The 53,929-nt window shown below is 46.6% G+C and carries 46 protein-coding genes and 3 pseudogenes; 26 read left to right on the forward strand and 23 right to left on the reverse strand.

Annotation, left to right across the window (positions count from 1 at the left end; all coding sequences use genetic code 11):
- The first annotated feature begins 531 nt into the window (after positions 1-531).
- The gene (locus RIG27_RS22840; RefSeq protein ID WP_446348993.1) at positions 532-951 is read left to right on the forward strand and encodes a hypothetical protein; all 420 of its coding nucleotides are present in this window, start codon (positions 532-534) and stop codon (positions 949-951) included.
- Positions 948-2,309 (forward strand): hypothetical protein, encoded by a 1,362-nt coding sequence (locus RIG27_RS22845; protein WP_446348995.1) that lies wholly within the window; start codon positions 948-950, stop codon positions 2,307-2,309. The genes RIG27_RS22840 and RIG27_RS22845 overlap by 4 nt, the downstream gene beginning before the upstream one ends.
- A gap of 99 nt (positions 2,310-2,408) precedes the next feature.
- Here the strand turns inward: RIG27_RS22845 and dtd are convergent, their stop codons facing one another.
- Both dtd and RIG27_RS22855 read right to left on the reverse strand, forming a co-directional pair.
- A complete protein-coding gene (dtd, locus tag RIG27_RS22850) occupies positions 2,409-2,855 on the reverse strand; it encodes a D-aminoacyl-tRNA deacylase (protein WP_446348997.1) in 447 nt (148 codons plus the stop codon).
- Positions 2,856-3,112: 257 nt separating this feature from the next.
- The gene (locus tag RIG27_RS22855) at positions 3,113-4,300 is read right to left on the reverse strand and encodes a class I SAM-dependent methyltransferase (RefSeq protein WP_446348999.1); all 1,188 of its coding nucleotides are present in this window, start codon (positions 4,298-4,300) and stop codon (positions 3,113-3,115) included.
- Here RIG27_RS22855 and RIG27_RS22860 point away from each other — a divergent pair.
- The 5 genes from RIG27_RS22860 to RIG27_RS22880 all read left to right on the forward strand — a co-directional run bounded on the left by RIG27_RS22860 (position 4,278) and on the right by RIG27_RS22880 (position 10,168).
- The gene (locus RIG27_RS22860) at positions 4,278-4,412 is read left to right on the forward strand and encodes a hypothetical protein (RefSeq protein WP_446349001.1); all 135 of its coding nucleotides are present in this window, start codon (positions 4,278-4,280) and stop codon (positions 4,410-4,412) included. The two genes, RIG27_RS22855 and RIG27_RS22860, sit on opposite strands and share 23 nt — an antisense overlap.
- A 602-nt stretch (positions 4,413-5,014) precedes the next feature.
- Positions 5,015-8,320 carry a phycobilisome rod-core linker polypeptide gene (locus RIG27_RS22865; protein WP_446349003.1) on the forward strand — a complete coding sequence of 1,102 codons (3,306 nt, stop codon included), beginning with the start codon at positions 5,015-5,017 and terminating at the stop codon, positions 8,318-8,320.
- A 365-nt stretch (positions 8,321-8,685) separates the two neighbouring features.
- Positions 8,686-9,171 carry an allophycocyanin subunit alpha gene (apcA, locus tag RIG27_RS22870; RefSeq protein ID WP_446349005.1) on the forward strand — a complete coding sequence of 162 codons (486 nt, stop codon included), beginning with the start codon at positions 8,686-8,688 and terminating at the stop codon, positions 9,169-9,171.
- A gap of 105 nt (positions 9,172-9,276) precedes the next feature.
- Complete coding sequence (gene apcB / locus RIG27_RS22875) at positions 9,277-9,762, forward strand: allophycocyanin subunit beta (RefSeq protein ID WP_446347312.1); 486 nt, start codon at positions 9,277-9,279, stop codon at positions 9,760-9,762.
- A gap of 202 nt (positions 9,763-9,964) precedes the next feature.
- A complete protein-coding gene (locus RIG27_RS22880) occupies positions 9,965-10,168 on the forward strand; it encodes a phycobilisome linker polypeptide (protein ID WP_006101555.1) in 204 nt (67 codons plus the stop codon).
- A 127-nt stretch (positions 10,169-10,295) separates the two neighbouring features.
- On the opposite strand, the gene RIG27_RS22885 is transcribed toward RIG27_RS22880, so the two are convergent.
- Positions 10,296-11,078, reverse strand: a complete 783-nt coding sequence (locus RIG27_RS22885; protein WP_446349008.1) for a Uma2 family endonuclease — start codon at positions 11,076-11,078, stop codon at positions 10,296-10,298.
- A 262-nt stretch (positions 11,079-11,340) separates the two neighbouring features.
- Between RIG27_RS22885 and RIG27_RS22890 the strand changes: the two genes are divergently transcribed.
- Positions 11,341-12,555 carry an FtsW/RodA/SpoVE family cell cycle protein gene (locus tag RIG27_RS22890; RefSeq protein WP_446349009.1) on the forward strand — a complete coding sequence of 405 codons (1,215 nt, stop codon included), beginning with the start codon at positions 11,341-11,343 and terminating at the stop codon, positions 12,553-12,555.
- A 127-nt stretch (positions 12,556-12,682) separates the two neighbouring features.
- On the opposite strand, the gene RIG27_RS22895 is transcribed toward RIG27_RS22890, so the two are convergent.
- Both RIG27_RS22895 and RIG27_RS22900 read right to left on the reverse strand, forming a co-directional pair.
- Positions 12,683-13,459: a DUF3747 domain-containing protein gene (locus tag RIG27_RS22895; protein WP_446347306.1), complete on the reverse strand. Its 777-nt coding sequence runs from the start codon at positions 13,457-13,459 to the stop codon at positions 12,683-12,685.
- A 154-nt stretch (positions 13,460-13,613) separates the two neighbouring features.
- Positions 13,614-17,303 carry a response regulator gene (locus RIG27_RS22900; RefSeq protein WP_446349012.1) on the reverse strand — a complete coding sequence of 1,230 codons (3,690 nt, stop codon included), beginning with the start codon at positions 17,301-17,303 and terminating at the stop codon, positions 13,614-13,616.
- 590 nt (positions 17,304-17,893) lie between these two features.
- Between RIG27_RS22900 and RIG27_RS22905 the strand changes: the two genes are divergently transcribed.
- From RIG27_RS22905 to RIG27_RS22950, 10 genes are all read left to right on the forward strand, one after another.
- The gene (locus RIG27_RS22905) at positions 17,894-18,502 is read left to right on the forward strand and encodes an N-acetyltransferase family protein (RefSeq protein WP_446349014.1); all 609 of its coding nucleotides are present in this window, start codon (positions 17,894-17,896) and stop codon (positions 18,500-18,502) included.
- 430 nt (positions 18,503-18,932) lie between these two features.
- Positions 18,933-19,487, forward strand: coding sequence for a hypothetical protein (locus RIG27_RS22910; RefSeq protein ID WP_446349016.1), 555 nt, complete (start codon positions 18,933-18,935; stop codon positions 19,485-19,487).
- Positions 19,488-19,648: 161 nt separating this feature from the next.
- The gene (locus tag RIG27_RS22915) at positions 19,649-19,909 is read left to right on the forward strand and encodes a MoaD/ThiS family protein (RefSeq protein ID WP_446347326.1); all 261 of its coding nucleotides are present in this window, start codon (positions 19,649-19,651) and stop codon (positions 19,907-19,909) included.
- Between the two features lie 105 nt (positions 19,910-20,014).
- Positions 20,015-20,470: a DUF2996 domain-containing protein gene (locus RIG27_RS22920; protein ID WP_446349018.1), complete on the forward strand. Its 456-nt coding sequence runs from the start codon at positions 20,015-20,017 to the stop codon at positions 20,468-20,470.
- Positions 20,471-20,948: 478 nt separating this feature from the next.
- A complete protein-coding gene (locus RIG27_RS22925; RefSeq protein WP_446349020.1) occupies positions 20,949-21,728 on the forward strand; it encodes an RNA polymerase sigma factor SigF in 780 nt (259 codons plus the stop codon).
- 608 nt (positions 21,729-22,336) lie between these two features.
- Positions 22,337-23,263: a hypothetical protein gene (locus RIG27_RS22930; protein WP_446349022.1), complete on the forward strand. Its 927-nt coding sequence runs from the start codon at positions 22,337-22,339 to the stop codon at positions 23,261-23,263.
- Between the two features lie 108 nt (positions 23,264-23,371).
- Positions 23,372-23,623 (forward strand): hypothetical protein, encoded by a 252-nt coding sequence (locus RIG27_RS22935; protein ID WP_044207489.1) that lies wholly within the window; start codon positions 23,372-23,374, stop codon positions 23,621-23,623.
- 19 nt (positions 23,624-23,642) lie between these two features.
- The gene (locus RIG27_RS22940; RefSeq protein ID WP_446349024.1) at positions 23,643-26,600 is read left to right on the forward strand and encodes a hypothetical protein; all 2,958 of its coding nucleotides are present in this window, start codon (positions 23,643-23,645) and stop codon (positions 26,598-26,600) included.
- 256 nt (positions 26,601-26,856) lie between these two features.
- Positions 26,857-27,381, forward strand: coding sequence for a 2'-5' RNA ligase family protein (locus RIG27_RS22945; RefSeq protein WP_446349026.1), 525 nt, complete (start codon positions 26,857-26,859; stop codon positions 27,379-27,381).
- Positions 27,382-27,450: 69 nt separating this feature from the next.
- Positions 27,451-27,603 carry a hypothetical protein gene (locus tag RIG27_RS22950; RefSeq protein WP_446349028.1) on the forward strand — a complete coding sequence of 51 codons (153 nt, stop codon included), beginning with the start codon at positions 27,451-27,453 and terminating at the stop codon, positions 27,601-27,603.
- On the opposite strand, the gene RIG27_RS22955 is transcribed toward RIG27_RS22950, so the two are convergent.
- Entirely contained in the window at positions 27,600-27,743 is a 144-nt protein-coding gene (locus RIG27_RS22955; RefSeq protein WP_446349030.1) for a hypothetical protein, read from the reverse strand. The two genes, RIG27_RS22950 and RIG27_RS22955, sit on opposite strands and share 4 nt — an antisense overlap.
- A 15-nt stretch (positions 27,744-27,758) precedes the next feature.
- On the opposite strand from RIG27_RS22955, the gene RIG27_RS22960 reads away from it, so the two are divergent.
- Entirely contained in the window at positions 27,759-29,129 is a 1,371-nt protein-coding gene (locus RIG27_RS22960) for a tetratricopeptide repeat protein (protein ID WP_446349032.1), read from the forward strand.
- 462 nt (positions 29,130-29,591) lie between these two features.
- On the opposite strand, the gene RIG27_RS22965 is transcribed toward RIG27_RS22960, so the two are convergent.
- Positions 29,592-30,275: a Uma2 family endonuclease gene (locus tag RIG27_RS22965; RefSeq protein WP_446349034.1), complete on the reverse strand. Its 684-nt coding sequence runs from the start codon at positions 30,273-30,275 to the stop codon at positions 29,592-29,594.
- A 453-nt stretch (positions 30,276-30,728) separates the two neighbouring features.
- Here RIG27_RS22965 and RIG27_RS22970 point away from each other — a divergent pair, with 453 nt between their 5' ends.
- The gene (locus tag RIG27_RS22970; protein WP_446349036.1) at positions 30,729-31,316 is read left to right on the forward strand and encodes a hypothetical protein; all 588 of its coding nucleotides are present in this window, start codon (positions 30,729-30,731) and stop codon (positions 31,314-31,316) included.
- A gap of 205 nt (positions 31,317-31,521) precedes the next feature.
- Here the strand turns inward: RIG27_RS22970 and RIG27_RS22975 are convergent, their stop codons facing one another.
- Entirely contained in the window at positions 31,522-31,851 is a 330-nt protein-coding gene (locus tag RIG27_RS22975) for an element excision factor XisI family protein (protein ID WP_446349038.1), read from the reverse strand.
- Positions 31,839-32,255 (reverse strand): annotated as a pseudogene (locus RIG27_RS22980) (element excision factor XisH family protein). The gene RIG27_RS22975 and the pseudogene RIG27_RS22980 overlap by 13 nt, the downstream one beginning before the upstream one ends.
- Positions 32,256-32,499: 244 nt before the next feature.
- Between RIG27_RS22980 and clpB the strand changes: the two are divergent.
- A complete protein-coding gene (gene clpB, locus RIG27_RS22985; protein WP_446349040.1) occupies positions 32,500-35,127 on the forward strand; it encodes an ATP-dependent chaperone ClpB in 2,628 nt (875 codons plus the stop codon).
- A gap of 202 nt (positions 35,128-35,329) precedes the next feature.
- Here the strand turns inward: clpB and aat are convergent, their stop codons facing one another.
- Positions 35,330-35,917 (reverse strand): leucyl/phenylalanyl-tRNA--protein transferase, encoded by a 588-nt coding sequence (gene aat, locus RIG27_RS22990; protein WP_446349042.1) that lies wholly within the window; start codon positions 35,915-35,917, stop codon positions 35,330-35,332.
- Positions 35,918-36,308: 391 nt separating this feature from the next.
- Here aat and RIG27_RS22995 point away from each other — a divergent pair, with 391 nt between their 5' ends.
- Entirely contained in the window at positions 36,309-36,638 is a 330-nt protein-coding gene (locus RIG27_RS22995) for a hypothetical protein (protein WP_006101347.1), read from the forward strand.
- Between the two features lie 63 nt (positions 36,639-36,701).
- Here RIG27_RS22995 and rpsN read toward each other — a convergent pair whose 3' ends face one another.
- Positions 36,702-37,004: a 30S ribosomal protein S14 gene (rpsN, locus tag RIG27_RS23000; protein ID WP_446349045.1), complete on the reverse strand. Its 303-nt coding sequence runs from the start codon at positions 37,002-37,004 to the stop codon at positions 36,702-36,704.
- A gap of 48 nt (positions 37,005-37,052) precedes the next feature.
- Between rpsN and RIG27_RS23005 the strand changes: the two genes are divergently transcribed.
- The gene (locus tag RIG27_RS23005) at positions 37,053-37,220 is read left to right on the forward strand and encodes a hypothetical protein (RefSeq protein WP_446349047.1); all 168 of its coding nucleotides are present in this window, start codon (positions 37,053-37,055) and stop codon (positions 37,218-37,220) included.
- Here the strand turns inward: RIG27_RS23005 and nth are convergent.
- The 4 genes from nth to RIG27_RS23025 all read right to left on the reverse strand — a co-directional run bounded on the left by nth (position 37,204) and on the right by RIG27_RS23025 (position 41,242).
- Positions 37,204-37,863: an endonuclease III gene (gene nth, locus RIG27_RS23010; protein ID WP_446349048.1), complete on the reverse strand. Its 660-nt coding sequence runs from the start codon at positions 37,861-37,863 to the stop codon at positions 37,204-37,206. The two genes, RIG27_RS23005 and nth, sit on opposite strands and share 17 nt — an antisense overlap.
- 127 nt (positions 37,864-37,990) lie before the next feature.
- Positions 37,991-39,091, reverse strand: coding sequence for an RIP metalloprotease RseP (rseP, locus tag RIG27_RS23015; protein ID WP_446349050.1), 1,101 nt, complete (start codon positions 39,089-39,091; stop codon positions 37,991-37,993).
- A gap of 236 nt (positions 39,092-39,327) precedes the next feature.
- Positions 39,328-40,611 carry a serine--tRNA ligase gene (gene serS, locus RIG27_RS23020; protein WP_446349052.1) on the reverse strand — a complete coding sequence of 428 codons (1,284 nt, stop codon included), beginning with the start codon at positions 40,609-40,611 and terminating at the stop codon, positions 39,328-39,330.
- Between the two features lie 61 nt (positions 40,612-40,672).
- Entirely contained in the window at positions 40,673-41,242 is a 570-nt protein-coding gene (locus RIG27_RS23025) for a DUF3611 family protein (protein ID WP_446349054.1), read from the reverse strand.
- Between the two features lie 272 nt (positions 41,243-41,514).
- On the opposite strand from RIG27_RS23025, the gene RIG27_RS23030 reads away from it, so the two are divergent.
- The 3 genes and pseudogenes from RIG27_RS23030 to RIG27_RS23040 all read left to right on the forward strand — a co-directional run.
- Positions 41,515-41,976 carry a hypothetical protein gene (locus RIG27_RS23030; protein ID WP_446349056.1) on the forward strand — a complete coding sequence of 154 codons (462 nt, stop codon included), beginning with the start codon at positions 41,515-41,517 and terminating at the stop codon, positions 41,974-41,976.
- A 491-nt stretch (positions 41,977-42,467) separates the two neighbouring features.
- Positions 42,468-42,821 carry a PadR family transcriptional regulator gene (locus RIG27_RS23035; RefSeq protein ID WP_446349072.1) on the forward strand — a complete coding sequence of 118 codons (354 nt, stop codon included), beginning with the start codon at positions 42,468-42,470 and terminating at the stop codon, positions 42,819-42,821.
- A gap of 245 nt (positions 42,822-43,066) precedes the next feature.
- Positions 43,067-43,591: pseudogene (locus RIG27_RS23040) on the forward strand (cofactor assembly of complex C subunit B); the annotation flags it as partial.
- Between the two features lie 203 nt (positions 43,592-43,794).
- Here the strand turns inward: RIG27_RS23040 and RIG27_RS23045 are convergent.
- From RIG27_RS23045 to RIG27_RS23080, 8 genes and pseudogenes are all read right to left on the reverse strand, one after another.
- The gene (locus tag RIG27_RS23045) at positions 43,795-45,453 is read right to left on the reverse strand and encodes an ABC1 kinase family protein (protein WP_446349058.1); all 1,659 of its coding nucleotides are present in this window, start codon (positions 45,451-45,453) and stop codon (positions 43,795-43,797) included.
- A 402-nt stretch (positions 45,454-45,855) separates the two neighbouring features.
- A pseudogene (locus tag RIG27_RS23050) lies at positions 45,856-46,699 on the reverse strand (AvaI/BsoBI family type II restriction endonuclease).
- Positions 46,672-48,072 carry a DNA methyltransferase gene (locus RIG27_RS23055; RefSeq protein WP_446349060.1) on the reverse strand — a complete coding sequence of 467 codons (1,401 nt, stop codon included), beginning with the start codon at positions 48,070-48,072 and terminating at the stop codon, positions 46,672-46,674. The pseudogene RIG27_RS23050 and the gene RIG27_RS23055 overlap by 28 nt, the downstream one beginning before the upstream one ends.
- A gap of 98 nt (positions 48,073-48,170) precedes the next feature.
- Positions 48,171-49,754, reverse strand: a complete 1,584-nt coding sequence (locus tag RIG27_RS23060) for a B12-binding domain-containing radical SAM protein (protein ID WP_446349062.1) — start codon at positions 49,752-49,754, stop codon at positions 48,171-48,173.
- Positions 49,755-49,760: 6 nt separating this feature from the next.
- Positions 49,761-49,904, reverse strand: a complete 144-nt coding sequence (locus RIG27_RS23065) for a hypothetical protein (protein ID WP_446349064.1) — start codon at positions 49,902-49,904, stop codon at positions 49,761-49,763.
- Entirely contained in the window at positions 49,901-51,469 is a 1,569-nt protein-coding gene (locus RIG27_RS23070) for a DUF4335 domain-containing protein (RefSeq protein ID WP_446349066.1), read from the reverse strand. The genes RIG27_RS23065 and RIG27_RS23070 overlap by 4 nt, the downstream gene beginning before the upstream one ends.
- A gap of 125 nt (positions 51,470-51,594) precedes the next feature.
- A complete protein-coding gene (locus RIG27_RS23075; RefSeq protein WP_446349068.1) occupies positions 51,595-52,185 on the reverse strand; it encodes a DUF3038 domain-containing protein in 591 nt (196 codons plus the stop codon).
- Between the two features lie 311 nt (positions 52,186-52,496).
- On the reverse strand, positions 52,497-52,775 hold the full coding sequence (locus tag RIG27_RS23080) for an Ig-like domain-containing protein (protein ID WP_446349070.1): 279 nt from the start codon (positions 52,773-52,775) through the stop codon (positions 52,497-52,499).
- Positions 52,776-53,929: the final 1,154 nt, after the last annotated feature.

A 53,929-nucleotide genomic window follows, 5' to 3' on the forward strand; every position in this document is an offset into this window, starting at 1 on the left:
CAAAATTGGGTTATCCATTTGTCTGTCTTCTCTCAGGGTTGGGAGGTTGTGAAGGCAATCTGAGTTTTAGCGATCGCGCTTCTCTGTCTCTGATTTTACCTGATTCATACTCCTCACTTCGACTTGTGTGTACACGGTAGCCTACAAAGAGGGGGGATGACAGAGGATGCTTCGCTTTTGTTTCATTGGAGAAGGGGAATTAGAACAATTAATAATAAAAAAGGTAGGTAGCTACGCCTGCAATATAACACCTTTCTTGCTCCCCTCTCCCACTCTGGGGAGAGGGGCTGGGGGTGAGGGGTTTCTGGCTTAAGCTGTAAGGGCACGATAATATCGTGCCCCTACCATACATGGCGTTTGTGCGTAAGTCCTAACCCAATTCGGTGTAAGCCTTTATTATATAATTAGAGATAATAGTCTCGTATGGGCGCAAGGTTTGCGCCCAGGCAAGGTTTTCGCCCTAGCAAAGCTTGCGCCCAGAAACAAGCCTCAGACAACTAAACCCAAATCTCACTACCCCTAATAATCGTTGTGATCAAGTCATCTATCGACAATTTAGAAGCTATCACGATTTACGCCTTCCTGGAAGCATTAGCCCAGCAAGACGAACCCCTTCCCCCAGACTTAAAACGCCAAATCAACGAAGTCGGACACCTATTTACCGAAAACCCCAAAGCCGCAGCCAATCGCTTGCTGGATTTAGCTAAATATGAGACAATTAAACCTATTTACGCCCAAGTCCGCCTTGAATATCAACGTCAATATCAACCGAAAACCCAGATTAAAATTAAACCCTTAAATGAACCAACTTCATCAGAACCTGTCTCACCACCCATCCCCGGTAATATTGCATCGATTTTAATCGCGTCAGAGCCGACGGCGGAAGCAAAAAAACAATCGTTTCAATTCAAGAAATTTTTTCCAGGGTTGTTCCGGAGTGAAACGAAATGATTCATTTAAACTACCCGAGTCTAGTTAGTTTTAACTATACCTTATTTAAAGCCTTGGGTATTGACTCCGAAGCGTCAAGCAACACCTTAACTTTATATAAGCAAGCTTGGCGTGATTTAGACGCTCATATCAAAAACAAACTGCAACCTATTGAGGTTTTAGATTATCTTTCCGAAAAAAATATCCAGTTTCAAGGTAAACTCGCTGATAAAACTATTGATGGCTCCTATAATTATACCTTTTTATCTGACACAATCGCTTGTTTATTTAACCAATCCGCCAATCATCAAGACTCCACTCAATTAATTGATGTCATAACCGAACTCAAAAATCTAGTTCCCTCTGTCGTCACCGAATTACCATACCCACATCAGAATTTAGGACAAACCTGGATGATTTCCGGATGGGTTGATACAGCCGACATCACTAAACTAGAAGAATTGGCGACCAAATTTTACCAAGAATTACTGAATCAAGAGTGGCAACGTAAAAAAATAGGCAAATTTATAGATGCCACCGTATTTGAACTGTGGCGTAATTCCCCAATCTGGGATAAACCAGAAGACAACAGTCATGTATTAATCCTTTTCTATCCAAATCAACAAACAATGGATGCTGCCGCCGATTTTTATGAAGATTGGCTAAAATGTCTATGGTATAGACACAAAATTTGGTTTGCCTATAGCTTGAGTCGGCAACTCAAAGAGCAACTCGAAAAAGACTTTAACCGTGTCGTTCCTGATTTAGAAAACAGACATCAGTACAATCTCGATCAACTTAAACTCACCTTAGCCAAAACTTTAGAACCCCTTTCACGCTATGGAACTAATCTAAATCTATTAGGAATTCAACAGCAGACACTTCTTACCAATTCACATTACTATAAAAACGATTTAAACGATATTGAAGCCAAAGCAAATACCCTTAAAAACGGCAAAACCGACCTTACCTTTCTCAAGGAATTTAGTCGCAGGGTTGAGGATTATTATCAACCGCAACTCGAACATGAGCTAGCCAGCTTTTCTCCAGGTTTAGGTGCCCTGCAAGGATTAACTGATACCGTGCGGGGAATTGTTGAGATAGAACAAGCGCAGCGCGATCGCAACTTCCAAAATAATATTGCTATTGTCGGTGTTGGCTTAGGCACTGCATCAATTTTAGCCTCTGTTCCTGATTTAGAAATGATTACAGAACTACCGCCAGTCAACGCTTATATTACTCACTGGCAACTGAACAAATCTCAAGCTAATTTTGTCGTCAGTCTCAATATTAGTATCTTTGCCGGAGTATGGGTGGCAATATTCACCGCGATCGTGATTAAAATCGGTGAACGATTACGTTCAAAGAAAGCCTCATAACGGTGCTAAACTGTGATATATTTAAATTGGGTATTAGTAGCGCGTAAATTGGGTATTAGTAGCGAGCAAGATGCTCACACTACCAAGATTTCATTAATTCTACCGCTCCAGCAGCAGTGTCACGGGTCCATCATTTTCAATCGAGACTTGCATCATCGCCCCAAATACGCCCGTTTCCACTCGTAACCCACTTTGACGCAGCTTTTCTACAAACTGCTGATAAAGCTGTTCCGCCTGTTCAGGATTCGCCGATCGCGAAAAAGAAGGGCGACGTCCTTTACGACAATCGCCATACAAGGTAAACTGACTTACCACCAACAATTCGCCGCCAATTTCCTGAACCGATTTTTCCCAGCGATCGCTATCACTATTGGTTCCCGGAAATAACCGCAAATCCAAGCATTTTCGCGCCATCCAATCTAATTCAGCTTCCGTATCACTATCGGCAATTCCCACTAGCAAATTTAGCCCTTGACCAATTTTACCAACGACTTCACCATTAATTGTGACTTGAGAGGATTTAACTCGCTGAATAATAACGCGCATTTACAATTTACGATAAGAAATTTTTAGTTTTGAATGTGTAGGGGCGGGTTTCACCAATAACGCATCGGCTCAAACCACTAACTTAACTAAACCCGCCCTGACTATAACTTTCGCTTACAGAAGCCTAAACCTAGTTTATTAGGGTTGGGTTTAGGGGCGGGTTTAGTCGCATATCCCCCACACCCCCAGCCCCACACCCACCAGGGGAGAGGGGAGCAATAAATGACATAAGACAAATGACATAAGACAAATGACAATCACTGACTCAAAATAATAAGCTGCTGCTTTTGGAGCGATCGCACGCCATCTAATCCTAACTTTACATCCTTTAAAATCTCTGCCACAGTGCGCTGTTGACTACTGTTCTCGTCACAGGCTTGCAGAAAAGCAAACTCGGCATCTGATAAATTAATAATCTGATAATCGTAGTTAAATAGACATTGACTGGGCCACCCTTCCATACAGGGATTCCTTTCTGGAATCGCCGCTAATAACTCCTGATCCTGTGACCAATCCACCTTCGGTAACGGTGGACGCCCCAAGAAAAACTCATAATGGGACAGGTCTGGATCTAACAATTCAATTAAACGATACCGTTCGCGATCGCACAATCCACTCGCCCGTTCCATTAATCCTGGATTTTTCCCCAATAGCCGATCCAATTGCCAATACCCAGGATTAGAAAAGCCGATAAATTCTAACCCCGACGCCTCAATTAACTCAAATAGACTATCAATCCTGTAGTCAATCTCTTGGGGATGCAAATACATATCCGCGAAATTCGCATCCCGTTGATTTTCCAATGACCAACGTTCTTTTTCTCGCTTGACAATTCGGTTGTTTTCTGGTAAAGTTTCAAAAACTTGGCGTCCGATTTGCACGCCATCATGGTAATCCCCACACTGATTCCCTTGCAAGAGTGCGATCGCCTGTTGCATCAGTCGAATTTCCCAGCGCCCCAATTCAGCATAAACAAAAATATGCATCAAGCCCCCTGGTGCTAACTTCGGTGCTAATGCCTGAATGCCGCGAATCGGATCAGGCAAATGATGCAACACGCCCACACAGTTAATTAAATCAAACTCTCCCTCCAGTTGTTGGGCATCATAAAGACTCAAATGATGAAACTCAACCCGATTCGCCCCAGAACGATGACACCTCTCCTGCGCCACCTGCAACGCCCCAGCACTCAAATCGATACCCACTACCGAGGCTTGGGGATTCAGGTGAACCAAATATTCAGTACCTACCCCGGTACCACAACCTGCATCTAAAATCCGAATATCCTGCCTTGACGGTTTTTGACCTGTGCAGAAATTATAGGCGGCTAACCAATTCCAGCGCCAGTTATACCCAGGCGGAGGTTCGTCCAGCAAGGGTTCTGGAGGGAAGGGGTAAGCGTCATATAACCGGGCAACAGCAATGCTGGTATTGTCATTAGTCATTCGTCATTTGTCCTTTGTCATTCGTCATTTGTCCTTTGTCATTCGTCATTTGTCCTTTGTCATTCGTCATTTGTTGATTGTTCATGGTTCATTGTTGATTGTTGATTGGTAATCCTCTTCCCCAGCTCCCCCAGCTTCCCCAGCTTCCCCAGCTCCCCCAGCTCCTTCACCCCTCAGAACCCGAACTAATGTAACAAAACTTATGCTTTTTATCAGTGAGTGAGGTAAATCCACTATGATGACTCTGTTATGACACTGTAAAATTTTGGTATGTATTCTATACACTTCTTAATAATGCCGTTAAGCAGATCAGAAACGTTTTAAACTTTTGTGTAAACAAATCAGCAAGCTTTTCTGCCTTGGAAGGGCGGCTGCGCGGGTTCTCCAACTCTCGGAGATAAAGGTTGGATTCCAACCAGAGACGCGGAGTAAGACCAATACATCTTTCATGGTGTGGCGGCATCGGCGAATGAGACGCGAAGCCAACATCATAATCGATTTGATGTTGGTAGTTCACTCTAGATGCTGACCAGGTTTAGCGAGATCACTGGTTGATTGAGGGCAAGGTGACGGAGAATATCCCAGCTCATGAGCAATCGGGTCTGGGAATAAATCTTAATGTGCTGAACCTATTCTGCCTTCTCAACTGGATGAATCCCCTGGTCAGGCTTAACACAGTCAGTAGCAATTGTCGATGGGAGCGTTTAAAAATCAATGAGTGTTAAGGCAAGTGGTGGAAGCTCAGTTGCACGTCCGCAACTGTATCAAACCGTACCGATTAGCAACATTATCCAAGCCGAACAGCAAGATCGGTTTTTGGGGAAAGGAGAGCTAGGTGAGCTGTCCGAATATTTCCAATCGGGTACCAGACGAATAGATATTGCCAATCTGATTACTCAAAACTCAGACTTGATCGTATCTCGTGCCGCTAACCGGATTTTTGTCGGCGGTTCTCCGATGGCGTATTTGGAGAAGCCAATAGAAGAACCTGCACCGGAAATGGCAATGGCAACCAGTGCGGCGGGTACAGGTGATGTCAGACGCACGATGGAACTGGGAACCGCAACGTATGTGGAAAGTGGCGGAGGTTTCTTTGAAGGATTCCGGAACATCTTTAGTGCATCGAGTGGGGGTCCAACCCCATCGGGATTCCGACCGATAAACGTCGCCCGTTACGGTCCAAGCAATATGCAGAAATCTCTGCGGGACTTGTCTTGGATGCTGCGCTACCTCACCTATGCAATTGTCGCTGGTGATCCGAATATTATTACCGTCAACGTCCGCGGATTACGGGAAATTATCGAAAATGCCTGCTCTGGAGATGCCACATTATTGGCACTGCAAGAAATGCGGGTAGCGTCTTTGGGATACTTTAAGCGCGATGCTGAAGCGGCTGAAATCGTGAGTCAGTACTTTGAGATTCTGATTAACGAATTCAAAGCCCCAAATCCAGCCGATAAAGTCCGCCAACGTCCTTCGCCAGATCAGCAAGGGTTACAACTGCCTCAAAGCTACTTTAATGCCGCAGAACGGCGTCCGAAGTTCGTGATGAAGCAGGGACTATCAGCATTAGAAAAGAACCAAGTGATCAAGGCGGCGTATCGGCAGATCTTTGAGCGTGACATTAGCCGCGCCTACAGCCAATCCATCTCCTACCTAGAATCTCAGGTGAAAAACACCGACATCTCCATGAAGGAGTTTGTGCGTCGCCTAGGGAAATCACCCCTATACCGTAAGCAATTTTACGAACCCTTTATAAACAGTCGTGCTTTAGAACTGGCATTCCGTCATTTCCTGGGTCGGGGTCCGTCCTCTCGCGAAGAAGTTCAGACCTACTTCTCGATTGTGTCTGATGGCGGTTTACCCGCGCTGGTGGATGCTTTGGTGGATTCGCAGGAATACTCCGATTACTTTGGCGAAGAAACCGTTCCCTACCTGCGGGGATTGGGACAGGAGGCTCAAGAATGCCGCAACTGGGGAATGCAGCAGGATTTACTCAAATACAGCGCCCCTTTCCGCAAGGTACCGCAATTTATCACCACCTTTGCTAAGTATGAGCAGCCATTACCGGATCAACACCCTTACGGTGCTGGTAATGACCCGTTAGAGATTCAGTTTGGGGCAATTTTCCCTAAAGAAACGCGCAATCCCAACACGCAACCGGCTGGTTTTGGTAAGGATACTAAGCGCATCCTGATCCATCGCGGACCAGGGATTAATAACCAAAACAGCAATCCTCAGGCAAGGGGTGAGTTTCCAGGTTCTCTGGGGGCGAAAGTCTTCCGTTTAGACCAGATTCCTAGCACTAAAGCGGCTAGTGTCACATTTGCCGAAAGCTCGACCCAAAAGGTGATTAGTGCCTGCTATCGCCAAGTCTTTGGACGGGAGGTTTATGACGGTCAACGCCAGAAAGTGGCGGAGATTAAGCTGGAAAATGGTGAAATTACCATCCGGGAATTTATCCGCATCTTGGCGAAGTCCGATGTCTTCCGCAAGATGTACTGGACATCCCTGTACGTGATGAAGGCTGTGGAATATATCCACCGTCGTCTGCTGGGACGCCCCACTTACGGACGCGGGGAGACGAACAAATACTTTGATATTTGTGCCAAAAAAGGCTTCTACGCCCTGGTTGATATGCTGATTGACAGCAAAGAATACGAGGAAGCCTTTGGGGAAGATACGGTTCCCTACGAGCGCTATCTGACACCGGGCGGTTTACAATTGCGATCTACTCGACCGGGTGCGATTCGTGAGGATGTGGGGACTAAGCCAGAAGTCCCAACAACCCCAACCTATGTGACTATGGGAGAGGTGTCAGAAACCCGAACTGAGCCGGATGTTCAGTTCCGGATCAATCAGGGCGTTAGCACCCAGCGCCAGCAGACTAAGATCTTTAAGCTGACGGATCTCAACGATAAGCCAGCGGTGAAGGTTCTGATTCGTGCGGCGTATCGCCAGATCTTTGAACGTGATGTTGAACCTTATGTGGTCAAAGGTCAGTTCTCTAGCCTGGAAAGCAAACTCGGAAATGGTGAGATTAACCTCAAGGAGTTTATTGAAGGGTTAGGATGCTCTGAACTCTACATCAAAGAGTTCTACACACCTTATCCCAACACCCAGGTGATTGAGTTGGGAACCAAGCATTTCTTGGGTCGGGCACCGGAAAATCAAAAGGAAATCCAGAAGTACAACCAGATTCTGGCATCCCAGGGTATCCGAGGCTTTATCGGTGCCATGGTGAACAGCATGGAGTATGTTCAAGTCTTTGGTGAAGATACGGTTCCCTATCGTCGCTTCCCCACTTTACCGGCGGCGAACTTCCCGAATACGGAGAAACTCTATAACAAGCTGACCAAGCAGAATAATCAACTGGTGGTTCCTAGCTTTGAGCCAGTCAGTTCGCGAGTGGATGGAGCCAAACTGCCCTTAACGGGTAAAGCGATCGCGGATATGGCGGCGACTAAGCCTGATTTTGTCGAACTCAGTCGTTCTGTACCCAAGGACAATAATCCAGGGGTTCAAGCGGCTGGGGGAATTGCTAATCGTAAACCGGCACGGATTTTTCGCCTAAACCCCGGAAATCTGGATGAAACGGCTCAGGTGATTGAGGCAATTTATGCTCAGGTGATGGATATCTGGACGGGTGAAATTCCCCCATCCTATCGACAGCCTGATTTAGAGCGTCAACTGAGCCAGGGTGAAGTCTCGGTGCGCGGCTTTGTTAAGGGGTTGGCTTGTAGTGAAAGCTATCGTCAGCGCTTCTACTCACCCTATCCCAGTGCCAAAGTCATCGAGTTCTTGTTCCGTCATCTGTTGGGACGCACTCCTGCGACTCAAACCGAGATTCAGGACTATACCAAACTCATGGCTGAACAGGGAATGAATGCGGCTGTGGTTGCGATCGTGGATAGTTCAGAGTATGCTCGTTTCTTCGGGGACTATGTGGTTCCTTATCCTCGCGTTCCCTCATTGCCAGCAGGCAATTACTTGGGCAGTATCAAAGCTATCTCTGATTAGGGTAATGGTAATGTTCTAGGCGTGCCATGGCACGTCTTTGGTGTAGAGACGTAGCATGCTACGTCTCTACAATCAGCGTTACCCCAACCCCTAAATCTGAGGACAAATGTTACAAAATGTTGCGAACATAGGAAAAATGTGAACAATCTATCGCAAAATATTTGCGGAAGAGAGCTGTCTCACTGACCTAATGTATCGCTAGCTACTCTCACCAATCTTGAGTCGATTAAGTCGTTTCAAGATCAGGCAGAGTCAGCCCTTAAGCTGGAGAGCCTAGCCCATTGGGAAGCGTTTCAGCGTTTCAACAGTTACAATAAGCCAGTTTAAGCACACCTGGTTACATTCTTGGAGGAGGAATCCTGTAAATGAGTATAGTCACGAAATCAATCGTGAATGCAGATGCCGAGGCTCGTTACCTAAGCCCTGGTGAATTAGACCGGATCAAGTCGTTTGTGACCTCTGGTGATCGTCGCCTACGGGTTGCTCAAACGTTGACAGACTCTCGTGAGCGCATCGTTAAGCAAGCTGGAGACCAGTTATTCCAGAAGCGTCCTGATGTTGTTTCTCCCGGTGGTAATGCCTACGGTGAAGAAATGACAGCAACTTGTCTGCGTGACTTGGACTACTATCTGCGCCTGATCACCTATGGTATTGTCGCTGGCGATGTTACCCCAATTGAAGAAATTGGCTTAGTCGGCGTGCGGGAAATGTACAAGTCTTTAGGAACTCCCGTTGACGCTGTTGTCGAAGGCGTTCGTGCCATGAAAACCGCGGCTACCGGTATGATGACTGGGGAAGATGCGGCTGAAGCTGGCTCCTACTTCGACTATGTAATCGGAGCAATGCAGTAGACCCTATCCTACGGGGAAAGACGTAGCATGACGCATCCACACCTGGACGTTGCACGTCTGTCTTAAGGATTCGAGAGACTAGGTGAAATAAGGAAAATAGAATCGATGCAAGACGCAATTACCTCTGTTATTAACTCTTCCGACGTTCAAGGAAAGTACCTGGACGCCTCTGCGATGGACAAGCTCAAGGGCTATTTCGCCACGGGTGAATTGCGGGTGCGTGCGGCAACCACAATTAGTGCTAACGCAGCAACTATCGTTAAAGAAGCTGTGGCTAAGTCTTTGCTTTACTCGGATGTTACTCGTCCGGGTGGCAATATGTACACCACTCGCCGCTACGCTGCTTGTATCCGGGACTTGGACTACTATCTGCGCTACTCCACCTATGCCATGTTGGCGGGTGACACCTCCATCCTGGATGAGCGGGTACTGAATGGACTCAAGGAAACCTATAACTCTTTAGGTGTTCCCATTAGTTCAACCGTACAAGCCATCCAAGCCATGAAAGAAGTTACCGCCAGTCTGGTTGGTGCTGATGCTGGTAAGGAAATGGGTGTTTACTTCGACTACATTTGCTCTGGCTTGAGCTAAAGACTTCTGGAACGTTCCGTTGTGAACCTGTAGTCGGTCATTTTTTCAAGGTTTGGGAAGTCAATTGTGAGTGCTAGCTTGTTGAAGGCAAGTCTGACTTTTTGGTTAAGCAGATGAGTTTTGACAATCTGGTATTGACAGTTGAGTCCCAAACCTGATTTGAATTTAAAGTTTTTGAGTTTTAATTAGGAGAACTTCAATCATGCGAATGTTTCAGGTGACGGCTTGCGTCCCTAGCCAAACTAGAACCAGAACTCAACGGGAGTTGCAAAACACCTATTTCACTAAGTTAGTTCCCTACGACAACTGGTTTCGGGAACAACAGCGGATCATGAAAATGGGCGGCAAAATTATCAAGGTGAAGCTAGCCACTGGCAAACAAGGTACAAATACAGGGTTACTTTAAGATAATAGCTTCTATGGCAAAGGGGGAGGGGTCGCGATGACCCCTTTTTGAGTCAGAAGGTATCAACAAAGACGGTCAAGGCTTTGGTTGTTTTCAAGTACAGGATACAGAATTGATGTCCAGGTAATTAATTTTCTGTATCAGACTCAATCCCTAATTCCTTGAGTTTAGCGAGTAGTTCCTCAACCCGTTGCTGTGCCAGTTCTCGTTGTTGTCGTTCTACCTCAACCTGTTGCTGTGCCATTTCAGCTTGCTGTTGTGCTAATTCAGCTTGGTGTTGTGCTAATTCAGCCCTCTCTTCTGGCGTTAATACTAACTGTCCCTCTGGACTGAAAAATCGCAGGGTTGACTGATGCACTCCTAAAAATAACTGTAACTGTTGACTCCATAACCAGCCTTGCTGATTCGACTCTAGTGGCTGATATTCACCCCGAACTAAGCAGAATCCTTGAAATTCTAAGGTATCAGGGTGAAACCAAAAATATTCGGGTGTGCGAAAGGTATCCTGATACAGCGTTTTCTTATCCCCTCGATCCACCTTAGCCGTGCTATCCGAAAGCAGTTCAATAATCACATTAGGATATTTGCCTTGTTCTGCCCACAAAACCCAACTTTTTCGAGGTCGGTTTTCCACACCCAACACGACAAAAAAGTCAGGTCCGCGAAAGTCTCTGGTGGTAATGTGGTCAGGACTAAAATAAATGGTGAGATTCCCAGTGGCATAAAAGTCAGTACGTTCTCGCCACCACCATTTCAGACAAGCCAAAAGTAGTTCAATTTGATCTCGATGCCGATCGCTTTCCAAGGGCGGTTCATCACTCCACAAATCCCATGGTGGAATAATAATCTCTTCAGGTTCAATTTGGGCATTTTTTTCAGTTGTGGTGTCTGAACTCTGGGTAGGCGTCATGGGAATACCTAGGGGAGGTTGTTCCTTTTTAGTTTAGTCGGTGGTAGTCAGATTTTAGCGCTCGTACTATTGTGTACAGTTTAAGGGAGCTACTTGTTTGATGATCAACAGCTAATGCGATCGCGATCAAAAGATGGGTTTGAGCAGTTTGGTGATCTGAGGCAAATCGGCGAAGACAGCGCAACTACGAGCGAACACGAAGGATAACTGGATGGTCGGCTCCGGTTGCGCTACTCTAATTGAGAGTAATAAATAAATTTTAGTGACTCTACGCAATCTGATTTCATGGATTCATCCTTCGGCTAAGGACTGGGCAATCGATGCCCGCTTGTTGCGCTGGTTAACCTTTCTGTGGCTATTGGTGGGTTTGGCAGTGCTGTTTTCGGCATCCTATCCCAGTGCTGATGCTGAGTTTGGCGATGGTTTATATTACTTCAAACGACAGCTTATCTGGATTGTCCTCGGTATGATCGCCTTTAACTTTTTTGTGCGATCGCCTTTACGGTATATCCTGAGAATTGCCCATTGGGTAATGCTGGTGTTATTGGGGTTGATCTTGATCATCTTGATTCCCGGTGTGGGGACGACCGTTAATGGCGCAACCCGTTGGCTATCCATGGGTCCTGTTCCCCTACAACCCTCGGAATTAATTAAACCGTTTCTGATCCTTCAGAGTGCTTGCATCTTTGGGCAATGGCAACAGATTTCCATGCGAGTACGCCTGTTCTGGCTAGGGATGTTTGCCCTAGTGCTGTTGGGAATTTTGCTCCAACCCAATCTGAGTACAACGGCGCTATGTGGGATGACGCTGTGGCTAATTGCACTGGCGGCTGGTTTGCCCTTTTCCTACTTAGGAGGAACCGCCTTGGGGGGCGTGTTACTGGCAACGATTAGTATCAGCATCAAAGACTATCAGCGACGTCGGGTGATGTCATTTCTTAATCCCTGGGCTGATCCGATGAATGACGGCTATCAATTGATTCAAAGCCTGCTGGCGGTGGGTTCGGGAGGGACATGGGGTTCAGGGTTTGGTCTATCCCAACAAAAGTTGTTTTATTTACCGATTCAGTACACCGACTTTATTTTTGCCGTATTTGCTGAAGAATTTGGCTTTGTCGGCAGTATGTTGTTGCTGCTGCTGATCGTAGCTTATGCTACCTTGGCAACAATTGTGGCATTGAAAACCCGTCATCCTGTGCATCGGTTAGTCGCGATCGGAGCGATGATTGTAATTGTCGGTCAGTCGCTGTTAAATATTGGTGTGGCAACGGGGGTTCTTCCGACTACAGGTTTACCTTTCCCGTTTTTTAGTTATGGGGGAAGTTCCATGATTGCTAATTTGTGTTCGGCTGGATTGTTGATTCGGGTAGCCAGAGAAAGTAGTGAAGCTCAAGTCGTTTCTTTACAAAACCGTCGCCAATCACCACCTCAGCGGCGTAGGCGACAGAGAACGCAGTTACAAAGGATGAGGGATTAGCGGTTAGCAGGGGGAGCAGGGGGAGAATAAATGAAATTGGAGCTTATCTGAGCAGTATTGGGGCGGGTTTAGTCGCATCTGGATGAGGCAAAAAGCGATAGTAGTGAAACCCGCCCCTACACAACACTTACCTTAACTCTTCCAAAATTGGTACAGTCTGATTGGAAGAAGGAGGGGGTAGGGTTTGAGGATTGGTGGCTGGATTATCTAGGGTGGGTACAGTAACTGATGGTGGAGTATTTTCCTCCCTTGGCTTCGTAAAAATAAACTCCCGCTCGGTTTCTGCGGGTGCAGGTTCCCGTACTGCTGGCGTTAGCGGGTTTGGGGGAGAACTCACCCCTGGTGTCGCTGGAACCCCTGTATCGCTGGTTAGATAGATATGACCTAAAGTTCGACCTTGATAAGCACGTCGAGTGAACCGCCAACCGGGATCAAGTTCAATTTTGAGGAAATTGCCATTACTCAATCCTCGAGTTCTGCCAATTTCCACCTTGGGAGCTTGACGATTCATCCGATTTGTACCAATGAGGACTAACTCGCCATCCCGCTCGACAACTCTCAGCAAATAGTCTAATCCTAAATCTTGACCCTCCATGCGAATCGAATAACCATTACTATCAGTGCTACGTCCGCAAATGCCTGTAAAGTCAAAATTGAGCAGTAACGGATCAACGATCGCGGGATTACTTCCCACCTCCTGCCAGCAAGCGCGTTGGTTGGAGCGCTGTTCAATAATCAGTAATTGATACTTATCATCCCCAAAAGGAGCAGCAACGGCAATAAAATTATCAGAATTGACTTCTTGACTATCAAATGTGCCTGCCTTGAGGGGACTTGAAGCTCCGACGGTGAGTAGAAATGCCGTCGTTAGAACTCCAACGTTGAGCCATCGTAAACGTTTCATGTTAGTGTAGTTGCCGAAAATTTCTACATTCCACAATAGACGTAGTGAGCGCTTCAAAGATTCCTAATCGAGGATTTGACATCCTCCCCAGCTTCCCCAGCTCCCCCTACTCCCCCAGCTCCCCCAGCTTCCTCTGCTCTCCAACTTCCCTGCACTACCGACTCCCCTGATCGGGTGAATTGGAATTCACGGGTACAGGGTTAACGGCAAAGGTTAAAACGGTTTCATCCACGCCTTTAAGCTTAAGAGAACGATACTTCGCGATCGAGTCATCGTCTAACCAATCGGCAACTGATGCTGAAACCAGGATTGAATTCGGTTCAGCGGCTTCTTGCAGTCGGGCGGCGATATTCACCGAAGGACCGATCGCGGTATAGTCGGTTCGTTCATCCCCACCAAACATCCCCACTACAGCAGTTCCTTGATGAATCCCACAGCGGAATCTTACAGGCGGGGGTCCTCCATTACCCACGAGTCCCCTAGCTTGCCACCGTCGATTCAGTTCATCCAGCGATCGCAACATTTGTCGTGCCGAGGCAATTGCCCGTCGAGCTTGTTCGTGAGGACTTAATTCTTCAGGAGCGCCGAAAATCGCTAAAATACCATCCCCCATAAACTTATCCACCGTACCCCCATTATCAAACACCGCACGAGTCATGGCTACCAGATACTCATTTAGCAACTCAGCAATTCGACGCGATCGCAAGGTATTCGACAACTCGGTAAACCCAACAATATCACTAAACAAGGAGGTAACCAAGCGAGGTTCTGGATGTAAATCCAGTGCCAATTCTCCCCGTGCTGCTTTCTTTACCATAGCTGGGGGTAAAAAGCGCTTCAGTACCGACTCGGTTAGATATCGATTTAACTCAACCACGCGCTGTTCTTGTTCTTTAAGCGCCAACAAATTCCGGACTTCTGCCAACAATTCCCGGTCATTAAACGGTTTCGAGAGATAAGCATCTGCCCCCTTTTCCGTTCCCTCAATCCGACTGGCTTCATCAGCTTTTGCCGTCAGCAATATAATCGGTATTCCCTTAAAGTCCTCGGAACCCCGAATTGTATGAATCAGATCCAGTCCTGACATCACAGGCATCATCAAATCAGTCACGATAAGCTGAGGATTGCATTTTTGCGTCATTTGCCATCCTTGCTCACCATTTCGTGCTGTCCACACTTGATAACCGGATTGCCTGAGAATGTTCTTCACATAAGCCCGTAAATCAGAATTATCATCTACAACCAAAATTCGCGCTATTTTTGCCGCCAACGGTACAGTTGACTCAACGGTTGAATAAACCTCTCCAGTTTCTTGAGGTTCTGCTTCGGTTTGCTCCTGTTGTTCCCAGAATGATTCCATCTCCAAGTCCGCCAGTTCCACCGAGGCGCGACTGGACTGGATTTCCGTGGCAACATCCACAATCTGCTCAACGGGGAGGTGAGCTTTTCCTGGTTGTAAATGAATGGTGAATGTTGTTCCTTTTCCCTGTTCCGAGGATACGCCAATTTCTCCCCCATGGAGTTCGACTAATTCTTTCACCAACGCTAACCCTAAACCACTGCCTTCATAACTGCGGTTGACTGAGCCTTCTGCTTGTCGGAACCGTTCAAATAAATGAGGAAGTTGTTCTTTACTAATACCAATACCCGTATCAGAAATTTTTAGACAAACTTTATTGTCCGTCGATTTAACAGTAATTGTAATACTTCCCCCAGCATTGGTAAACTTCATCGCATTTGACAGGAGATTATACAATACCTTGTCAAATTTTTCTATATCTAAATAAATCTCAGGACAAGGGATGACCTGGCTCAAGAGATTGATATTTTTTTTCTCGCAGTAGGGTTTAAAAGTTTCAACAATTTGATTAATAAATTCAATTAAGTTACAGGGACGGAAACTCGGTTGCATCCGTCCCGCATCGAGTCGCTGTAAATCCAATAGCTGATTAACCAATCGCAACAGGCGGCGCGAATTCCGCAGCGCGATTGAACTTTGTTCATAAGGTAATCCCTGATGTTGATTAATTGCCGATTCTAGTGGTCCAATCATCAGGGTCAGGGGCGTGCGGAATTCGTGGGAAACATTTTGGAAAAATTCCGTTTTCTGCCGATCTAATTCCATTAACCGCTCGGCTTGCTGTCGCGTTTTTTGATAAAGTCGCGATTGCTGAACCGCAATTGCCGCTTGGGATGCCACGGCTTGGGCAAGCTCAATTTCGGATTGCAGCCAGTGGCGTGGGGTATCGGTTTGCCGCAGGCTAATGCTACCAATAATTTTGCCATCAACCAATAAAGGCACTACCAAAAGGGCGCGGGCATTTTGGCGCAGGGGCAGGTCACACCCATTCATTTGGGGATTGGCTGCCAAATCATCAAGCACCACCGGGGCTTGAGTATCAAGAAGCAGCCGTAATACTGGATTACCGACAATCGGAACAGCTGACAGAGGAAGTTGAGTTGAGGAAACAGATTCAATCGAGGAGGTAGGGGAATGAGTCAGAGAGACTTGATTAATCTCTGGGGATTGATAGTGATGATTAACCGACGTTCCCACTACTTTTGTCGATTTCCCATCATACAAGCCCACACATTGAACAAACTCATCGTCTTCACTCCAAAGAGACAGAACACAACCATCAACGTTGAGAGCGACGCCTAATTGTTGAGTAATCGCTGTAAAAATTTCTTGGGGGTCAAGGCTAGAACGGATGGCGCGGGTAATCGTGTTGATTAAGGTTTGCTGCGTCGCTAAGGCGTGTAGCTGTTCATACGCCCGTGCCTGGGCAATTGCCATGGCAGCTTGGTCTGCCACCATCACCACTAGCTGAATTTCGTCATCTTGCCAGCTATAGGGTTCTACACATTGGTGTAACGCCATTACCGCCACCAATTCCTGTTGACTAATCAGGGGGACGACTAAGCTAGAGCGAATATTAGCCTGTTGATACGCCTGTAGCCGAGCTTCGACTTCAGGACTATCCTGATTAAATCGTTCATCTGTCAATACATCGTGAATAACGGTAACTTCATGGGTTTGCCAAACCGTCTCAGTTAAAAGCGGCGGTAGCGATGAGGTGGCGTCTGTCTCTTCACCCGTGGTTTTTATGGTACAGGAGTTGGGTTGCGGCTGTGCTAAGTCTAATGGTGAATGGTTCGGTGATAAGGGTTGCCTACCATTGTCTCTAAACCTTGCCGTTTCGCCATCTGAATCGCTCTGTTGCCGTTGATAGACAAACCATTCATCGACCAACTGCTCTTGCTGGAAGGGACGAAGAATGCATACATCGACTTCTAGCAAGTGACCCACCGTCTCGACAATCCGCTGTAGAACGTCTTTAAGCGGGGAACTACCACTTTTGTCATACTGAGCATTGCGAATGGTATTGGTTACGGTATTCAGCAGGGTTTCCCGACGCAACGCCCGACAGAGTTCACTGGTGCGGGACTTAAGGACATTATGAGTGTCCATGGCTTGCCGCACGACTGACTTGAGTTCCTCGGCATTCCAGGGCTTGGTGACGTATTTAAAGACTTTACCCGCATTGATGGCTTCAACCAGGTCTTCAACATCGGTGTACCCCGTTAAGATAATCCGGATAATATCAGGATATTGAGCGGCGGTGATACTGAGAAACTCGGTACCGCTCATTAGGGGCATACGCTGATCGGAGATAATGACAGCTACGTCTCCTTCAGCTTCCAAAACTTTTAGTGCGGCAGGACCATTGTCTGCCCGCAAGACTTTATAGTCACGATGGAATGTTCGATAGAGCAAGTCCAGGTTGTCGGGTTCGTCATCAACAACCAGAAGTTTAGGCTTTCGTGTGGATTGAGATCTCATGCACCGCTCTCCTGCTGCCAGAGATTTTGCGAATAAAAACAGTTTGCACGCACGTTAGAGATTTTTACGGCTGGCAATAACTGGCTCGGTGAGAAATCTCTGACTCCAGGGAAGTGTAGTTCGATTATCACGACGGGCTAAAGGAAGCATGTTACTTGTCCTGCGGCAATTTGGCTATTGTGACGGTAGTTAGTGGTACACCCCAATTGATTTTAATTTTTGTTTTCCAGTATGGTTGTATTCTGCCTCAAGTTGCCGACTAGTCATGTTTGTTCTGAGCGTCTTGGTTTTTGGTTTACCCTAAAAGTCATGCGATCGCGCCTAACTCCTCTATTTTGGGCGAATCATGAAAATTTAGGGGATCGAGCATACCTTGAGGACGCAAAGCGCTGCGCCTTGATCGGCTTTATGATGGTGTCATGCCCCTGGGAAAGCGCTGTGGGAAGAAGTGATTCGTCAATGCTCTCCTTGTACAATACTATCGTTCTACAAACGAAAGACGATGATTTCTGGTTAAGTGTTGATCCCAAGGGAGTGGTGATGGCGCTCTTTATGTTTTTGCGATGGTGAACCCCTGCTTTTCTTTCGTGATGTCCCACAAAGTTGCTTCTGAAGCTCAGCAGACGCTGGCTGTGGATGCTTCCCGCTTAACGATCCGGAGGGCAAAAGACCAAGATCTAATTGCGCTCTCGGAAATTCTAGCGGATAGCTTTCACTCGCAACAGGGACTCTGGCGTTTGGTTTATCCAATTTGGCGATTAGGAATTTATGAAGATCTGCGGAATCGACTGCGTGGCAATTCTCCCCATTATGCCTGTTTTGTTGCCCTCAACCCTGATGCTTCTGGCGATAGTGCTGACGGGCTACTCGTCGGCACTGTCGAAATTGCCCTCCGTTCTCCCCCATCCTGGCAACCTCAAGATCACCAGTATCCTTACATTTCTAATTTAGCGGTTAGAAGGTGTTGTCGGCGACGGGGTGTGGCTGGACAATTACTGCTAGCTTGCGAGCGTCAATCCTTGGCATGGGGCTTTCCCAATCTTTACCTTCATGTCCTAGATAGTAACGATCAAGCGCGGCAACTTTACCTGAAAATGGGCTATCAACTGCATCATCTAGAGCCGAGTTACAGTCTCTGGCGACGCCATCCTCAACGTTTGTTATTACGCAAGCGTTTAAATACGGGAACACCTGGATAACCATAAGGCTAATTTTTTTCCTCACGGCGGTAAGTGACACAGTTGGGGAAATAATCTCCACTTTGCCGCCTTTGGGAATCGAGTTTCTCGATCCAGCTTTACCATTTCTTTAAAAAACGTTCCCGCTTCTTCACCGAATCTTCATAAAATTTCTTAACAAATAGGCGTATATTGCCCCAATTCAGCCATCTGTAGGGAATTGATCTGACCTATACCTGTCACCGTATGCCATAAAATAGAGTTATAAATTTGTCGAGAAGCAACAAATTACACCGATCTGAGTTGGTTTGATCGGGTAATTCAACATAGATGATCAACAAAACTTCTCTTTTTGGTTATTATCAAAGACTGATAACCAAAGGAATTGATTAGTTGTGCGTTCAACCTGGGTGCATCCCGGCTCCCTTGAAATTAAGCGATACGAGTTGAAATGGAGAGCGAAAATAACCAGCGTTGCCAAACAGCTCTTTACGAAGAAGAGGAGGTGCTGGCCCCCCCCAATAGTTTCGCCAACGCTCAAGGCTCTAGTGGCATGAATAAACAAAGCCCAAATTTCCACAACTCACCGGAAGGAAAAATTCTTCAGCAGCTTCACGATCAACAGTTGCTGATCGTTAATCCTCGGCGTCGGAATGGTTTAATTCTATTCAAGCGCTATCATGCTGAATTTGCTGGACCAGGTTCAGGGGTGGGAGGATTATTCGATTTGGATTGTCAACGGGTGCTACCTGTGGGGAACCTTTCTTTACTCTCTCCAGAATCATCAGAAGAGCGAAAGCGGGCATATCTGATTCGACGACAGTGGGTGAGATTAACGATGCAAATTACGGATAACCCAGTTCCCCTGCAACGCGCCCAAAAGATGATAGAGCAATTTGAGGGTTTCTTTGACGCGGAAACAATTGCTAAATTACCGAATGAGGCTTTTTCTCTGTTGGTGGGAGTCTTGCCTCAGACGGTGATCAAAGTGCGTCACACAGCCTAGTGCAGTGTGGCAAAGGAGGGAAGCTGGGGGAGCTGGGGGAGCTGGGGGAGCTGGGGGAGCTGGGGAAGATGGGGGAGCTGGGGGAGGTGGGAGAGCAAGGTGAGAATTGTCAGGGGCGGGTTAGGATAAAGATTGGAGCATTTGTTAGCGGATCACGCCGGATGTCCGAACCTTTGATTTGTGTCACCATCAAACTATTCGCCGCTTATCAAGACGCCTACGGCGTCCCTGAACTTCAACGGGAGTTCCCCGCCCAAACCCCTGTATCTGTCCTTCTGGATAGCTTAATCGCCGAACATCCTCAACTGAAACCCTGGCGGGATTTGACTCGTTTTGGTATCAACCTCCAGTTTGTTGAACCGGATACGATTTTGCAAGCAGGAGATGAGGTTGTCCTAATCCCCCCTGTCAGTGGCGGTTAATCCGGATGAATTCCGGCAAAGAGATGGGCAACAGGTTAATTGATGGCTCCTTTTTCTGTAAAAATATAAAGAGAAATTATCAGAAAAACCTGCAAGTAAGTCGTTATGCCAGAAAAAAACAAATCTAATCCGGACGCTCAAGGGGCTAAACCTAAATCCTCTAAAGCCAAAAAAGAGAAACCGCCAGCACCTGAGGACAAACCGTTCCCGGAATTTATCGAACAAGAGTACCTACCCGCGTTAAAGACTGCCTTTGGTGAACAAGGTGTCGATGATGTAGAGGTCAATTTTGTCAAGGAAAAATTTACGATTCCCGGTCTAAGTACCCAGCCAGACTGCTGGCAAGTCATTGGTCGCTTCGCTAATGGTCAGCGTCAATTTAACGTATATTTCCCCGATGAGGATATAAAGGCGCAAAAAGCCTTCTCCTGTTCGCCCAAGGGAGCTAAGCCCAGTACCCTTGAGTCATTTATGATTGATGAACGCAAAGTGTCTCTCGATCTGCTGGTGTTTTATACCATACAGCGATTGAACGCTCAGAAATGGTTGGCAAGAAATTAGTTAGGGGCTGCTGAATACGTGTTGTGGTTAGGGGAAGCTGGGGGAGATGTTCGCTGTTCAGTGATTTCCCTGCTCACTGCACTAGGAGGCTTCTCTGTTCTCTGGAGCGATCGCAAATATGAGTTATACTTAACTGAATGGGGTATGCTTTCGATAAACTACTATACAAGCTTAGAACTTTCAGCTAAATTTTGTTCCCCAAACGGGAGTCCTGCTGTAACATGGTGCGATATTAGGGTGTACTGACTGCTTTCCTTGAAGATTAGCCAAAACGTTAGCTCATGGGTTTACCCTACTCCTGCTTCCTGGCGTTGTGGTAGCCGTACTTGTGAAAAACGGCTGTAGCTGGCTAATCTATTAGTGATCCTGACCTGTAGTGATCCGAACCTCTAGATTCCAGCAGCAAATTTCCCACCGAACCGCTGGCTTGAGTTAAGGGTTCTCACTCAAAGTACGCTTCTACCCCCTTACTTTTGCTATGCTGACTTCCATTACCCACGAACAAGAACTAAAACACGAAAGCCTGCGACTGCTGCGAGACTATCAGCAATCCAAATCCGCAGAGATTCGCAACCAGCTAGTGTATCTCAATATTGGGCTAGTTAGACGAGAAGCTCATTATTGGGTCAATCAATGTACAGAAAGCTATGAAGACTTGCTACAGGTTGGCTGTCTAGGTCTGATTCGAGCGATTGAGCGATTTGCTCCCAGCAAGGGTAATGCCTTTAGTTCCTTTGCTATTCCCTACATTCGTGGTGAAATTCAGCACTATTTGCGCGATCGCGGCGGTTGTATTCGTATCCCCCGGCGCTGGTTGGCGCTACAACAACAGTCTATCGCTATTATTCGCCAGTTACGAGAGGAACTCAATCGCCAACCCACCGATGCAGAAGTAGCGGAAGTTCTTGAAATTCCTCTAGCCGAATGGCAAGAAATTAAACTAGCGCATCAGAATCGAGAACCTCTGAGCCTAGATACGCCTGTTGGTGACGAAGAAGATGGCACAACCAGTTTGGGTGATATTGTCCCTGATCCAGGATATCGCAGTTTTCAACTGGCACAAGAAGACCAAATTCGCTTGCAACAAGCGCTGGTTCACCTAGAACAACGGACTCGCGAGGTTTTAGAATTTGTCTTTTTATATGACTTAACTCAGAAAGAAGTGGCAGAGTTGTTGAATATTAGTGTGGTAACCGTGTCTCGCCGCATGAAAAAAGGACTCAACGCCATGAAAAATATTATGAATGGTGGGGAATAGTAAGTGTCAAAGATGATGGCGCGATCGCTAGTAGCCGATAGCAGTCAAAGCTTCCACAACGCTTTTACTATAATAGTAGGTAGAGAGAATACGTTGAAATTTATCTAACTGTGGGGGGAGAGGGGGAGCAATAAGACCCACGCCATAATTTTTAATTGGGCGCTGGGATACACTGGACTCCCCCAACATCAATGTGGTAAATTGACATCATCCTTGGATACATCTGCTCACAAATCACAAAGCTAGTTGAAATTGCTGCACCGTGAGTTGATTCTCGAATTCGATAATTGACGCCCTCGCGGAGTCGAAGCGTCAATAACCAAGGCAAATCAAACGAACCAGTACCGCTGGGCTAGCGGGAATTGAAACTGCCTGTGCAGACGGTCTACCGGGGACTGAAATGTACTCGTCTCAGTCTAGGTAAGTGTCGAAATCCCCTGAGCTTCGACAGGCTCAGCTACCGCGTAGCCGAAGGGGAAAAACCAGGAAATCCAAGTTGTGAAGCTTGGAAGCCCACACCAGAATCTTTGATTTGGTGTGGGATGATGTCACTTCTAATTGGGGTGTTCTGTGTGGTGTCTTCTGTAAAAATATGGGGGGACTCGATCATGCATAAAAAATTATTAGTTGGGTTGATCACAGTATTAGCATTGTACATAGGAGGTTGTCAGGGGGACGAGACTGAACCAATTGGCGAAGTGCCAGAGCCGACGACAGAGGAATCGCCAAGCGCAGAACCTCCACCGGAAGTCGCTCCCTTTAAAAATCCTGATGTAGACACGCAGCCCAGATTACCGACAGCCTCAGGGTTGATCCAAAGTGGGTCACCCCAGGAACAAGTTAGAAAAGTAGAAAAAGGACGCAGCGATCCCTTTGCTACTCTTACCCTAAAACCGGAAGTAACCGTATCGCCTAATCCTCAAGCACAAGGACAATCTATACCTGTACCTGTTGTGCCGCGAGTCCCCCCGCCTCCAGTTCAGAGAGGGACGGGTAATGGTAGTCCAGGTCGTCCAGGCGGTGGCAATCAAAGCAGAAGAACAGGTGGCACAGGTGGCACAGGTGGCACAGGTGGCACAGGTGGCACAGGTGGCAACGGCTCTAATGTAGTACCAAGAGCAGCAACCTCACCAGGGGGAACTACTGCCAACGGTGGTAATGGAGGGAAACCAGGTAGTAAGACAGCCAGTGGCAGTCCGGTTCCGGAACCCCCTCCCTTGGTTCCCGAACTGCCAAAATTACCAGACCCTACACTAGCTAGGCAAGTGGAAGTTGAGGGCGTAGTCCAAATTGGCAATGTGCCTCGAGCTATTGTCAAAGTTCCCGATGAACCAAGCCGCTACGTCCAAGAAGGACAAAGGATTTCCAACGGACAAGTTCTGGTTAAGCGGATTGAAGTGAATCGCGGTCCGACGCCAGTGGTTGTTCTGGAGCAATATGGTCAAGAAGTGGCTAGACAAGTTGGTGAAGAACCGGCGGGAACTCCAGCACAAGCCGAATCCTCTACAGGTTCCTTGCCACCGCCACCCGCGTGATCGTTGAGATTACTTGCGCTGATGAATGTGTTTGTAGAGACGTGCCATGGCGCGTCTCTTTCTGAATATACCCGATAATGTAAACGATTGAATTAAAACGTACAGCCTGTGGCAAGCCAATCACTACGATACTATGTATCTGGTTCGAGATTACCTTTAGCCGTTTATCGAGAGGTGGCGGCTCATTTACGGCAAGTAGAAGGAGTAGACGTTGAGCTAATCCCCCAAATGTCCCAGACGTTTGATTACAATCAAAGTCAAGTAGAGGGGTTATGGATTCAACATGCTGATGATTCTGATGCGGTGAGTCGAGAACGAGTTAACCAAATTTTGACTCACTATAACCTACTCACGACTTAATCAAGAATCGTTAACGATTATGGACTATTGGGAATTTCTACTCCAAAAAGAGGGCGATCGCACTTGGTTACCGATCAAATCCCCTAAGCTTGACTTGGATGTGGGTCGATACCGGGTAGTGGCTCATTCGAGTCTCGCCAACACCGATGTGGAAATTTGCGTGACGCATACCGATACTAATCAAACACCACCCAAGCGACGGTATCAAAAGCGATCGCGCCGTACTAACCCTGATGGGTTAATGGTGATTATTCCCTTTACCTATCTTAAGCCCGGTCTGTGGGAGTTGCGCTGCTGTGGCGATATTATGTCTGATTTTCTGGGCAATTCCTGGCAGGAAACGGTACAGTTATCGGTTGTACCTAAGGTGAGTGAGGTTTTCAATCAGGCAGAAGGCGCAGAGAAGGCAGAAGGACATGAGATCACTTCTGAAACGGTAAATAATGACTCCGCGCATCCTGAGGAACTTCACCCGCCATTGATCACTTCCCTCCATAGCCCAGAGACACAAGAGCAACCTGCGATCGCGGATAATGATTCACTCGACTCATCTCACCCTGTCGCCCAATCCGCCCAATCCCCCTCTCCAACTGAGTTACCTACTCTAACTGAGACCATCACCTTACCCCAAACTCAGCCCCTCCCTCAAACCCCTATAGCGGCGACAGAAACCTCGCCAACGGATACAGAACACTCCCTTTCCCAACCAACAAATGGCAAAACTGGGGATGAAGAGGAAACGACACCACTAGAAAAAAACGCCCCCTCTCCCTCCCCAGAAGTCTTACCTGAGTTAGGGATTCCCGAACCCGATATCCCCATCCAAACCTCTAACTCTTCCCCATCTCCTATCTCAAACCCCATCTTGGATCAATCCCTGCAAATGCTAGAGCAAGTGTTGCAACAGGTACTTGATCCGGTGATCAAAGAATTTGAAGCCTCTGAGTCTTCAGAATTGCCCATTCCCATCCCCACAGAATCTGAATTTTCCTCACCAGAGGAGACGCTATGGCAAGGATTAACATTAACCTTAGAGGAGGAAGCTTTAGTCACCCAACGGGGAGAATCCTTGACGGTAGCCGGACAGGTGGATCAGTTCAATGTGCATCAGCTAGACTCTAGGGAAACTGTACCCAGTGAGACGAATCAGTTTCAGGGCATCCTACACTATGAATTACGTCATCCGCAAACCGGAGAGGTTGTCGTGGATGTACGAACACCCATAGCTGCACCCGCATTTCCCGTCACTTTTAGCCAGACTCTAGAGATTCCCTCAGACAGCAAAACCTGTTTATTACTAGGAAAAGTTAACCTGTACGAATCAACGGGGACAGCATTAGCCAGTCAACCGTTTACAGTCACGGTAGATTTAGATGAATTGTTAGTTGCGGTTCAATCGGGAAATTGGACAAAATCGGAAGACACAACTCCTAAAATTTCTACCCCACAACCCACGTCACAGTCAATTCCTCTGAATCAGATATTTCTTGATCTGGTTGATAATCCGAACAGCCGTAAGCCTTTAATCTACCAACCCTCATCCCATCAACCTTTACCCCCACAGCTTTATCACCCCCAATCCCAGCCCGGATTAACCAAATCCCTGGATTTGCCTACCTTTTCTCAGCCCAAACCAACCCCAGGAAAAGCATCGGAATCCCTTGATCAAATCCAGCCAGAAACAGAAACGCGATCGCAAGCTGTTGAACCCACTGATAAACAGACAACCGAAACCACGCCTTCAGCACCCGACGATACAACAGAAGACTTCGTAATCGACTCATCTGTCACCGAATCTCTGGTGCAGGAAACAGGCGAGGGGGAAACAAACGAGAATATCTCTGTTCCTAACACGGCTGTCACTGAAGCCTCTGTGCAGGCGGAAACCGGAACTGAGTCCGCTGAACCCTCAAATGAAACGCCCCCCCTAGAGGACAATCTCGCCGCCTTAGCAGAAACATCTGAACAGGCTTCTACAGAGTCCACCGAGATATCCGATGTCTGGACATCAACACCAGAGGCGGAACCCGAATCATCCCAGGGAGAGGAGATAGCGAATCCAGACTTATCCGAGTGGAAAACAGCCGCGATGTCAAGTGCTGCACCCATCGATCAAGATCCGATCGCGGTTGATCGCGCTTTCACTGAACTCAACCTGAATGAGCGATTCTGGGGGCGTTTGAATGCGTTAATGACGGATACGGATTTAGCTGAATGGCTGAAAGTGGAGTTACCCTCTAGCGAGGAGTTGGTTGAGTTGGAAGGGGAACTATCCGAGCCAGAGGTTGATCCATTATTTGCTCAACCCGAAGAAATTCCGCCATCCTCTGATGATGAAGATCAAGGATTAAATGGCTTTGATGAATCGATGTGGGATGAAGACACCGAGGAGGTAGGGAGTCTAAATCATGAGGAGATCCCGAAACTCGAACCCCCCATCCAACCCGATCATCCTCCCTTGAATCGTGAGGAGTTGTTGGAGCGAGAAATTGTGGTTGAGGATGAACCCTCGACTACCGAATCCTCAGCGTCTGGTCCAGTTGGTTCAAGAACCATTGAGACAGAAACAGGAGCGCAATCACACCTGAGAACTTCTGACATGGCTCAACTCGACTTAGGGACGCCCTTACCCACACCAGAACTATTCATCCCGACTCAGGAACTAGCGGCTGGGGAACCTGTACTGCTAAAGATTAAATTGAACCCTCATTCGGCTCGCTTAGGCGTTAAATTATGGGTTCAAGATCGTCAAAGTCGCTCCCTACTGGATGGACCCCGTTGGTTAATGGATTTAAGCCCCAATAAATCGGGGGAATTAGAAGCCTTAACCCAGTTAGTTGTACCTTTTGGTACAGTGGAAATTCGGTTTGAAGCAATTACTGTCGATTTAGACAGTGAACGGGAAAGTCATAAAGTTTCGGTTGATCGGGTTGTCGTTCCACCGGACTTGTCAGATTTCTCTGAGGATGATTTCTGAATTGACCCATACGAACGATCATCAGTTACTTGTAGGGGCGGGTTTAGGGATAAAATGAGGAAACCTATCTTAAATTAAACAACGAAACCCGCCCTAATCATAACTTTCATCGTCGCTATTCTGTAAATTTGGGATTTAGGTGATCAGTTGAGTGTGAGGGGGAGGAAGGGCGGGTTTTGTAGAAAAGTTATTAATTTCTGGGTTAATTATTTCCCTAAACCCGCCCCTACATGGGATATACAGCTCTAGATACCAAATGAATACTAAGATATCGTTCTGGCTGATACCATCAGCAGCTTATCAACCCTTTTTTCAAGAGATGATAAATTCTCTAGCTAAAGCCCATAATGCGCCCAGGTTTGAGCCTCACGTCACTATCTATTCGGAAAACTATACGGCTGATGAATCAATTGATAAATTAATCGAAACAGCGGTAAAGAATGTTTCTGGGTTTATGCTGGATATCGATCAGGTTGGCTATAGCGATCTATACACCAAGACATTATTTGTGCAGTTCCACCCATCGGCAATTCTAACTCAGATTTCCGAAACCTTACGCAATAACTCGGCTAAACCCTCTAATTATGTTCTCAATCCCCATTTAAGTTTGATTTACCAGCATCTTGATCAAGCCATTCAAAAAAAATTAGCCACAGAGTTAGTTATTCCCTACAGTCAGGTTTTCTTTGATGAAGTGAGAGCCATTTCCACACCAGAACCTGTTCGGAGTGGTGAAGATGTAGAAAAGTGGCAAACGCTCAGTAAGCTGTTCGGCATTTAAATTGGGATACCTCAAACTCTGAAAGGCAACAGGCAACAGGCAACAGGCAACAGCTAATACACGATTTAAATGCGTTTTAGCTTATCAGGAAATTGGTACCGTGAGAGTGGAGCAGGGGGAGCAGGGGAAGCAGAGGGTGTAGGGGCGGGTTTGACGGATAACTTATGGCGCAAAACGGATAACTTAACTAAACCCGCCCTTCTGGGGGATATTGCTGGCTAGGGAAGTAAGCAAATGACAAATGACAAATGACAAATGACAAATGACATAAGACGAATAACGAATCCGGATGAAGCGATCGCACCGGCGAAACAAGAAGAGGAAAAACTGTTCGGTTGACGGACATGAGTGGCGATAAGCATCAGCAGGATGAGACTATGGTTTTATCAGGGAATTCTAAACTATCCGAGAATCCCTCGACTGGGATAAAGGATGTGCAATCTGACGCCCATACCTTTTTGAGTCAGGGAATCGCGTCGTTTCAACAAGGGGACTATCGCCGTGCGATCGCGGCGTTTAACCAAGCGTTGCAGATTAATCCCGATTTGGTGCAGGCTTACCATTATCGGGGAATGAGTCACTATTGTCAGGGAGATGCTTTGGGTGCGATCGGGGATTTTGATCAGGTGTTACGGCTTGATCCTCAAAATGCCCAAGCTTATAGCGATCGCGGTTTGATTCTGGCGACTCTTAATGATCGCTGGGGCGCGATGCAGGATTATAATCAAGCCTTGCAAATTGAGCCGAATTATGCTAAAGGGTATCTGAATCGTAGTATGCTGCGGTTGGCATTAGAAGATTATGAGGGTGCGATCGCGGATTGTGATCAAGTGATTCGGATGAATCCGAACTTAGCTGAAGGGTATCTGAATCGAGGAATTGCCCGGTTTGAACTAGAAGCTTATCAAGATGCGATTGTAGATTGCGATCGCGCTTTAGCGATTAATCCGAATCTGGCGGCGGCTTATTTTAACCGGGGGATGAATCACATCGCTTTAGGAGCCTATCAGGAAGCGATCGCAGATTTTAATCATGTCTTGGAATTGAACCCCAATGATGCTCAAGCGTATCTGAATCGCGGTTATGTGCGGTTGCAATTGGGAGAAAATTGGGGAAGTATTGAGGATTTTGACCAAGCGATGCGCCTAGAACCCGTGGCGGCGAAGGCATTTTTCCAACAGATTGCCAATACATTGAATCAAGAAACCGACGCCGTTGAGGATGATGAATCGAAACTGATTCAAGGGTTAATGGTTCAAGGACATTTACGCTATCAATTAGGCGATTATCAAGCGGCGCTGAATGCCTATAATCAGGTATTGAATCTCGATCCGAAGTATACAGAAGCTTATAACCAACGCAGCACCGTGCGTTCAGCGATGGGGGATTACCAAGGCGCGATCGCGGATTTAGACATGGTGAAAACCCGATCTTTGGCGACTCCGTTCTCCCCAGAACCTGTATCCGTGGTGACGGATGAACCAACGCATCAAGAGTACCATAAGATCGGCGTACACAAGTTGAATCAGGAAGACTTCCACGGCGCTATTGAAGCGTTTAATTATGTCTTACAGGATAATCCAAATAATGCCACGGCGTTAACCTGTCGCGGATTTGCTTATCGTCGTCTGGGAGATAAACCACGAGCAATTGCCGATTTTCAGAAAGCGGCGAAAGTGTTTTATGAGCAAGGGGATATGAAGTCCTCTCAGGAAGTGATCAAAACACTGAAAAAATTGCGGCAATAATGATTAAACCCGCCCCGACACAATGATGGGTGAGACACCAATGATGAAGGGCGGGTTTTGCACAAAAGTTAGCGGTGTTGATTCAACGTTTATCCCTAAACCCGCCCCTACACGATGGCTATGGCGAGGAATTTAATGAACTGTAGGGGCGACCCGCTTGTATCAATGAACAACACGATTCCACTCAATTGGATCGGGTCGCCCTCAGCTTAATAGCGTAGCTGTAAACGATTTTGGCGGTAGGGGCGACCCGCTTGCATCAATGAATAACACGATTCCACTCAATTGGATCGGGTCGCCCTCAGCTTAATAGCGTAGCTTGAAACAATTCTGGCGGTAGGGGCGACCCGCTTGCATCAATGAACAACACGATTCCACTTAATTGGATTGGGTCGCCCTGGGTTTAATCGTTTAGGGCTTGAAACGATTTTAGGCGCACGTATTTGCGCCCCTACATTAAGATTACCCCTGGGGATTTAAACGCTGGACAAATGCCTGATGTTCTGCTGTCTGTATTCCCTGCTGCAACACTGCCAAAACTTCAGCTAAATTCCCCTCGCGCAACGCATTCACCGCTAGCCATAATCCCGGAAAAACACGAGAGCGAATAATCCCCGCTTCATCGGGTTCTAAGGAAATATATCTCCCCGCTTCTAAGCGAAACCAATCAATACGATTTTCATAACTTTGCCACACAATATAGTCTTGGACACCATTGCGACGATAGGCATTGAGTTTATCATTTAAGTCATAAGAGGCACTGGAAGCGGCTACTTCTACGATTAACTCTGGTGCGCCTTCAATATAATCATCCTCACTAATCCGAGAGTTTCCCCCAACTTCTGGTTCAATTCGCAGTAAGGCATCGGGTTGCGGTTCGTTATCTGCATCCAGACGGACTGTAGTATTATCCTGCACATCGACTCCTGGTGTCGCCACCCCGTATGTTCCTAACCAGGTGATGATTTTGGCATGGGGTCTACCGTGACGGTTAGCACGAACGGGTGAAGCCACGTAAACCACTCCTTCAATTAATTCGGCTTTTTTATTCTCTGGCATTTCCTGATAGCGACGCTCAAATTCGATGCGGGTGAGGCGATCGCCATTTTCTAAGGGAGGAGGAGAAACGGTAGGACTGACTGACATCTGACACTCTTGAACTGTAACGCTAACGGTTATGTTCATTTTAGCGTTGAGTGAGATGCCAAGGATTAAGGGCGGGTTTTGAACATAGCTTAGCAGTGTTGATTCAAGGTTTAACCCTAAACCCGCCCCTACACGATGGCTATGGCGCGGGATTCAAATAGGATAAAGGAACGAACTGTAGGCACGCTCCGTGCGCCCTTTTCCAATGTGCGCCTGATTTAATCATCAAATTTATTCCCCAATTTTAGGTAGGGGGAGGGCGGGTTTTGCAGTAACGCTAGCGGTGTCGCATCCAAGGTTTATCCCTAAACCCGCCCCTACATTATGCCTACATGACGTTTCAGGAGGGTTGGCACTTGTAGGGGCACGGCATTGCCGTACCCTTGCTGTGAAATAAGATAGAGTACAGCCAAAGCTTGGAGTAGTAGATTGATCAGTGAAGGAGTATGTTTAATGACCGATAAGCCCACATCTTACGAACAGTTTACCCTGCCAATTGTACAGGAAATGTTCGAGTTAGTGTTAGATGAACGAACCAATTGGACAGCCAACATAGAACCCGTTGAACCCAGTCCTCGATTAGTTCAAGACTTGGAAGATAATGTACTGCTTGCCTTAGCCACCAATACTGAAAAAGCTAGGTCAGAACTAATTATCACTCCCATCCTGAACGAATTGCGTCGGAGAAAAAATGTGGTTGTATTTTCGGGTAAAACCTTCAACGTCAACGAAGAACTGGGCTTAAAGGGACGCTGCGATTTTATTGTCACGGCATCGGATGAATTCTATTACATCAAAGCTCCGATTTTGACGATTGTCGAAGCCAAAAATGAGAGTATTGTTGCTGAGTTAGGGCAATGCCTTGCTACAATGATTGCCGCCCAGATATTCAACCAGAGTGACATTGTGTATGGTGCAGTAACAACAGGCGATCGCTGGAAATTATTGCAGATCAATGGCAAAGCTGTCAGTATTTCTCCAGTTGAGTATAGCTTGGACAATTTGGGTAAAATCTTAGCCGTATTGGAGGCAGCAACGTGAAAATCTGTTTAAATGGTTGCCTACATAATGTTTTAGTAGGGTTGGCACTTGTAGGGCACGGCAATGCCGTGCCCCTACGGTGAAATAAAATAGATTACTGGTGCCTCCTGTCTCCTGCCATCTGCCTTCTGAAAGCCTTCTGGCATACTTCCGTGGTGCTGAAATACGCCGTAAAAAAGCCACCTCTACATGAGAGTTCCGTACTCTAACCAACCGCAAATTCAGTAAACTTACGTTTATAGGGAGCATGAAAGGCTAAAACAATATCTTGCTTGGGAACGCCAGCTTCAACTAATTCATTAGCCACTCCGATTTCTGTTCCATCACGCTCAATCCAAATCTTTCCATCCTTAATTTCTACATAGATAATGCAACCAAAGACGCGACTCAACCCTTCCCAACCGATATGCAAGACTTGGTAGCGATCGCGCTCTGGATCAAATATCAGTTGAACTTCTGTATTACTGTTTAAACCATTGCCTACATGACGTTTCAGGATTGCTTGCACCAGTTGACGATAGTTTAGTTTATCCATAAAACAATCTCCTCTCTCTCTGGGTCAAAAATCAACCGTCTTAAGTGATGCTCTGCGATAACATCTTGAATAAAACTGCCAGCAAAAAAATCAGCGTAACTATCGAAAGACACTGCTAAATATAAAATCCGTTCTGGTTGCTTCTTTCTTAACGCAGAACGATAATTGAGAAACTAACCAAGGGCTGTATGAAACTCAGTCACTATAGATAATCCTAAAAAAAATTTTATCTCGATAGCTATCTTTTGACCAGCTTTCTCTGCGGCTAACATTCTCTCAGCGGCTAAGTCCACATAAAAATCAAGACTATCAACTTTAAGAAACAGCGGATCATCAGTAATTCTCCATCCATCTTTTTCAAGTGCTGTTCTAACGGTATTGTGAAATAAATCTTTAGCTGGCATAAATTAATAACGGTAGTTTCCTCAGTTTCAGGAGGGTTGGCACTTGTAGGGCACGGCAATGCCGTGTCCCTACGGTGAAATAAAATAGATTACTGTTGCCTTCTGCCTTCTGCCTTCTGCCTTCTGGCGTACCTCCGTGGTGCTGAAATACCCCGTAAAAAAGCAGTGAACACCGATCCAGCCATCGCCAGCCGCTTCTTACAATAAGGTCAGTTAAATAAATTCTCTACGGTAACAACTGACTATGCAACCCAATAATCCCAATCTATTTACCGAAAAAGCCTGGGAAGCCCTCGCCCATACCCCAGATGTGGTTAAAGCCGCCCAGCAACAACAAATTGAAAGCGAACATTTGATGAAAGCCCTGCTGGATCAAGAGGGGCTGGCGATCAGCATTCTCAATAAAGCCCAAATCCCGGTACAGCGAATCCGGGAAGCCACCGACGCCTTTATCCAGCGCCAACCCAAGGTTTCCGGGAGTAGTTCCTCGATTTATATGGGGCGTAGCCTGGATACATTGTTAGATCGGGCTGATGCTTACCGTAAAGAATTTAACGATGACTACATCTCCGTAGAGCATCTGATGTTAGCGTATGTGAAAGACGATCGCTTTGGCAAAAGCCTATTTCAGGAATTTAAACTAGACGAACAAACGCTGAGAAATACGATTACCCAGATTCGGGGGAACCAAACTGTGACTGATCAAAACCCAGAAGGCAAATACGAAGCCCTAGACAAGTATGGACGGGATTTAACCGAAGCGGCTAGAGAGGGCAAACTTGACCCCGTGATTGGGCGAGATGATGAGATTCGCCGCACTGTCCAAATTCTCTCCCGTCGCACCAAAAATAACCCGGTTTTGATTGGGGAACCTGGAGTGGGTAAAACGGCTATTGCCGAAGGATTAGCCCAGCGAATTGTCGCCGGAGATGTTCCCCAATCCCTCAAAGATCGCAAATTAATCGCCTTAGATATGGGGGCGTTAATCGCCGGGGCGAAGTTCCGAGGGGAATTTGAGGAACGATTGAAAGCGGTTCTTAAAGAAGTCACCGACTCCAAGGGACAAATCATCATGTTCATTGATGAAATCCATACCGTTGTCGGTGCAGGGGCGACACAAGGATCGATGGATGCGGGGAATTTACTCAAACCCATGCTGGCTAGAGGCGAGTTGCGCTGTATTGGCGCAACCACCTTAGATGAGTATCGCAAATATTTAGAAAAAGATGCCGCCTTAGAACGGCGTTTCCAACAAGTCTTTGTCGATCAACCCAGTGTCGTGGATACCATTTCCATCCTCAGAGGCTTAAAAGAACGCTACGAAGTTCACCACGGGGTTAAAATCTCTGATAGTGCCTTAGTCGCCGCCGCCACACTCTCCACCCGGTATATTAGCGATCGCTTCCTCCCCGATAAAGCTATTGATTTAGTCGATGAATCCGCCGCCCGACTGAAAATGGAGATTACCTCCAAACCGGAAGAACTCGATGAAATCGATCGCAAAATCCTGCAACTGGAAATGGAGAAGCTGTCTTTACAAAAAGATAGTGATCCGGCTTCTATGGAACGGTTAGAGCGTCTGGAACAAGAACTCGCTAATCTAAAAGAAGCACAACGCACCTTAAACGCCCAATGGCAATCGGAAAAAGACGTTCTGGATCGGATTCAAGGGATTAAAGAAGAAATTGATCGCGTCAATATAGAAATCAGCCAAGCCGAACGGGAATATAATTTGAATCGGGCGGCTGAACTCAAATACGGCAAACTCGCCCAGTTACAACAATCCTTACAAGCCTCGGAACACCAGTTAAACGATACCCAAACCAGTGGTAAGTCCCTGTTGCGGGAAGAAGTCACCGAGTCTGATATTGCCGAAATTATCTCCAAGTGGACCGGAATTCCGATCAGCAAACTGGTAGAATCCGAGAAAGAGAAACTCCTACAACTCGAAGACGAACTGCATCAACGAGTCGTCGGACAAGAAGAAGCCGTTACTGCGGTAGCCGATGCAATTCAGCGATCGCGTGCAGGATTATCTGATCCCAATCGTCCCACCGCTAGCTTCATTTTCCTCGGTCCGACGGGTGTGGGGAAAACCGAATTGGCAAAAGCCCTCGCCGCCTATCTCTTCGACACCGAAGACGCCTTGGTGCGGATTGATATGTCGGAATACATGGAAAAACACGCCGTCTCTCGCCTCATTGGTGCGCCTCCCGGCTATATTGGCTACGAAGAAGGGGGACAGTTAACCGAATCGATTCGGCGACGCCCCTATGCGGTGATTCTCTTTGACGAAATCGAGAAGGCGCATAATGATGTGTTTAATATTATGCTGCAAATCCTCGATGATGGTCGAGTCACCGATGCTCAAGGACATACGGTAGACTTCAAGAATACCGTGATTATCATGACCAGCAATATTGGGTCACAGTACATTCTCGACTTAGCCGGGGATGATACCCATTATGACGAAATGCGGGGACGAGTCATGGATGCGATGCGGACGAGTTTCCGTCCAGAGTTTTTGAACCGGATTGATGAAGTGATTATCTTCCACGCCCTGCAAAAACACCAGTTACGCCATATCGTCTCCCTACAAACCCAGCTACTGGAAACACGGTTAGCCGAACGGCAAATGTCACTGAAGCTATCAGAAGCCGCGATCGATTACTTAGCTGAAGTTGGGTATGATCCTGTGTACGGCGCACGTCCCCTGAAACGGGCGATTCAACGGGAATTAGAAACCCAATTGGCTAAAGCTATGCTGCGGGGTGAGTTTAGTGACGGCGATACCATATTTGTGGATGTGGAGAACGAACGGCTGACATTCAAGCGTTTACCTGCGGAGTTGTTAACCACTCAACCCGGTTAAGCCCTCGACAGCCAGGGAATCTAAGTTTACGGGGATTTGATTAAGTGACGTGCGATCAAGCGCAGGGTGTAGGGGCTAGTCTCCTCCCCTACACCCCACACCCCACACCCCACACCCGCCCCTTCGGGGCTGGTGAGTTAAGAATTGTAAAAACCCTCAATCCCTGGCTGTTGCCTATTTCTAATCTGAAGTTCCCTGAATTTCATACCGGAATCCGATCAAAATAACATCGCCGTCGCAACGCCTGTCGTAGTAGCACCTGATACTTTTGCTCCTCTATCGTACCAGCGCCAAAGCGAGCCAAGTGAGGATTCATCATTTGTACATCAAACAACAAAAAGCCGCGCGATCGCAACCGCTCGACTAATTTGACTAACGCCACCTTCGAGCCTTCGGGAATCCGATAAAACATGGATTCGCCAATAAACGCGCCGCCAATCACAATCCCTAAAATCCCACCCGCTAGTTCATTTCCTTGCCACGTTTCAAAGCTATACGCCCAACCTTCCTGATAAAGTAACCAATAAATTTCCTGGAGTTCCGGAGAAATCCAGGTGCTTTCCCGATTGGCACAACCTGCCACAACTCCTTTAAAGTCTCGGTTAATTGCCGTGCTAAACCGCTTCTGATTGAGAACCCGTTGTAGAGATTTAGGATAGCGAAACCGCTCATCTAAGGGAATGATTGCTCGCTGGCGACTAGAGTACCACCCTAGTGATCGGGTTTCATCCGCCATCAAAAAATAGCCTTGAGCATATCCTTGAATTATTGTCGGAATATTTAACTCCATAGTACTAGAACTCGGTTGAGAGTCCCTGTTCTCGAATCGCTAAACACCATTTTAAGATTTCCCTGATCAGACATAATTTCGCTATGCTTAAAAATGACATCTCCCTGATTAAATCCAAGATTACTTTCTCAATTATGCTGGTCACAGGACTTCAATTTTTGAGGTTGACAAATTTTAAACAGTATGTAGGGTTAATACCAAGTTGTGGTCATAAGTAGCATATAGGGGAGACAAGGGAGATAGAAAGTATCAGTAGCGTTCGCACAACAAGGACTTCGCAATTATTGGCAATAAGGTGTTTCAATGCCGAACAGCTTATGTCCCCAGAATAGTAGCTTTCCCATCCCGAAAATGAACCGTTTGACTGTAGACAGCTAACTTTTGAGATTTTATGGCTGAACCCATTCCCCCAGTTACCCTTCCCCCTGCTGAAAATGCCCAGCAGGAAGGAAAATGGTTGCGAGACGCTTTGGTGTATTGGCTGGATCATGAATTTCTACCAGAACCAGCAAATCAGGACATTGCCGATCGCGCCTCCCAAATCTTTGTCCGCCAACGCTTAGAAGGCGAAAACGATGTCGGTTCTTTGGTCATTGCCATTGTCACCGAAATGCAGGCTTTCGACTTCCGAGAAAGCTTCTATAGTGAATTCGCGATCGCCAACGCGGTTAGCGATTTGCTCCTCGACAGTCTGGGTATTGACCGTTGCTGTGGGAATTAGTCATCAGTCATTGGTCTTTTGTCCTTTATCTTTGGTTAAGAACGATTGACCAATGACCCAAATCTACCAACTCGACTTGACTACTCCTGGGAGTAATCCTTTATGCGCCCATTCCCGCAGCACATGGCGAGATAGACCAAAATCCCGATAGTAGCCCCGGGGACGCCCAGTTACCCAACAGCGATTCCGTACCCGATTCGGCGCACTACTGCGGGGTAACTGTTGGATCTTCCGGTGAATCTCTAGTTTTTCAGCCGGAGAGGACGCATTATCAAACTGTTCTTTCAGTGCTGCTCGCTTAGCCGCATACTTCTCAACCAGCTTCTGGCGCTTTTTCTCGCGCTCAATCATTCCTTTTTTAGCCATGAGTCTTTGGCGTTTCCCTAAATAAAGACACTGTTTCCTATCTTATCTTTGTCATTCGTCCTTTGTCATTGGTCATTTGTCATTGGTCATTTGTCATTGGTCATTTGTCATTCGTCATTTGTCATTCGTCATTTATTGATTAGGAAATCACTCCCCCTGCTCCCAGACGTAGCATGCTACGTCTCTACATTGCTCCCCATCATCCCTCAATCCTAGCACTGGGACATAAATCAGCCAGTAAGCAAGCATTGCACTTCGGCTTCTTCGCCTGACAAATTGCCCGACCATGGTAAATTAACCGAATTGACCAGTTTTCCCAGTCTTCCACAGGCAACAGTCGCATTAAATCACGTTCGATGCGAATGGGGTCACTATGTTCCGTCAAACCCAGACGCTGAGTCAAGCGCTTGACATGAGTATCCACCGTCACTCCCTCGTGGATATCAAAGGCATTGGCTAGCACAACATTGGCAGTTTTGCGAGCTACACCCGGTAATTTGATCAGCAGTTCCATACGTCTCGGAATCTGACTGCCAAACTCGGCGACGATCATCCGACAAGCCCCTTGAATATTTTTCGCCTTATTGCGATAGAATCCAGTTGGACGCACCAAGGCTTCCAGCACCTCAATATCTGCCTGCGCGATCGCTCTAGCATTAGGGAATTGGCGAAACAACTCCGGTGTCACCTGATTCACTCGTTCATCCGTACATTGTGCCGAGAGAATCGTCGCCACCAGTAACTGTACAGGAGTGTCATAATTGAGTGTACAGTGAGCATCCGGATAAAGTCGCTTCAGGCGAATCAAAATCTCCAATGCCCGTTGCTGTTTAGCAGACCATTTACGGGTGATGCTCATGCAAAATTTAGATGTAGCTATCTCTCTAAACTTAAAACTTAGCCAGGGCGGGTTTAGTTACATCTGGGTGAGGTAAAAAACGATAGTAGTTAAACCCGCCCCTACACACTCAAAACTCAAAACTATTTCATTGGAACAAATTTTGCACCCAACTTGAGGGAACTAAATTTGCCGTATCCCGCACAATCAGGAAAAGTCCTAACCCTAAAAGTAAAACCAATCCCGTTTGCATGATATTTTGCTGAACTTCTGTAGGGATAGGTTTTCCGCGAATTCCCTCGATCGCTAAAAATGCCAGTTGACCCCCATCCAGCGCGGGTAAGGGCAAGATATTAATAATCGCCAAATTGATGCTAATTAACGCCGCAAACTGAAACAGATTTCCCGCATCAGAACGGGCAATATTCGCGCCAATTGCCACAATCGCTACCGGACCGGATACTTGTTCAGCCGTTTCACCAAAATTGCTAATCAGTTGACCAAAACCCTTGGCAATTTCAGTACTCAGGCGCTGATATTCGTCAGCCGCAATCGTAAACATCTCGACAAGTCCGTCAGCGTACTTGCGGACTATTTCACCATTGGGTGCCAGTTGTACGCCAATTCTACCTTTGCCATCGTCTCCGGGTTCTGGCGTCACGTCCAGGGACAAGGTTTGTTCACCCCGCTTAATCGACAGTTCTAGGGGTTGGTTGGGGGAATTTTGAATTTCGGTCGTTAGGGTAAAGATTGCATTCCGACTGGCTCCCAAGGGTTGATCCTCAACCGCTAAAATAACATCACCGGGTTTAATCCCTGCTTGTTTCGCCACTAAGCTACTTTCTGCGGCAATTTCTGGAACCTGTACTCCCGGCTGAAATTTGAAGTCAGTAATTCCCACCGTTCCCACCTGCACTACCAGAAGAAAGTAAGCAAAAATTAGGTTGGCAATTACCCCAGCACTAATTACAATCGCTCGGTCTAAAACGGGTCGATTGCGGAGTAAATTTGGGTCATCCGGAGGGATCTCGCTATCGGGGTCATCATCGGGGAAACCAACAAATCCGCCCAAGGGGAAAGCGCGTATCGCATATTCCGTATCGGGTCCCTGGTATTTCCACAGAACTGGACCAAAACCCAAGGAAAAGCGATTGGCATAAATTCCCTGCAAACGAGCTGCCATAAAGTGACCCAGCTCATGCACCACAATTAAAACCGCCAAGACTGCGATCGCCGCCAAAATTGACATAAGAAGTAATGTAACGATTGCTTGCGTCCTTTCTATTGTACGTTGCCGCTTTCAATACTTGGGCAGATGTTAGCGTTAGCCAAGCGGGGCAGAACCCGGAAGATCAAGGTAGTTCTCTCGTTAATTGTTGCACTTAGGCTGGGCAGGTTTAGTCGCCTTTGGATGAACAAGGAACGAGAAAAAGTGAAACCTACCCCTACAGAAAACATCGCGTTCAAGCCAAGGCGGGTTAAGGCTCACAACACCTCACGTCCCATATAGGAATGTAGAACCTCTGGTATTTTTACTGTACCGTTAGGTTGCTGATAATTCTCTAAAATTGCCGACAGGGTGCGCCCAATGGCTAATCCAGATCCATTCAAGGTATGGACAAACTGAGTTCCTTTTTTGCCCGTTTCCTTAAAGCGTAGACTACCGCGTCGCGCTTGGAAATCACCGCAATTGGAACAACTCGAAATTTCACGGTATTTTCCCGAAGCAGGAAGCCAGACTTCTAAGTCATAGCATTTTGTGGCAGAGAATCCTAGATCTCCAGTACAGAGTTCAATAACACGGTAAGGGAGTTTTAACGCCTCTAAAATGGCAGCAGCATCTTCCACCAGCTTTTCATGTTCAGCTTCCGAGGTACTCGGATGAACAAGTTTGACCAGCTCAACTTTATTAAACTGGTGCAGTCGAATCAACCCTTTGGTATCTCGCCCATAACTTCCAGCTTCTCGACGAAAGCAGGGTGTATAGGCGCAGTGATAAATAGGGAGTTGGGAGGCGTCTAGAATTTCGTCACGGTAAAGATTGGTTAAGGGGACTTCCGCTGTGGGCGAAAGCCATAGATCATCGCTATCACACTTGAAGCTTTCTTCCGCAAATTTGGGCAGTTGACCCGTCGCCGTTAATGAGCGGCTGTTAATTAGTATCGGTGGGATCACTTCCACATAGCCTGCGGCAATTTGTCGATCTAGCATAAAACTAATCAGCGCCCGCTCTAAGGCAGCACCGACACCGATTAGACTGACAAAACGACTTTGTGCCACTTTCACCGCCCGCTCAAAATTGAGAATACCGAGGGTTTCGCCAATTTCCCAATGGGGTAAAATCTTGTCATTCTGGGGAATATACTCGTCACCCCAACGGCGCACCTCGACATTTTCCGTTTCACTCTGACCAACGGGAGTTGAGGGACTGGGTAGATTGGGTAGTGAGAGTAATAGCGCCTCAATTTCTGCTTTCAGGTCTTTTTCTTGAGGTTCTAGTTCACTAATTTGGGTTTTAACCTGATTACCTTCCTCTCGCAGTTGTTGGGTTTCTGGCGCGTCAGGGGGACTCCCGGCTTTAATTTTTTGACCGATGAGTTTACCAATCTCATTACTACGGGCTTGCAGGCGACTACGGGATGTCTCTAGTTCCCGTTGGCGCTGATTCAAGTCCAAAATGGGCTGGAGGTCATACTGACCCGCCCCGCGTTTTTCTAGGCGTTCTTGGACGCTTTGGGGATTTTCTCGGATTTGCTTTAGGTCAAGCACAGATTTTTAGGGATACTGGGCAAAAAGGACGAATGACGAATGACAAAGAACGAATGACGAATCACCGATTAATGCGATTGAACAGCCAAATGGCAATGGCGATACCCGCAAAATGAGCTGTAATGGTGTTGATATTCGCCTGTACCAAGAATAAGTCTAAGGGTCGCACGAATCGGTTGGCTTCGTACACCGTCAAGCCAGAGGGTTGGGAAATCGAGCGGATCACAATGCTGCCGATGATGGCTTGGGCACCCACAATCGTCAATAGCATGCCCGCCATATTGACGATTAATCCTAGCCTAATGGTTTTAAGGGTATCGGCTTTGCTGGGTCGTGTTTCTGTATTGCCAACGAGTAACTGTTGGGAAATGCGAGTATAGCGCCATGCGATGTAGACACCCACACCTAACGTGACTAACCCACAAATAGCTAAAAATATGCCAAACCCAACACCTTGTTTCTCGTCTGTCGGTCCAATGGTACGACCAGCGATTCCGGTGAGCAAGATCCCCAGCGACACAACTCCGAGGACTAATTGTACCCACAAAGCAATTCTACCAAAGGTACGCAGCACCAAGGCGATGCGTTGGAGGGGGGTGGGTAGTGAGGACGTATCGGGCAATTCTCGCATTGGGACTCGAATCCGTGAGTGACACCTATTTCATATTTAACCAGGAGAACTAGAAAACTGTTGTTTGTGCAAGCGAAACGCTAACTCCGACGAATCTTTGCCACTGAATATAAATTTTCATAATTCATCATTTATATTTCATAATCTTTAGCTTATTCCTCCGTGAACTTTTAATCGGGGTTGTGCGTCTGTTAGGTCAGGTATAAAGCGAAAGCCAAGCTTTAGCCCTACGGTGGGAACCTCATCGTCTGGTCAGCTCATGGAGGAAGCGTATGGAACTGAATTGGAAACAACGTTTATCCTACGCCATCTGTGCCATCGCTTTAGTCTGGAGTTTGTCGTTGTACAAAAATCAGGTCAGCACGAATCCCCTATCTGCGGCTCAACAACACTGGCAGGCGATCGCAACAGCTAATCCTGATCTGTTAATCTATGGCTACAGTGATCATGCTGTTCTTAAGCGCTCCTACAATGTACCTGATGTGAATGAAACCTATCAGGGGCTCTCCATCTACTCAGCTTGGCAGGACTTTTTCCGCCAATATGATATCAAAGACTTTCAGGTACTGGAGCAACAACGGCGCGATCGCACGGTTAAAGCTCAAATTCAGATCACCGCCCAATCTGATCAGGGACTGATGGTGGTTTTGTCAATGTCTTACCAGGCTGACTTCGATCAAACAGGTAAGATTATTAAAGAAGTTTGGCAGACGAATCCAGAACTGGGTGTTTAACTAACGTTTTCCAGACCCCTCCGGAAATAGGGTAGCATCTCTAAGTCGTGACCAATAGACGGTCTGAAACCCCCTTAGGGAAAACGTTAAGGAATTGAAAACAAAATATTGCGGACTATTGCTCAATAAGCTAGTAGAAATTATTAATGCTAGCAATGCGATCACGCACTCAGGTTGCACACTAAGGGGACGATTTTCCCTGGATCTGGACTTGGAAGCCTCGATTTTTTTGGAAAAATACTCCATGACTTAGCTAAAATTGATGGAGATTATTCAGTGCTGTTGCATCTGCCGTAACCAAACTAACGAGTGCATTAGACGACCTCAATACTTTGAGGTTATAAAGTACCAGAGGAATGAGCAAGTCGAGATTGCTCATTGCTGATCGATACATTGCACCAAACTTTTTCAGGGTGTTGAAACCATGGTTAGTTTTAGGAAAACTGTCCCATGCAAATCTGACTCACTGGGATATTCAGCGGACTATGCAGATGAAATTTGAGGATATCTATCAGTTTTTTCAAGACCCTCCTCCCAACTATCTCAACAAGGAATTAGCCGTATGTTATGTGTTGTCTGTCCTCATAGAAGGGGAATCCTATGGCACTCACTTGATCCAACAACTCGAACACGAATACCCAACCTATCGACTGTCTGATACAGTTCTTTACAGCGCCCTCAAGTTTCTGGAAGAAGCTGGGGCAATCACTGGGTATTGGAAAAAAGTGGAAGGACGAGGACGCCCCCGTCGTATGTATCAGATCTCTGGTGATTGGCGGGATAAAGCCCGCGAACTAGCAGGGTTTTGGCGTAGGTATATTACTCAGGAGAAACAAGCAATATAGCACATTTCGGCAGAATTACACCATCAGTAACAATCTTTCCCCAACTCAAGGCGAGGTGCAAACACGGGTTTGTGGGGTGAACTGATGGTCAGTTTCTGCCGTCATGTACGGGTTCTTCGGCTAAATGAGTTATTATTGTCAACGACAGGGGATCTGTTGAGTCTCTTACGGCTCAACTGTTGAATCATGATCGGTTCACCCCAGTAAAGTGGTAAGCCAAGGATACCTGTTGTTGGTCAATATCTGTGAGTACACCCATTCTGTCTTCCACATTCCTGCTGACTTTGTTGTTAGCAGTAGGTTTGTTCTTTTTCATCCGTGCTTCGGTTAAAGACCGAACCCAAAAAGTTCAACTCATTGCCCAAGAACCCGAAGCCTCTCTCTTAGAACGGTTGCAGAACTATTTTGATCAAAGGGCATACCGGGTAGCTGCGGTTGACCCAGCCACGGGTCAAGTGACATTTCAGGGTTTTGTCCGACCCAGTTGGTTTCTGGCTATCTTTTTAACCGCACTGGCTGCCTGTGGGATTCTTTGTCTATCATTAGTTCTATCCATACTGTACCCAAACCTATCCCAGGTTTTCCTGGGGCTAGTTTTACTGGCTCCTGTGGCTGGCATTTTTTACTGGAAAGGTGCGGGACGCGATGAACAGGTGTTCCTAAAAGTTGAACCTTTGCCGAATCCCCAGACGGATAAGCAAAGCTTAGTGACTGTTATCGCCCATCGCGATGAACTTGCCCAACTCCAACAAGCCTTGAAGCTTCAACCTTCTCCAGAAGCTGGGGAAGCTGGGGGAGCTGGGGAAGCTGGGGGAGCTGGGGGAGCTGGGGAAGCTGGGGGAGCTGGGGAAGCTGGGGAAGATGAGGGAAATAGGAGATAAAATTTCTATAGCCCATTATGCTTTATCTATTCCCGGTTCCCGGTTCCCTGATACCAAAAACTCGGGTTGCCACCACAAATACCGAAGAACAATCACTTCAATCGTCCTGACTTGAGGATGCTGACAATTAACCACAACCCTAAAAAACTGGCAACACCGAACAGGATATTACTTATTAGCGAAAGCTGACTCGTTCGCGCTCCTGTCGAGATAATCGCTGCGCCCATAATCAAGGAACCCACCAAAATACTAAATGAAAGCCGATTGGCTGAATCATCCAGACTGCGGCGCAGAGGGTCAATATCTCGAATTGTAATATTCCACTTTAAAGTTTCTGACGTGATCCGGTCAAGCAGTAACTCCATCTGACGGGGAGACTGTAGAGAGAGACTTTTAACATCCAGAGCGGTTCTGAGAAAGGTTTGCAAGGGATTTGAACCCAAAAGCTGACGCCGAAATAAATCGGTCATCAGGGGTTTGATTTCGTCGAGGAGATTCACCTCTGGATTAAAAGTACGAGCCACCCCTTCTAGGTTGGCGAGACACTTGGAGTATAATCCCATATTGCTGGGTAAGCGGACTCGGTTATTTCGGGCAAGTTCCAAGATTTCATAAAAGATCTCACTGAAGTTGATTTGTGAGATGCTGAGGTTGTAGTATTTTCTCAACATGCGATCGTAGTCATTTTCCAACCGTGATAAGATAACGGGTTGACCTGACTCAGATAGTTGCAGCGTTAACTGGGCGCAGCGTTGAGCATCTAAATCCACGATCGCGAGTAACATTTCGGTTAAAATCTGTTGAGTGCGTGGGTCTAAGCGTCCAACCATGCCGCAGTCCAAAAGCGCTACGCGACCATCTTGGAGATAAAATAAGTTACCGGGATGAGGATCAGCATGGAAAAAACCATCCACATAGAGTTGCTGAAAAAAGGCACGAAATAAAAGCGTAGTAATTGCTTTGCGCTGTTCCTTCTCGTTACCGCTATCTTCGCCATTTTGCTCTACCGGAAACTGGGCTTCGAGAATGGGTTTACCCTCTAACCATTCCATCACCATCAGTTTCTCCGTCGTCAATTCCCAATAAATAGCGGGAACCATGATTTGCGTTGGGTCAAACCAGCGACTTTTGGATAGATTGCGCCGCAATTGGTCAGCATAGCTGGCTTCTTTGGTAAAATCGAGTTCGGCTTCCAGGGCGTTGGCAAACTCCTCCGCCAAAGCCACGACATCATAGTCTTGTCCAAACTCAGTGCGCGAGACTAAATCGGCTAAACTTTTAATTATCGCGATATCCTGAGGAACAACCTTATCAATTCCTGGACGCTGAACTTTCAGCGCTACCTCCTGACCATTTTTTAAGGTAGCTCGATGGGTTTGGGCAATAGAACCAGCAGCCACGGAGCGGGGGTCAATTTTGGCAAAGGTTTCCTCTAACGGCTTTCGTAGTTGTTTTCGCAGCAACACTTCAACCTCACTCCACGCCACAGGGGGTACTCTAGCTTGGAGTTCCGAGAGAGCATTAATGTAATCGGCGGGTAACAAATCGGGACGAGTACTCAGCAACTGTCCCAGCTTCACATAAACCGGTCCCAATTCTGTTAGCACGTTACGCAGCACCTCTGGGGGAGGCAATTGTGGTTTGTCAGCCTTGCTACCCGTCAGCAGTCTTCGCATGTACTCCCAACCATTGCGGAAGACGACTTCTAGAATTTCGCGTTGTCGAGAGTTGTTTTGAGTTAAGGAGAACATAGTTTATACCGATAGGCTTGGAATTGATGGTTAATTTAGGACTCAGGTTAGCTGTACTCTAATCCCTAAACTGAAGGATGCTGTATTTAATATAAGAAATAATTTAATACTTGCAGGAGTTTTGCTGTCTGGCAATCCGTCTACCGGATTAAGTTGAATGGCACTGAAAATTTGCATTAGGGAATCACCGAAACCTTTGATATACCGTAGGGTGGGCATTGCCCACCAACATACCAGTCAGTGGCATTCGGATTAAGTTGGGAATAGTAGGTTGGGTAGAGCGACAGCGAACCCCAACAAATTCTTCGACGAGTTGGATTTTGTTCCTCAGATTTCGATTGACGTGCATTTTACGGTTTCTCCACTTATAGATAGAGTCGTTTTCAGCTTGATGAGATATACTTAACGACTGCATAGCCAACGTGATATAGAAGCCAGTTGTTCTTCATCCGTTAAGTTAGCTGCATTTGTCAGCGTTTCTTCCTGTAGCTGATGCCAGATTTCATTTGCCATTTTCTTTTCTATTGCAGCTCCAATAAAGAAGGTATAGGGTTTTAGTTCATGGATCATAAATGCTTGATTGATGCGCTGTAGTGCTGAACGAGCTGTCTTCCAATGTTCATCAGCACCAGCCGGATCAATGCCTCCTTTGAGTTCTCCAAGAGCTAGGTAAACAGTAGGAATTTTGTAAGTCGCTTTAGCCAGTTTTTTTGTTGCCAACTCTTGGGGACTACAGTTTAACAGGCATAAGTCTACATTGTTTTTAATAAAAAGTAGATATCAACATGCGCGTTAACTTACGTTGTGCCAAAATTCCGCCCACATTCCGCATTGAACCGCCCAAAGTATCTCCTCGTATGAGCAGAAATCGAAAAACTAACTCCTCAATAAAATTTGCACCTGCTGGCTCAATGAAATTTTCGATTAATCCCCGAATTGCCGCAACTTTATCGTGAGTATCTAGATATTTTGCTGCTTTATCGGAAACACCTGCTGCTGTTAATAAGGCTGGTTGTATGTCCTCAATATCAACCAATTCCATAGGGATTTGGATTCTAGATGCAGCCACTTTCAAAACTCTTGCTTGCTCAACAAACGGTGTAGCACGTCTATTCTTCTCTAAAGCTAAAGCGACAAAACCAGCTCTTATTGCTGCATAAGGAGTCACTAAGTCATCACTGGAATTCAAATGCTGACAATAGGGATTATCCATTGTCATCAGCGTTTTCTCCACACATAAATGCATTTCCGCAACGGTTCTCGCCCATGAGCGCCCATTTGTTGACTGCTATTGCCTTTGCCATTAGGCAACACTAGGATAGTTTCAACAAAAAATCCCAGTTTTTCGGCTAAGTCTGAAAGAATCAGATCCACGGAAATACTTGCTCCAGCATAGCGAACATTATCATTCACCATGATCAAGGGAGCATTAGATTTCAAAACTCGCGCACATTCAGAGATTGTACAAGCCATTTCATAAAAGTATCCACGAACCATACGCGGAATTCCTTTATTATTTAAACTTCCCCGTGAGTTCTGATCCTCTAAATAGTGAAGAATAGCTTGTAATAATTCCTGGTGATCAGCCGCCGCGATCGCGGATTGCCAGTGAGGATTCATTTGAAGTAAATCTTTGGGGCGATTTTCCACGGTACAACTCAGCATTTGTTGTCTCAAGTTTAATAGTTCCTGCTCATTTATACCTAACAATGCTAATTCTAAAGCATAAGTTCTTGTGTAATCGTAGCGATTACAATAGGGAGGCGAAGTTAAAATAGCATTATATGAACTATCTGGTAACCTTGGCATTAAATCTAGAGATGAACCCTTGTCAAGCTTAATCTCACCTAGTTCCTTCTCTACCGAAAAAAGTTCAAGCTGTTCATGTTGAGGCTGCAAATCAGCAACAATCTCATTGAGTTTACTGCAAATTGCTTCAGCAAAACTGGGAATTTTACCTTTATTAAAAGCCTTCTTTCCGGGTTTCCGGCTTGAGCGATAATCCCAGCGCAAATATTGACCGTCTTTGCGGGTGTAACTCACCGATTCTAAAATACAAAGTAAGGCAAAGCGCAAAATAGCCTGAACTCGTTTATTCTCACATTGCCATGCGCTCATGTATTGTTCAATTGCGTTTCGAGTTGCTTCGGGATACGCTCCTTTAGTAATTCTTAATTCGAGAAGAGAGCAGATACTCTCAACCTTTTCCCAGGGTCGTGTTGTTGACCAATGGGTTAAAGTAGCGATATCATCAGTAGTAAGGTTGGAGGCTATTAGTTTCCGAATTGTAATGATTTCCTGACCAATCGGCAGTAATTCAATACCTTGGGCATTGATACCCATTTCACTCGCGACAAATAGGGCTGTACCACTCCCAGCGAATGGATCTAACATTGTGCCGTTAGTAATCTCATAACGCTGCAATAGGTATTCCATTAAAGCAGCAGAAAAAGCCTCTTTATACTTATACCAACGATATATAGCGCGAGTTTTATTGGCTTGATAACTAGCCAATGAGCGGTTTAGCTGCTCATGGACAATTAACTTGCTGTTAAAATGTTTTGCTAATTGAGAGTCTAGGTGTTCAATTTCACCTAAGCTGGGTTGAACGAATACCATTTGCACTATGCACGGTTAAATCGGGCGCAAGCCTTGCGCCCCTACAATTTCTGGACGTAATAATCCATCAAATTCGCTGTGTCACGCCAGTAGCCTATTTAGCTGACTAATTCGGTTTCTCTTACTTCAGCAGAAACCTTGGCTTTTTCGGCTAAATACTCCGCTAATTGTGCTTCAATATTATCCCGGACAATTTGACGGTACTCCAAAAAATGCTCTAGATGAGCGCAATTGACGATATAACGCTCAAAGATGCGGGGATTTTTCCGTAAAATCGAGAATAATTGACGCCAAAACTGGAACCGAGTGTAACGCTTGACTCCCTGTCGCCACATAATAATTAATAGCGCCCGCAGAGTCATCCAGTCTGGTATCTTAAATTTACGTTTGTGCGGCGTGGGTTGCATCTGGAGGAAATGGCGATGCACTCGCCCCAAATAGCGGTGAGGTTCGTACAATTCCCAGAAACAACTGACATATTCGCGAGCGAGTTCTTCTACAGGACGAGTGGGGATAAAATTAATTAGGGTTCCTTGGTGAATATTGGCTTCCTTATCTTCTTCTAACAGACGCTCCTCTCGCTTGAGTCGATGCCATAACGCTGTATTGGGCAGAGCCTGAAGCATACTCACCATGGCTTGAGGAATGGCTGTGGCTTCTACAAACTGGATAATCCGATCGCCTGCTCTGGATTTTTCTCCATCAAAGCCAATAATAAACCCTGCCATCACCCGCAGTCCAGATTTATTTATCGTTTGTACGGCTTCCATCAGGGAGTTGCGAGTATTTTGGAATTTTTGGGTGAGGGATAGACTCTCCGTATCTGGTGTTTCAATTCCCAAAAACACACCCGTAAAGTTAGCCGCTATCATTAAATCTAGCAATTCCTGATCCTGTGCCAAATCGACTGAAGCTTCTGTGCTTAAGCGGAACGGATAGCCGTGTTCCGCCATCCACGGTCCGAGTTCTCGCAGTAATAGCTTAACGTTCCGCTTATTGCCAATAAAGTTATCATCCACTAAGAAAATCGAACGCCGCCATCCCAAGTCATAGAGTCGTTGTAATTCGGCGAGTAGTTGTGCTGGGCTTTTCGTGCGGGGCTTACGTCCATAGAGGACAATAATGTCACAAAACTCACACTGAAATGGACAGCCTCTAGAAAACTGTACCGACATATCACTGTAGTCACTTAAATTCAGTAAGTCATAGCGAGGAATCGGGGTATTGGTGACATCCGGCTTTTTTCCATCAGAACGGAGTACACCAGAGGTTTCTCCGCGTTCTAGCGCTTCAACAAACTTGGGTAAGGTAATTTCCCCCTCATCCAAAATTAGAAAATCGACCCCAGCTTGTAATGCTGTCTCGGGTACAGAGGTAAAATAGGGACCTCCGGCTGCAACTGTCTTACCGCGCTGCTTGGCTTCCCGAATGATGTGCAGCAAATCAGGTTTCTGCACAATCATCCCGGAGACAATGACTAAATCTGCCCAATCCCAATCGGCTTGAGTTTCTAATCTCGCATTCCGGTCTACCAGACGGAATTCCCACGTCTGAGGCAATATTGCAGCCACTGTAATCATACCCAAGGGCGGCAGAGTTACCTTGCGTCCAACCAGTTCGATGGCTTTGTCAAAAGACCAGAACGATTTGGGAAACTGGGGATAGAGGAGTAAAACGCGCATGGCAGTTTAGGTAGTGGACAATGGGAATGAGGGAATTCTCCTGTGTTTAGGGTCTTCCAATTCCCAATTCCCCATAGTATACGCCTTCGCTTGCGATCGCGATTCTTCCGGTGGGGGTAAAGTTGGTTTTCCCCCAATCCATTCTTTCATTGCATCTCCTCCAAAAATGTCTCAACTTGACCATCCGGATTCAGGACAACCCGAATTGTGGGATTCTTGTCTCCTTGAATGGGTGAAACAAAGGGTTTACCTACTAACGGAATACCAGTTTTTTCAATGTGAACTTGTGAGGCTTGTCCCAGAGGAATAATCCGTTCAATGGAACCATCTGGCGCAATAAATAGCCGATACTCTAGCACTTTTGTCAAGTCCTCTGGCGGTTGCCATCGCTGTTGCAGGTAGGTTCTTGCTTGGGCAACTTGGGGAATCGTATCAAAGAGTCTACCTGTGGCTGCATCATTATTACCCAAGGTGTTTGGCTCTGTATCTGTTGAGGGAGAAGGAAGACGGGTGATAACGGGCAGACGATTTGTCGATTCTGGGCGTTCAGGTGTAGCCGGAGTGACATCGAGAGGAGGAAATATGGGTAGAGGTGGGGGTGTTGTTTGCGCTTGAGGACGAGATGAACCTTGGGTAGTGCTAGGAGGCTGCGCTGGAGGGCGACTAGGCTGGGTTGGGGATGGAGTTGGCACAGATGCGGCTGTACTCGGCGCGGGTTGAGCCGGAGGGCGCTGGGGTGGAGGCGTGATGGCAATCTCTCGACGTTGGGGTGCTGGTGCGGGTGACAAACTCCGAGTCGATGGTGCTGGGGGTTTAACGGGTTTGGGGGGAGGTATTGTGGGCGCGTTGGCTAACGAGGGTGGTACTGTTGGCGTTGGAATGGGTGAGGGTGGCGAAGGTAAGGGGGATGGTGTTGGTGTGGGCAGTTCTTGAGCCAGGTTTGAGGGGACTTCTTCGGCTGAATCTGAGGCTGAACTGAGGCTGGCGGTTTCCTGAGTTAATTGGGATTGATTGAACCATCTCACCCCTGCTGTTGTGACTCCTACGGCTAACACGACGATAGCGGCGGCTTTTGTCCACAGGGGTAAGACTTTGGCTTTACCCGCACGATTGAGGTTGGGTAAGGCTAAAATTTCTGCGGCATAATCATCTAAGGCTGTGGCTAAATCGAACAGTTGAAGAACACTTAAGTAAACAACTGATCCAGAGTCTTCGTTTGCGAGTTGACCGAGAACTAATTCATGGGTGACTAACCCTTTGGGTTGTAGTGTAATACCTAATGGCAATGTCCAGGGTTTTAAAGGTTGTAATTTTGTGGATGGTAGTTCAGACTCTTGATTTTCGGAAGGTTGAGCCGAGGTAACTAATGAGATAGGAGAGGCGGTTTCTGGGGTATTAGATTCGGATTCCTCTAGATTATCAGGTTGTACAGAAGAGGTTAGCTTAGTCCAGGGTAATGGTTGGGGAGAGGTGTTGAGGAAGTTTTGTATGTAGTGACTAACCGCTTCATATAAGACATCAAGTTCCGTGCGATCGCCTTTTATCGTCACCAGCTTTTCCTCAGGCTGTCGCGGATCGTCAAAATGTAATTCAAACCGTAAGTCTTTGACAACAGACTTCCCCACCCAACGCGACAGGGGTGACGTTTTTGCCACAATTGCTAGAGTACAGGTGGGTGGCGTATAGCGGCGTAGAACTGAGCTAGGCATTATCATTTGTTATTCGTCATTTGTCATTCGTCATTTGTCATAAAATGTTCGCACTTAGTCGGGGCGGGTTTAGTTACATCTAGGTGCAAAGGAAAAGATAGTAGTGAAACCCGCCCCTACACGGTCAAAATTCAGGCAGACGCTGAACCCAACAAGGCTAACCAGAGACGCCGATGACCGTGGGTATCACTGTAAAAGAGTAAATCAATTAGTAATTTAAATGCCAGTTGGTTAAGTAAATCCATGGATACCTCGTCTCCTTGCTCCATCCGTTCCTGATAGGTGTTAATAAATGTATCGAGATAATCGCCTAACAACGCAGTCCGATGGGGTTCACTATTTTGTTCGGTCATTTGTTCCAATAGGGCTACAGCCCGACGAATGAGTTCCTGATGCTGCTTGGCAAGATGACAAATAATCAAAACTAGCGATCGCGCTTCTTCCACATCCAACTTTTTACGCCCCCCTGAACTTTTCCGCTGAGGGTTAGACTGACGCAGACGCCATAACCCGACGCGATCGGACACCACTGACTCTAAATTCAAGTCAGCCGCCGCTTGTAGCATTGCTTCAGAACCAATCCCCGCCAAGGCTTCCAGCGCCATCAAGATTAAGTCCAACTGGGTTTTAATGTTATCCAGTTGTAGTGAGTCTGGCACTTGCGCGAGGGGCAGATCCTGCCAAGCGTGAGACGATGTTGGCGTCTTTAGGGTAGAGCGCATAACGTTAGAGTAAGAAATTTAATCAGGCGGGTGGATTCAGTTACCGATAGAGAAATACGACCTTTAGAGTTTACATCAAGTTTCCTTGGGGCAGAATTGAGGGATGGGGGAAATCTGGTATTCCCTTTTACTGTCTTGACTTGTGTCTTATAGCGCTGAACCAATTGCCATCGCGCCACAGGCGAATTTTATTGTGCCAACCGCCACGGAGTTACAGCACTTTCCGATCTTATGAGATACGTTTAATCCCCCTAAATCCCCCATGCAAAAAAACCCAAGGGATAAAGGGGGTTACAAAGGCGGATTTGGGATTAAATCACGACAAAATCGGCTACACTGACTTGAGTGGCATCATTCACCCCAGTAACTGTTACGGTGACAGTGGCGGTGCGAGTTCCTTGGTTGCCATCAGTAATTGTGTAGGTGAAGGTATCTGTGCTGGTTTCGCCTGCGCCTAAGTATTGAAAAGCTGTATTCGGATTGTAGGTGATTGTGCCATTGGCGTTGATGGTGACATTTCCTTGGGTATTGTTGGTATCAACGCCAGTAATGGTTAATGTATCGTTTTCGATATCGCTGATGGAATCCATTGTCAAGATTGGCGGAATTATCGCGGTTGTCGGGGGTAAGGGCTGTAGGGGCGAGTCGCTGCATTAATGTTCGGTGTGAGAATTAACCTATATCGACTCGCCCTTGTCTCAATTCGGTGTCACATTACCAATACCGGGCGGGGGGCGACCCGATACCATTAAGGGTTGGGTGGTGTTAATTGGGTATGGCGGGTCGCCCCTACCATTGTTTTTATGGATGCGATGATAGATAATTTCCGATACTGTATTGAATCCATTGTTGGGATGATCGAGATTATTCGGATGATAGGGATTATTGGGATTATCGCCCTTTTCTTGTATCTAAGCGGAGTCGGATAATTACCAATACCAGGTGGAGGGCGACACGAATAAATTAAAGGTTGGGTGGTGTTGATTGGGTACGGCTCTTCGCCCCTAGCATTGTGTTTATCGCGATTTTCTATATGTTTTGTAATATTATCTATACCTGGCGGAGGGCGACCCGATTAAATTAAAGGTTGGGTGGTGTTTATTGGGTACGGCTCTTCGCCCCTACCATTGTTTTTATGGATGCGATGATAGATAATTTCCGATACTGTATTGAATCCATTGTTGGGATGATCGAGATTATTCGGATGATCGGGATTATTGGGATTATCGCCCTTTTCTAAATGTTGTGTCAGATTATCGATACCGGGCGGAGGGCGACCCGATTAAATTAAAGGTTGGGTGGTGTTGATTGGGTACGGCTCTTCGCCCCTACGATTGTTTTTATGGATGCGATGTAAGATAATTACAGATACTATAACTACAAAGTCCTGGTGTTCAACGAGATTAATATGAATATCGTGCTAATTCAAAAAATCCACATCATCCTAATAATCTCAATAACCCCAACAAATTAATAAATACAGTATCTGAAATTATCTAACATCGCATCCATAAAAACAATGGTAGGGGCGAAGAGCCGTACCCAATCAACACCACCCAACCTTTAATTTAATCGGGTCGCCCTCCACCTGGTATTGGCAATTATCCGACACCGCGTACATACAAGAAAAGGGCGATAATCCCAATACCAGGTGGAGGCCGACCCGATAACATTAAAGGTAGTGTGGTGTTGATTGGGAACGGCTCTTCGCCCCTACGATTGTTTTTATGGATGCGATGTCGGA

The organism is Coleofasciculus sp. F4-SAH-05 (assembly GCF_040222985.1).
Taxonomy (GTDB): Bacteria; Cyanobacteriota; Cyanobacteriia; order Cyanobacteriales; family Coleofasciculaceae; genus Coleofasciculus; species Coleofasciculus chthonoplastes.

Coding starts and splice junctions, on each gene's coding strand:
- RIG27_RS22845 (WP_446348995.1), top strand. CDS start 948: ATGATTCATTTAAACTACCCGAGTCTAGTTAGTTTTAACTATACCTTA.
- dtd (WP_446348997.1), bottom strand. CDS start 2,855: ATGCGCGTTATTATTCAGCGAGTTAAATCCTCTCAAGTCACAATTAAT.
- RIG27_RS22860 (WP_446349001.1), top strand. CDS start 4,278: ATGCTGGTATTGTCATTAGTCATTCGTCATTTGTCCTTTGTCATTCGT.
- RIG27_RS22855 (WP_446348999.1), bottom strand. CDS start 4,300: ATGACTAATGACAATACCAGCATTGCTGTTGCCCGGTTATATGACGCT.
- RIG27_RS22865 (WP_446349003.1), top strand. CDS start 5,015: ATGAGTGTTAAGGCAAGTGGTGGAAGCTCAGTTGCACGTCCGCAACTG.
- apcA (WP_446349005.1), top strand. CDS start 8,686: ATGAGTATAGTCACGAAATCAATCGTGAATGCAGATGCCGAGGCTCGT.
- apcB (WP_446347312.1), top strand. CDS start 9,277: ATGCAAGACGCAATTACCTCTGTTATTAACTCTTCCGACGTTCAAGGA.
- RIG27_RS22880 (WP_006101555.1), top strand. CDS start 9,965: ATGCGAATGTTTCAGGTGACGGCTTGCGTCCCTAGCCAAACTAGAACC.
- RIG27_RS22885 (WP_446349008.1), bottom strand. CDS start 11,078: ATGACGCCTACCCAGAGTTCAGACACCACAACTGAAAAAAATGCCCAA.
- RIG27_RS22895 (WP_446347306.1), bottom strand. CDS start 13,459: ATGAAACGTTTACGATGGCTCAACGTTGGAGTTCTAACGACGGCATTT.
- RIG27_RS22900 (WP_446349012.1), bottom strand. CDS start 17,303: ATGAGATCTCAATCCACACGAAAGCCTAAACTTCTGGTTGTTGATGAC.
- RIG27_RS22905 (WP_446349014.1), top strand. CDS start 17,894: ATGTCCCACAAAGTTGCTTCTGAAGCTCAGCAGACGCTGGCTGTGGAT.
- RIG27_RS22910 (WP_446349016.1), top strand. CDS start 18,933: ATGGAGAGCGAAAATAACCAGCGTTGCCAAACAGCTCTTTACGAAGAA.
- RIG27_RS22915 (WP_446347326.1), top strand. CDS start 19,649: ATGTCCGAACCTTTGATTTGTGTCACCATCAAACTATTCGCCGCTTAT.
- RIG27_RS22920 (WP_446349018.1), top strand. CDS start 20,015: ATGCCAGAAAAAAACAAATCTAATCCGGACGCTCAAGGGGCTAAACCT.
- RIG27_RS22925 (WP_446349020.1), top strand. CDS start 20,949: ATGCTGACTTCCATTACCCACGAACAAGAACTAAAACACGAAAGCCTG.
- RIG27_RS22930 (WP_446349022.1), top strand. CDS start 22,337: ATGCATAAAAAATTATTAGTTGGGTTGATCACAGTATTAGCATTGTAC.
- RIG27_RS22940 (WP_446349024.1), top strand. CDS start 23,643: ATGGACTATTGGGAATTTCTACTCCAAAAAGAGGGCGATCGCACTTGG.
- RIG27_RS22945 (WP_446349026.1), top strand. CDS start 26,857: ATGAATACTAAGATATCGTTCTGGCTGATACCATCAGCAGCTTATCAA.
- RIG27_RS22950 (WP_446349028.1), top strand. CDS start 27,451: ATGCGTTTTAGCTTATCAGGAAATTGGTACCGTGAGAGTGGAGCAGGG.
- RIG27_RS22955 (WP_446349030.1), bottom strand. CDS start 27,743: ATGCTTATCGCCACTCATGTCCGTCAACCGAACAGTTTTTCCTCTTCT.
- RIG27_RS22960 (WP_446349032.1), top strand. CDS start 27,759: ATGGTTTTATCAGGGAATTCTAAACTATCCGAGAATCCCTCGACTGGG.
- RIG27_RS22965 (WP_446349034.1), bottom strand. CDS start 30,275: ATGTCAGTCAGTCCTACCGTTTCTCCTCCTCCCTTAGAAAATGGCGAT.
- RIG27_RS22970 (WP_446349036.1), top strand. CDS start 30,729: ATGACCGATAAGCCCACATCTTACGAACAGTTTACCCTGCCAATTGTA.
- RIG27_RS22975 (WP_446349038.1), bottom strand. CDS start 31,851: ATGGATAAACTAAACTATCGTCAACTGGTGCAAGCAATCCTGAAACGT.
- clpB (WP_446349040.1), top strand. CDS start 32,500: ATGCAACCCAATAATCCCAATCTATTTACCGAAAAAGCCTGGGAAGCC.
- aat (WP_446349042.1), bottom strand. CDS start 35,917: ATGGAGTTAAATATTCCGACAATAATTCAAGGATATGCTCAAGGCTAT.
- RIG27_RS22995 (WP_006101347.1), top strand. CDS start 36,309: ATGGCTGAACCCATTCCCCCAGTTACCCTTCCCCCTGCTGAAAATGCC.
- rpsN (WP_446349045.1), bottom strand. CDS start 37,004: ATGGCTAAAAAAGGAATGATTGAGCGCGAGAAAAAGCGCCAGAAGCTG.
- nth (WP_446349048.1), bottom strand. CDS start 37,863: ATGAGCATCACCCGTAAATGGTCTGCTAAACAGCAACGGGCATTGGAG.
- rseP (WP_446349050.1), bottom strand. CDS start 39,091: ATGTCAATTTTGGCGGCGATCGCAGTCTTGGCGGTTTTAATTGTGGTG.
- RIG27_RS23025 (WP_446349054.1), bottom strand. CDS start 41,242: ATGCGAGAATTGCCCGATACGTCCTCACTACCCACCCCCCTCCAACGC.
- RIG27_RS23030 (WP_446349056.1), top strand. CDS start 41,515: ATGGAACTGAATTGGAAACAACGTTTATCCTACGCCATCTGTGCCATC.
- RIG27_RS23035 (WP_446349072.1), top strand. CDS start 42,468: ATGAAATTTGAGGATATCTATCAGTTTTTTCAAGACCCTCCTCCCAAC.
- RIG27_RS23045 (WP_446349058.1), bottom strand. CDS start 45,453: ATGTTCTCCTTAACTCAAAACAACTCTCGACAACGCGAAATTCTAGAA.
- RIG27_RS23055 (WP_446349060.1), bottom strand. CDS start 48,072: ATGGTATTCGTTCAACCCAGCTTAGGTGAAATTGAACACCTAGACTCT.
- RIG27_RS23060 (WP_446349062.1), bottom strand. CDS start 49,754: ATGCGCGTTTTACTCCTCTATCCCCAGTTTCCCAAATCGTTCTGGTCT.
- RIG27_RS23065 (WP_446349064.1), bottom strand. CDS start 49,904: ATGAAAGAATGGATTGGGGGAAAACCAACTTTACCCCCACCGGAAGAA.
- RIG27_RS23070 (WP_446349066.1), bottom strand. CDS start 51,469: ATGATAATGCCTAGCTCAGTTCTACGCCGCTATACGCCACCCACCTGT.
- RIG27_RS23075 (WP_446349068.1), bottom strand. CDS start 52,185: ATGCGCTCTACCCTAAAGACGCCAACATCGTCTCACGCTTGGCAGGAT.
- RIG27_RS23080 (WP_446349070.1), bottom strand. CDS start 52,775: ATGGATTCCATCAGCGATATCGAAAACGATACATTAACCATTACTGGC.